This is a genomic window from Staphylococcus sp. GDY8P198P (genome assembly GCF_017891615.1).
GTDB classification, from domain to species: domain Bacteria; phylum Bacillota; class Bacilli; order Staphylococcales; family Staphylococcaceae; genus Staphylococcus; species Staphylococcus cohnii.
Window position 1 is genome coordinate 57,672 of the sequence record NZ_JAESJQ010000019.1, and the last position, 57,671, is coordinate 115,342.

The following is a 57,671-nucleotide window of genomic DNA, read 5'->3' on the forward strand; positions in this document are numbered from 1 at the left end:
GCTAGAAAAGCACCACGTAAATAACTTCTTTTCATTTCATCTTCATGAATCATCGTTTCATCTATTTCATGCGTAAAAACACCATTTTTCAAAATACCTAATTCATCTAAAATTTCTTTGGCACGCGCTTTAATTCTACAAATATAAATATTGTTCTTTTTTAATTTCATTTTTTTCCTTACAAGTAGCTCTACTTCAACATTAAACACTTTTTTTATTAAGGAATATATACGTCTTGCTGTCGTAGCATTTTCAGTTTGAACATTTATCACAAATTGTTGATTGGAAAGACTGAGTGCACCATTCATTCGTATGAGTGCACTGAGCTCTGCTTTTGCATTTGTTTCATCTACTTCTATTCTAGTAAGTTCATTTTTCATTTCTGATGCAAAGCTCATACATCTTCAGTCCCTTCTTATCTAAGTTTAATACTTAGTTTGTTTTACGATTTTATTTATCTCGGTTAAATTCAATCGTTTCTGTTTCTCTCATAGCAATCTCGTAAATCATTTTAGACAAGACCTCTGTATTATGTCTAACATAATTCTCTTGTGATACTTCTACCAGATTTTCGTGTGTAAAAACTTTTATCTTTTCTGCTTCCATATCTTTCATGTTGCATTTAACTGGATCTGCGCCATCTTCTTTATAACGACGTAAAACATCGCCGTTAAACGTCTGAGTACTACATATAGCATAGTTTATACAATGACGTCCCATGTGATTATGTATTGCATCAACATGATCTAAAGCAGTGTAATGATTAGTCTCACCAGGTTGTGTCATAACATTTGATACATATAACTTTGGCGCATCGCATTTTAATAATGAATCCGCAATACCTTTAACGCATAGATTAGAAATTACACTTGTATATAGCGAACCTGGTCCTAAAACGATTAAGTCAGCATCTTCTATCGCTTCAACAGCTTCTTCCATGGGTTCTACATTTTCTGGTTCTAAAAATACACGTTCTATCTTTTTATTTTTTTTAGGAATTTTTGATTCGCCATAAACAATTTCACCGTCTTCCATCACTGCATTTAAGCGTACACTGGAATTTGTAGATGGTATCACTCGACCTCTTATATTTAAAATTTTACTTAATTCTTTTACCGCATGTCCAAAATCATCATTCATATTCGTTAATGCAGCTATTAACAAGTTGCCTAAAGAATGACCTTCAACTTGATTTTCTTTAAAACGATATTGGAACAATCTTTCAATTGTTGATTCTGAATCGCTGAGTGCTGAAATTACATTTCGTATGTCACCAGGTGCAGGAATATCCATTTCATTTCTGATTTTCCCAGTACTACCTCCATCATCAGCAACTGTGACAATGGTCGTAATATCTATCGGAAAGTCTTTTAAACCACGTGCTAAAACAGATAAACCTGTACCACCACCAATAAGTACAAGTTTAATTCTTTTCATTTTTTTGCTTCACGCCACTTTCAATTTGAGCATCTCTATGATGCACATATACATTATAGTCAAAATTTTCGTTAAGCTCTGCACCAATGCGTTTAGCTAGAGCTACAGAACGATGTTGGCCTCCGGTACAACCAATTGCAATCACAAGTTGTGATTTACCTTCTTTTTTATATCCTGGAATCATAAATTTTAATAAATCCATCAATTTCTCATAAAAAATATTTGTTGTTTTCCATTTCATAACGTAATTATATACTGCTTCATCTTCTCCAGTTAAAGGTCTTAGTTCATCCACATAATGCGGGTTCGGTAAAAATCTCACATCAAACACTAAATCCGCATCCATCTGAATCCCATGTTTAAAACCAAAACTGGTTACATTAATATTGAATGTTTGATAATTACTTTGATTAAAGTAATCTCCGATTCGCTTACGAAGCTCTTTGGGTTTCATAAATGATGTATCAATCGTGTAGTTTGCTAAACTTTGAATCTCAGCGAGTAAACTGCGTTCTTCTTCAATCGCTTCAATTAACGAGCGTTGTCCTTGTTCATTTAATGGATGTGCACGTCGCGTCTCTTTATAACGTGAGATCAACTTTTCGTTGGATGCTTCTAAGAACATCATATCAACGATAATATCTGAGTTACTTTTGATTTGGTCGATTTCTTTAATCAATGATTTGAAAAGTTCTTTCCCTCTTAAATCAATGGCAATGGCTACCTTTTGCAACGAAGGATTTCCTTGACCCATTAATTCTACAAATTTCGGCAACAGTATTGGAGGTAAATTATCTACACAAAAATAACCGATATCTTCTAAACTTTGTATTACAACCGACTTACCTGCGCCAGACAAACCTGTCACAACTAATAATTCACTTTTAGTCACTTCTTTTTCTTCTCGTTGCATTACTTTACACCATCCAAAGATTATTTTTAGACATTCCATTTATTGTTCTGGAATTTTATTATCAATACAAGCAATCATTTTAACTTAGTCAGTTTATGACCACTATGCTATCACATTATATTTTACATGAAAAACGACTTTGGTAGTAGTTTTATCACTTAATTGACCCTAAGTACTATCGTAGACTGACTTAAATGAAATAAATTTGTGTCCACAAATGTAATTGAGTCTTTTTCATTTTTTCAATTAGCATAATTTATAATAAATTAGCTTCTGTGTGATCTATTTATTATATAGCTCCTGAAATACACATATATAGTAGGTTGATACCTCACACAAGTGATTCATTGAACTAACACTGCACACTTACATTTAAAGTACAATTATGTAAAAAAGCTAGAATGTTAAACCTACATGATTAATGTAAGGTTGATACATTCTAGCCTGTCTGAATCTCGTTATTATTCAATTAAATTCTATAAATAATATATTTTAATCTTATGCTTCTATGGTATCTTTTAATTCTTCAATATAAGAAATTGCACTTTGTGCTGCGATACTGCCGTCACCTGTTGCAGTTACGATTTGGCGTAGGCCTTTTGCACGTACGTCGCCAGCAGCATAAACACCTGGGATTTTCGTACTCATATCTTCATTAGTGACAATATAGCCTACTTCATTTGTAATGCCTAAATTTTCAAATGGTGCTGTTAATGGTTTCATACCAATGTATACGAAAACACCGTCAGCATCGAAAGTTTGTTCAGCACCATCTTTTGTGGATTCTAAAGTAACTGAACCAACTTTACCGTCTTTTTCGTTGATTGTTTTAAGAGTATGACTCCAAATAAAGTCGATTTTATCATTTTTAAATGCACGATCTTGTAAGATTTTTTGCGCACGTAGTTCATCTCTACGGTGAACGATTGTTACACTGTCAGCGAATTTTGTAAGGAATGTACCTTCCTCAACTGCAGAATCTCCACCACCGATAACAAATAATTTTTTGTTTTTGAAGAATGCACCATCACATACTGCGCAATAACTCACACCGCGGCCACCTAATTCTTGTTCACCGGGCACACCAATTTTTTTATATTCAGCACCAGTAGATATAATCACAGCTCGCGCAGTAATCTCACTGTTGCCAAGATTTATAACTTTATATTGACCTTTGTCTTCAATTGATTTGATATCACCATATTGATATTTTGCGCCAAACTTTTTAGCGTGTTCAAACATTTTAGTTGATAAATCTGGCCCAGTAATCATTTCAAAACCTGGGAAGTTTTCAACCTCTTCTGTATTTGCCATTTGTCCACCTGGCATACCACGTTCAATCATTACAGTACTTAAGTTTGCACGTGATGCATACACGGCAGCAGTCATACCAGCTGGCCCTGCACCTACAATCGCAACATCAAAATCCACTTGTTCAGCCATTTAAATTGCCTCCTGTTTATTAATTCATTATACGCATTATATATGATTTCTTGCATTTCATAAAATTATATGCTTACTAAATAGTCTATTGTTTTATTTAAACGATAAGCCGTTATATCAAACCATTCTAATACTTGTTGTTTGGTAATCTTAGTGTCCATACTCCGATAATACATATAAACAAAAGCAGCCACATAATCATCTACATTAGTTAAATCTGCTTGTTCTGCTATAATCGCCTCTGCTTTATCAATCCATACAATAAATAATTCTGAGTTATTTTTCAAATATTCAATATTATACAACATTAACATGCCTCTATGAATAAAATCTAACTTATTTAACTGTAAACCTTGAATAAGATAAGTTAAATATAATTTTTCATAATCATTCATATCTTCTAAAACAGCCCATATGTCTTGTGTCAATAAGACTTCTCGACCTTTTAATTGATTTAATAAGAAAATCCCGTATAACCTACGATGACTATCATCACTCAATAATAGTGGCAATACTTGTTGGTTGAAATACGCCTTACTTTGCTCAATTACCCAAGGCGCATAACCTACATCAACCTTAGATATTTCTTGTAACTTAGACCAAAAATATTTGCTATCTTCGATATGATTGAGATGATAATTGTTGTGGCTCAATGCATTATACATTTGTATAGAGAGAAATTTCCCTTTTCTATAAAGTGGTTGCAGCAATTTTTGAGAAGCTTCATATTGCTTTAAATAACAAAGTACAATACCTAGCTTGAACGATTCATCATCATTCATAGGTACGACTTTACTTAAAATATTCAAATAACGTTGATACTTTTCTTTTTCATTGGTGTTATATAACAATAAAGTGTAATGACAAAGTGCATGTACATCAGTATTGTCCTCATTAAGCAAACGTTCAAACATTACTTTAGCAGTATCATATTCATTGAGGTATAGATAACACATGGCTAATAAATTTCTAACTACTCGATGATCTTGAATCGCTTCATTTTGATTTAAAACAAAGTTTCTTGCCTCGGGCAGTCTGCCTTGTGAAAATAAATATTGAAAAATGAGCTGAACCGCAAATAATTGGCACTCAACTTCAATCTTTTCTTCAGAGTTATAAGTAACCTCAAACATTTCTTCTAATTCTTCTTGGTAGTCGTCATCATCTGCTAAAATGACATAATTCATTCCGAATAAAAAGGCTTTGTTTGCTTCATTGAGCGTAATATTTAATTGGCTGAGTTGATAGTAACTATCCACTACCGATTCTTGTTTAGCAATCATTTCATAAAAAATATGTTCTGCTCTATTGTTATAACCAAGATGTGCTAGACATTCTGATAATTTTACTTTAATTTCAAAAACATCAAATTCTTGGGGTGACATTTCAAGCACTTTTTCATAGTATTCTACTGCCTTTTTATAATCTTGCTGTTGATATTTTTGATCAGCTAATTTTTTATAAAAAGGACTATCAAGTTTCATTGAAATAATTTTATTGCTGTTTTGCGCCATCCATGTTCACCTCCTGTATTTAGTCATTGCTTCAGTTGCATTGGATTCCCATATGCTAACGTGTGGTTCGGGATGTCCTTAGATACAACAGTACCTGCGCCAACCTTCACATAATCTCCTATTTTTACTCCAGGCAAAATTGTTACATTAGCTCCGATTAACGTGTGATTTCCAATATAAACATGCCCTGTTCGAAATTCACCTACTAAAAACTCATGCGTTAAAATAGTTGTGTTATAACCTATGACACAGTTTTCACCAACCGTTATATACTCAGGATGTAATAAATCAGGTACAACTTTAAATGCAAATGCTGTATGTGCACCTATATTCATTTTTAATAAATTGCGATACATCCAATGTTTTAATTTCACATTAGGTAAGTAGCGGCAAACTTCTATAATCACTGTTTGTTTAAACATTTTGACACGGCTTATGTAGCGATACATATGCCACAACGGATTTTTACCATTAACTTTTAGCTTTTTTAAGTCACGCATTATATTCTATCACTTCACCTTTTGCTTTGACCATGTTAAAGGGCCAACATCTTTATATCTTGGTGCATTATATCTCACTCTTCTAATTATCATAAGGACAATGCCCGCAACAATAAGTAAGACAGACATGAGTTGCGCAACACGTATATCACTCGTGAGCATCAAACTATCTGTACGCAAACCTTCTACAAAGAATCTACCTATAGAATACCAGATAAGATATAGTGCAAAAGTATCACCTATACGTAAATGCTTTCTCAATGTAATTAATATAACAAATCCTAGAATATCCCATATAGATTCGTATAAAAACGTTGGGTGATAATATTGACCATCAATGTACATATTGTTAATAATAAAGTCCGGTATATGCATATTTTCTAAAAATGATTTAGATACAGGACCACCATGGGCTTCATGATTCATAAAGTTACCCCATCTGCCAATACCTTGTCCTAAAATCAAACTCGGTGCAATCACATCACCAATTTGAAATGGATTGATATTTTTTTGTCTGCATACAATGATACCTGTGATAAAACCGCCAATCAGACCACCATGAATCGCGATTCCTCCATACCAAATCATAGGTATTTCTATAGGATGTTGTGCATAATAAGGCCATTGGAAAATAACAAAATAAATTCTAGCTACGATAAAACCAAAAATTGCACTCCAAAAGATGATATCAATCAATATATCTTTATCAAAACCTATGCGTTTAACACTTTCCTGAGCGATAAAATAACCTAATAGTATACCCGCGGCGATGATAATGCCATACCAATGAACCGATATTGGACCAAGCTCAAATGCAATTGGATCAATGTAATTCAATATCATCATTTATTCTCCTTATTGTTGCTACCATTACGCATAATTTCAGCATTTAAGCGATCATTGAATTCTTCTGCAGTGTTAATCCCCATAATATTAAGTCTATAGTTCATCGCTGCAACTTCAATGATAACTGCTACGTTACGACCTGGTCTAACTGGTATTGTCTTTTTAGTAATCTCAGTGTCTAAAATGCGTAATGTTTCTTCATTCAAACCAACGCGATCATACAATTTATCTTTATGCCAATTTTCTAAATGAATATTTAAACGTAAACGCTTTTCGGTCAAAATGGAACCTGCACCAAAGAGTGTCATTACATTTATAATACCTAAACCTCTAATTTCTAATAAATGTTCTATTAATTTAGGGGGTCTACCAATCAGTTCATCTTTACTAATTTCTCTAATCTCTACATTGTCATCCGCGACAAGTCTGTGACCACGTTTAATTAGTTCAAGTGCCGTTTCACTTTTACCGATACCTGAGTCTCCTGTTATAAGTACACCAACACCATACACATCTACTAGAACACCATGCAACGAAGTTGTTCGTGCAAGTTCATGTTCTAAGAAAGTCGTTAAACGACTCATTAATTGTGTTGTTGCAATTGTTGACGTGATAAGTGGTGTATCAAATTCTTTCGCTGATGCTACAAGCTCTTCTGGTGGCTCTAAATCTCTTGTCACAATAATTGCTGGTGTTTCTGGTCGACATAATTTTTTCATGCGTCCTTTGCGCTCTTCATCCGGTAGTAGATTATAAAATGATAATTCTGTTGTTCCTAACAATTGAATGCGGTCAGAGGCATAGTGCGAAAAATATCCAGCCATTTCTAATCCTGGTCTTGATATATCTGTATTTTTTATTTGTTTATTTAAGCCTGACTCCCCAGCTATAAGCTCAAGGTTAAAGCGTTCAATTAAACTCTTTGTTGTTAACATAGGTTCACCTCTATTAATATTTCTCCTGAAATTTCATATGTCATTATCATATCAAAAAGGACTGATAATCTATATAAAAAAGTACAGAAGTCTAAAATAAATCCTATCGTTTTTATCATACCCTATATTATTTTTGAATAAAATTACTAAAAATGGTTCAGTAATCTCATTTATTTTAAATGATTACGCCGTTACAATCCAGCAAGGTTGGATAAGCTTGAATGGAATAAAATGTTAGATATCGAAAAAACTACTCCATACATTCCAGACACATGAAAATGTCTTCTTGTATGGAGTAGCTAATATTTTATATATTTTTACAGAGGTTGATCAATAAACTATTATGCTTGAACTGTATCTCTTTCTAATACTGGTTTTAAATATTGTCCAGTGTAGCTTCCTTTCACTTTTGCAATATCCTCTGGTGTACCTGTCGCAACGATGGTACCACCACCGTCACCGCCTTCTGGACCTAAATCAATAATATAATCAGCCATTTTAATAACGTCTAAATTGTGTTCAATGATGACAACTGTGTCACCGTTATCAACCAATTTATTTAACACTTTTAATAATCGGCTAATATCATCAACATGCAAACCAGTTGTTGGCTCATCTAATATATATATTGAACGGCCAGTAGAGCGTTTATGCAATTCTGAAGCAAGTTTAACACGTTGTGCTTCACCACCAGATAATGTCGTAGCCGGTTGTCCTAAAGTAACATAACCTAAACCAACATCTACTAAAGTTTTCAATTTTCGATGTATTTTAGGGACATTTTCAAAAAAGTTTGTTGCTTCTTCGGCAGTCATAGCCAAGACGTCCGCAATGTTTTTACCTTTGTATGTTACTTCTAGTGTTTCACGGTTATATCTCGAGCCGCCACAAACTTCACAAGGTACATAGACATCCGGTAAAAAGTGCATTTCTATTTTAATGATACCGTCACCTTTACATGCTTCACAGCGACCACCTTTAACATTAAAACTAAAGCGACCTTTAGAATAACCTCTGACTTTTGCTTCGTTTGTTTGAGTAAAGATATCTCGTATGTTATCAAAAACACCCGTATACGTTGCCGGATTAGAACGTGGTGTCCTACCAATTGGCGATTGATCAATATCGATAATACGATCAAGTTGATCTATACCGTTAATTTCATCATAATCACCTGGTTTAACTTTAGATTTATTTATCTTTTTAGCTAATGATTTATAAAGTACTTCATTGACTAATGTACTCTTACCGGAACCAGACACACCCGTAACAACGTTCATCGTTGAAAGTGGAAAGTCTACATTAACATCTTTCAAATTATTACTGCGTGCGCCTTTGACACTAATCTTTCTATCCGTAACTTCACGACGTGATTCTGGCACCTGAATTTTCTTCTTACCACTCAAATATTGACCAGTTAAAGACTTTGTATTTGCCATAACTTGTTTTGGCGTACCACTAGCAACAATTTCACCGCCGTGGTCACCAGCACCTGGTCCTACATCTACTAAATAATCTGCAGCACGCATCGTATCATCATCATGTTCAACAACGATTAAAGTGTTACCTAGATCTCGCATTTCTTTTAAAGTACTAATTAACCGATCATTATCACGCTGATGTAATCCTATAGAAGGCTCATCTAAAACATATAATACACCAGATAGTCTTGAACCAATCTGAGTTGCTAAACGTATACGTTGCGCCTCACCACCTGACAAAGAACCAGAAGCACGATTTAGTGTTAAATACTCTAATCCTACATTATATAAAAATTCTAATCTAGAATTAATCTCTTTTAAAATTTGATTAGCAATTTTTCTGTCTTGCTCTGATAATGTGATATGTTCATAGTTATACAGTGCATCTTTAATAGAGTGTTCTACCACTTCACCGATATTTTTCCCGTCCACATACACAGACAAAGCTTCGCGACTTAAACGTTTGCCATGACATGTTTCACAAGTAAGTTCTGTCATGTATTTACTCATCATTTCTCTTACGAGTTCTGACGGTGAATCATGATAACGTCTATTGATATTATTTATAACACCTTCAAACGCCATCGTACGTTTTCTTGTTTGGCCGTTGCGCTGTTTGAATGTAAATTCAATTTCTTTATCTTTGGAACCATAAAGAATAATATCTTTTTGGCGTTCTGTTAATTTTTTGAATGGTTTATCCATATTTATTTTATATACTTCACAGACACGATTTAATAATGTTGGATAAAAGTCTGAACTTGAAGATTCCCAAGCAACAATTGCACCTTCATTCAATGATTTCTCCTTATCAGGAACAACTAAGTCTAAATCTACCATTAGTTTTTGTCCTAAACCATCACAAGTTGGACAAGCTCCAAATGGGCTGTTAAAACTAAACATGCGTGGTTCTAATTCTCCGATTGAAAATCCACAAATAGGACAAGCATGATTTTCAGAAAATTTTAGTTCATCGTCACCAATGATATCTACGATTAAATTACCTTCAGCTAATTGTAACGCCGTTTCTATAGAATCGGCTAGACGTGTTTCAATACCTTCTTTGATTACAAGGCGGTCTACAACAACTTCTATCGTGTGGTTCTTATTTTTATCTAAATTTGGCACTTCATTTACATCCGTAATTTCGCCATCAACACGCACACGTACGTATCCTTTTTTACTAATGTCATCAATTAACTTTTCATGCGCGCCTTTTCTATGATTAACAACAGGCGCCAGTAATTGAATCTTACTGCGTTCTTCAAGTTGTAAAACTTGATCGACCATTTGTTGTACAGTTTGAGATTCAATTTCTATACCATGATTTGGGCAATATGGCTTTCCAATACGTGCATATAATAGACGAATATAATCATATATTTCAGTAACAGTGGCAACCGTAGATCTTGGATTTTTACTCGTTGTTTTTTGGTCTATTGAAATCGCAGGAGACAAACCTTCAATAGTATCAACATCTGGCTTATCCATTTGTCCTAAAAACTGTCTTGCATAAGCACTTAATGATTCTACATATCTACGTTGCCCTTCTGCATAAATCGTATCAAAAGCTAATGAAGATTTGCCTGAGCCAGATAACCCCGTCATTACTATAAGTTCATTTTTAGGTATTTCAATATCAACATCTTTTAAATTGTGGGCACGTGCCCCTTTAACTACAATGGATGGTTGCTTCATTTTCGTCACCCTTCTGCTTTTAATTCAAACAACATATCTCTGAGTTCAGTTGCTTTTTCAAAGTCTAAATCTTTAGCTGCTTGTTTCATTTCTTTTTCTATATTACTAATGGTTTTTTCACGCTCTTTTTTCGTCATTTTTTTAGGTACTTCCGTACGTTGCGCTTCGTTTGTTTCATCTGTTTCAACAGTAGCACTGATAACATCATGAATTTTTTTATTAATTGTGGTAGGCGTAATATTATATTTTTCATTATATGCTTGTTGAATCGATCTACGACGCTCTGTTTCATCTAGTGCGTAACGCATTGAATCTGTAATTTTATCTCCATACATAATAACTTCACCGCCACTATTACGCGCTGCACGACCTACTGTTTGGACAAGTGATCTTTGCGAGCGTAAGAAGCCTTCTTTATCTGCATCTAATATGACAACAAGAGATACTTCTGGTATATCAATACCCTCTCTTAACAAGTTAATACCAACAATCACATCATAGGTACCCACACGTAAATCTCGAATAATTTCAATACGTTCTAAAGTTTTAATTTCTGAATGTAAATAATTCACATTAATGCCTGCTTCTTTCAAATACGTGGTCAAGTCTTCACTCATCTTTTTAGTCAATGTTGTTACTAATACACGTTCATTTCGATTAATACGTTCTTGTATTTCACTAAGCAAGTCATCAATTTGATTTTCTGTCGGTCTAACTTCTATCTTAGGATCTAATAATCCTGTTGGGCGAATAATTTGTTCCACCATTTCATCTGTATGTTCTAATTCATAAGGTCCTGGTGTTGCAGACACATATACAAGTTGTTTCGTTTTTTCTTCAAATTCTTCAAATTTTAACGGTCTATTGTCTAAAGCACTTGGTAACCTAAAACCATGATCAACAAGTACTTGCTTACGCGCACGGTCGCCGTTATACATACCTCTGACTTGTGGTAATGTCACATGTGACTCATCAATCATCACAAGCCAATCATCTCCAAAATAGTCGAGCAATGTATAAGGTGTTGAACCCATAGGTCTTAGTGTCAAATGTACAGAATAGTTTTCGATACCTGAACAAAATCCCATCTCTCTCATCATTTCCAAATCATAATTTGTTCTTTGTTCTAGGCGTTGAGCTTCAAGCAATTTATTCTCGGAACGCAACTCTGACAAACGTTCTTCAAGTTCATTTTCAATACGTTGGATGGCAGATTTCATTTTTTCTTCTCGGGTAACGAAGTGGGAAGCTGGGAAAATTGCAAAGTGATCGCGCTCTCTCAACACTTCTCCAGTTAAATAATTAACTTCACGTATTCTATCAATTTCATCCCCGAAAAATTCAACACGAATGCACATTTCTTCACGAGAAGCTGGGAAGATTTCTACAACATCGCCTCTAACACGAAATGTACCACGTCTAAAATCAATATCATTTCTTGTGTATTGCACATCTACTAATTTTTTAAGTAACTCGCTTCTGTCCATTTCCATACCTACGCGGACACTGACAACTAAGTCACGATATTCTTCTGGATTACCTAAACCATAGATACAGCTCACACTAGCAATGATAATGACGTCATCTCGTTCAAATAATGCGCTTGTCGCAGAGTGACGTAATTGGTCAATTTCGTCATTAATTGACGCATCTTTTTCAATAAATGTGTCAGTTGATGGTACATAGGCCTCTGGTTGATAATAATCGTAGTAACTGACGAAGTACTCGACTCTATTCTCAGGAAAGAATTCTTTAAATTCACTATATAATTGACCCGCTAACGTTTTATTATGGGCGATAATTAAAGTTGGCTTACCAACTTGTTGAATCACATTACTCATTGTAAATGTCTTCCCAGTACCCGTAGCTCCTAGTAATGTCTGATGTCTCTTCCCTGCATTCACACCATCTACAATTTGTCGAATCGCTTCTGGTTGGTCCCCTTTAGGATCAAAATCCGATTGTAATTTAAATGGGTAGTGTTCCATAATGACACATGCCTCCTATTATATTTCTATCTGCTCGAACGTAATTTAAATATCTCATTTAACACGCGACTTATTTTAGTTGATATAACTATATTTTACATACGTATGTTATTAACAGTTTATATTTTAACAGATTTATAACCTTCAACACAAACATTTGTTCGTAAATTAGTGTTTCACTATATAAAAACAAACACAGTACATGACCATGTTTGTTTGCGTTAATAAATTTTTATTCTGATAAAATGAAGTTAAATAATTATATACTTTTTGTCATGTTGTATCAATTAAGTTGCTTAACACTTATTACCTAATCATCTTCTTTTTTATGGAGTTCTAATTGATCGATAATTAAGTAACCTGCTAATAATGAAGCAACATCTATAAAAATAATCCATTCATCATGAAAAAAACCTTTTTCAATTGAAGTTCCTATTAAAATCAAAGTTAAAATAGTACCTACCCATTTACTTCTTGTCAGTACGCTAAACAATACGACAAGTATGCAGGGGAAAAAAGATGCTAGTATATACCAGATCATTCATGTCACCCGTTCCTATTATTTAAAATAGACATCGTTGTTTCTCGTAATTCCGATTTTGGTATAAATCTCTCTGTAAGCATTTCAGGAATAATATTTTCTATAAAATCTTGCACTGAATTCAAATGGTCAAATTGCATAATTGTTTCTAATGACATTTCGTATATTTCAAAAAATAGTGGCTCAGGATTACGTTTTTGAATTTCACCAAATGTTTCATATAACAAATCAATTTTATCAGCAACAGATAAAATTTGACCTTCTAGTGAATCATCTTTTCCTTCTTGCAGTCGTTCTCGATATATGGATTGATATTGTTCTGGTATTTCTTCGTTTATAAAATGATCTACCATTTCTTCTTCTACTTGTGAGAATAATTTTTTTAATTCTCCACTCGCATATTTGACTGGCGTTTTAATATCTCCTGTAAAAATTTCGGCGAAATCATGGTTTAAGGCTTTTTCGTATAAGCTTTTCCAATCTACTTTATTGCCGTGATATTCTTCTACTGTACCTAAATATTGAGCAATTTTAGTCACTTTAAAGGAATGTGCAGCAACATTATGCTCAAAATATTTAAATTTCCCAGGCAATCGTATTAATTTTTCTAAGTCTGATAAACGTTTAAAATATTGATGTACTCCCATGATAGCGCCTCCTCATTTATTTAATGAATGATTATACTTGATTTTATAATATCATTCCACATGTAAAATGTCTTTTTAATGCTGTTAAATATCATCGAATCGTTCTATTTTCAAAATATAACCTATTTATTTGTCTTTCAAGTTTTATTCATTTTACATCATTTCAAAAAATGATGCGCCCATAACAAATTTTATTGAAAAAGTACTGAGCGTAAAAAATGACACCTCTGATATATAATGCCTACACCAATGCCCATTATGATAATAAGCCCGAGACACTATTTATGTCTCGGGCTATTAGTTTAAATATATTTGTTCAATTGCTAGTGAAATTTCTAAGTATACGTTTTTATCTTTTTAATGAATATAGTTATATTGTCCCGAATTATGAATGGTTCTATAAGATTTTTGTCCTACACCTTGCCAGTTCATTTCCGAAACCAAAATGGATCCGTCACTATTTTGACGTTCTACTATGCCTACATGACCATAATTTCCAGTATTACTTTGTAAGATAGCGCCTACTTCAGGTGTAGAATTAACAACATAACCATTTTGACGTGCAGCTGAAGCCCAGTTATTCGCATTGCCCCAAAGTGTTCCTACAGATTTACCTAATTGTTGACGTCTATCAAAAGCGTAGTATGTGCACTGACCCCAATCATAATAATTCTGCCCACCGGATGCGTAGTGTTTCTGCTCTTGAACTGTGTAGTATTTCGGTTGATAACCATTGTTATGAATACTGTCAACGTTTGATGTAGTATCGCGTTCATCAATACTATCATTTGACCAAGATTGCTGCTTTACTGGTAAAGAATGGTTCGCTAATTTTGTGAACGTATTATTGTTTTCAGTTGTTACACCTATTGTGAATTGATCACTATTCGAATTATTTTCTAAGTCATTTTGTGTGTAACTTTCTGAATTACTTTGTGTGTATGTGCTTTGAAATTGGTTATTTAAATGTGATGAACCTTTTTCAGAAACAGCAATGAGCTGCCCAGGATGAATTGTCTCTGTAATATACGGATTCAATTGATAAAGTTCATTTAAACTTATTTGATGTTTATTCGCAATACCTTGTAGTGTATCGCCTTCTTTCACTTCCACAATATCTTCGTCAGGGAGTACTAGCGTTTGTCCAGATTTAACCGACTGTACAAGCTCCATATGATTTAATGATTGTATTGTATTAGTCGTTGTTGCGAATGCTTGCGCTATATTTGATAAATCAGTATCTTCTTTCACTGTATGTACTTGATCAGCTGATGCTAGACCATTCACGCCAAAAAACAGTGCTGCAGAAGTTAGAGAAAAAGTTAAGCCTTTCTTCATTATGTGTTTCAATCCTTTGCTGTCTAAATTTATTCGATATTTAATCAATCATAATATAGCATATCCGCTTAATACTTTTAGCATTGTTATCATTTTGTAATGCAAAAGATAATTATTAACTGAACGCCTCATTGGCCTTTAATCAAGCCTTTCTTACTTTTATCACAATAATTTTAATCATAGTAACACATCGGTTAAATTCAACTGTAATATTTCAATTTGTATTTTACATATAAGAAGCTATTTATTAAAAATTACTAATAAAATTTAAGCAATCATTTTAATTGAATAGCTCGTCTTACATACTATATTACTCTATAAAAATATGAGTGAGCTAGAAAACAATTATTTATAAATTGGTTCCCTGCTCACTCATAAAGTTAGTATAATATTAACATCTATTTAAGTATTAATCTTTTGCTGAATGATTTAGATTCATTTGATTTCGTAAATACGCTTCAATAAACGGTCCTAAATCACCATCCATAACTGCATCTACTTTACCTGTTTCTTCGTTTGTTCTGTGATCTTTAACCATCGCATATGGATGGAATACATAAGATCTAATTTGGCTTCCCCATCCAATTTCTTTTTGTTCACCACGGATTTCGGCCATTTCTTGTTCTTGTTCTTCTATTTTTAATTGATAGAGTTTAGACTTCAATGTTTTCATTGCAGCTTCTCTGTTTTTGATTTGTGAACGTTCATTCTGGTTATTTACCACAATACCCGTTGGATGGTGGGTAATTCTAATAGCTGATTCTGTTTTATTGATATGTTGACCACCTGCACCTGAAGCTCTAAATGTATCAACGGTAATATCATCAGAATTTATCTCCACTTCTATTTCAGTGTTATTAAACTGTGGTATGACATCACAAGAAGCAAAAGATGTATGTCGGCGACCAGATGAGTCAAATGGTGATATACGTACAAGTCGATGCACACCTTTCTCAGCTTTTAAATAGCCATATGCATTATGACCTTTCACAATCATTGTTACACTCTTAACACCCGCTTCATCCCCAGGCAAATAGTCTGCAATTTCAACTTTAAAGCCTTTTTGTTCACAGTAACGTTGGTACATTCTCAACAGCATATTTGTCCAATCTTGAGATTCTGTACCACCTGCACCAGGATGCAATTCAATAATTGCATCATTCGCATCATAAGGCCCATCTAACAATAATTGTAACTCAAATTGGTTTAGCTCGTTTTGAAAATGGATGACACTTGCTTCTAAATCATCTTTCATCGATGTATCGTCTTCTTCTAACAATAATTCTCGTGTTGTTTCCATATCTTCAATGTTTGCTTCTAAATCTCTGTAGGCATTAACAACCGATTTTAAAGCATTATTCTTATCTATAATTTCTTGAGCTTTATCTTGATCATCCCAAAATGAAGGATCTGTCATCATTTCTTCGTATTCTTGTATGTTTGTCTCTTTTTCTTCTAAGTCAAAGAGACCCCCTAAGTTGTTCTAACTTTTCATTATAAGCATCTAAATTACGCTTAATTTCAGATAATTCCATTGTGCATCTCTCCTAATTTTTACGAATGAAATATATTTGATATATCAATTACTACACTATCATACATATGATACAAAATATAAACTGCCAATTTCAACTTAAGCACTAGCCTCTATCCTTAAATTATTAAAAAAAACATCTTTCACAGTTAAACGCCACAATTTAACTGCAAAAGATGCTTGATATACAAAAAGTAATAAATCCTGTCTCACACGTTTATCATTTAGATAAGTTTAAGCGCCATGACAGTTTTTATATTTCTTACCGCTACCACAAGGACATGGGTCATTTCTGCCTATATGTTCATCTTTGACATAAGGCTCTGCTTTCGCTTTTTCTTTTCCATCTTCTGCTGATACATGCTCAGCTTTACCAAAATCAGTTGTTTTATCACGTTCTACATCATCTTCTACTGAAATTACTGATTTGAGAATATATTTACTCACATCTTCTTCAATGTTTTGCATCATAGTATCAAATAATTGGTGACCTTCATTCTGATAGTCACGTAATGGATTTTGTTGACCATATGAACGTAGATGAATACCCTGACGTAGTTGATCCATAGTATCAATATGGTCTGTCCAATGCGTGTCAATGGAACGGAGTAAAATCATACGCTCAAATTCATCAAACTGAGTACCTATTTTCTCTTTTTGATCTTTTAAGGCTATTTCTATTTTTGACCATACAACCTCAAAAATATCGTCACTATCTTTTCCATTAATATCTTCAACTTTTAATTCGCCTTCATTTAAGAAAACATCTTCTACATAATTGATGAATGGCTCATAGTCAGGTTCGTCATCTTCTTCATTTACATAATAATGAATACTTCTTTCTAACGTAGAGCGTAGCATTGCATTGATTAATTCGCCACTTTCGTCGCTGTCAATAATATCATTACGTTCACTATAGATAATTTCACGCTGCTTACGCAGTACATCGTCATACTCAAGGACACGTTTACGAGCATCAAAGTTATTACCTTCAACACGTTTTTGAGCTGATTCAACAGCACGTGAAACCATTTTAGATTCGATCGGCGTTGAATCATCCATGCCCAATCGGTTCATCATATTTTGTAAACGTTCCGAACCAAAGCGCACCATTAACTCATCTTGTAGCGATAAATAGAAACGGCTATCACCTTTATCTCCTTGACGACCTGAACGACCACGTAATTGGTCATCTATACGACGAGATTCATGACGTTCTGTACCAATTACTGCTAAGCCGCCTATTTCTTCAACACCATCGCCTAATTTGATGTCCGTACCACGACCGGCCATGTTGGTAGCAATTGTCACTGCACCACGCTGGCCAGCACTTGCAATAATGTCCGCTTCACGTTCGTGATTTTTCGCATTTAAAACATCATGACGTACACCGTGTTTTTTCAATAAATTAGAAATATATTCACTTGTTTCAACAGCAACAGTCCCCAACAAGACTGGTTGACCTTGTTTATGCTTTTGAATGACATCTTCTACAACTGCATCAAATTTACCTTTTTGACTGATATAAATTAAATCAGGTTTATCAATACGTTGTACTGGTCTGTTGGTAGGAATTTGCGTAACTGTCATATTGTAAATATTTCTAAACTCTTCTTCTTCTGTTTTTGCAGTACCTGTCATACCGGATAATTTATTATACATTCTAAAATAGTTTTGGAATGTAATTGAAGCCATCGTTTTTGATTCGTTTTGAATTTTCACACCTTCTTTAGCTTCAATTGCTTGGTGTAATCCTTCTGAAAAACGACGTCCAGGCATTGTACGTCCTGTAAATTGGTCAACAATCAATACTTCACCGTTATTCACCATATAATCTACATCTCTTTGTAAAGTAACATGTGCACGTAACGCAGTATTGATATGACTGATAATATCAACATTTTTCACATCGTAAAGGTTATCAATTTTAAACATGCGTTCTGCTTTATCAATACCCTGCTCGGTTAATTGGACTGCTTTTGTTTTTTCATCATAATTATAATCATCTTCGCTTTTAAGCATTTTAGCAAAAACATTTGCTTGAGTATAAAGTGAAGTTGATTTCTCTGCTTCACCTGAAATAATCAATGGCGTACGTGCTTCATCAATTAAAATTGAGTCTACCTCATCAATAATCGCAAAATTAAGTGATCGCATCACGCGTTCTTCCGCATAATTCACCATGTTATCACGTAAGTAATCAAATCCTAATTCGTTGTTGGTACTATAAGTGATATCACTTGCGTAAGCTTCTCTTTTCTCTGCGGTCGTTTTACTATTTAAGTTCAAACCAACACTTAATCCAAGAAATTCGTATAATTCAGCCATTTCTTCACTCTGTATGCTAGATAAATATTCATTGACTGTAATAACATGTACACCGCGTCCTGATAAAGCATTTAAATAAACTGGCATTGTCGCCGTCAATGTTTTACCTTCACCGGTTCTCATTTCAGAAATATCGCCGCCGTGGATCGCTATACCACCCATAACTTGTACTTTATAAGGAATCATGTTAAACACACGTTTTGATCCTTCTCTAACTAAAGCAAATGCTTCTGGTAAAATATCATCTAAAATTTTATTTTGCTTTTTAATATCTTCTTCTTCTTGAACTTGCGCTTGAAAATTTTTCGTTTTTTCTTTAATTTCTTCATCAGTTAATATCGACATATCCTCTTCTAATGCGAGGACTTTGTCGGCTAATTTACCAAGGCGTTTTATTTCTCTTTTATTGCCATCTGCAATTTTTGATAAAAAACCCATTCTGTTCGCTCCTTTAGCTTTATAACTCATTATAACTCTTCGTTTACAACAATTTATAATATCATTTATAAGCTTAAATTTACACTTATTACGTTTATCGTACTACCTACGCTATATTTTGCTTACATGTTTCGGAATACATATTGAAATACTGCCTCAATAAAAATATACACAACATACATGTTCACTTTCAAATTATTACATAATAACATAGCAAAAAATGAGCGTCCATGATTTCACTCAATCATGGACGCTACTACTTTTACAAATATGATACTAATGCAATTGAATTATTCAGTTGTTTCAATCAGTCCATATTTGCCATCTTTTCTTTTATAGACAATACTTGTACCATCTGTTTCGCGATCTGTAAAAATGAAGAAATCATGGCCTAATAAATCCATTTGCAATACCGCTTCTTCAGAATCCATAGGTTTTAAGCTGAAATTTTTTGAACGAATAATCTCAATTTCACTATCATTGTCATCATTTTGTAGTTTTTCTGCCTCTTGTTCTTCAGGTAATGATGCGAATGCTTCTGGTTCGTCATTCTTTCTATTTTTACGGTTTACACGCGTTTTATATTTTCTAACTTGTCTTTCTAATTTGCTATTAATTAAATCAATACCAGCGTATAAATCATCATGACGTTCTTCCGCTCTAAGCGTAACATTTTTCAATGGAATAGTTACTTCTATTTTAGTTGCTGAGTTTTGGTACGTTTTAACTTTAACGTGTGCAGTTGCATTTGGCACATTGTTAAAGTAACGTTCTAATTTACCAATTTTCTCCTCAATATAGTTGCGAATCGCATCAGTAATAGTGAGGTTCTCTCCGTGAATTTCAAATCTGATCATAGTAATCGACTCCTTTAAAACCTCTATATTGGTAATAGTGCTTATATCTATAATACCACGAATAGCTTACCGTGCAAACGTAAACACATCGAATTTTCTGATTTTTCTATCAAATAACAATTGTCCTGCATTATGAACCGTTAAGCCTGTAGTATATATGTCATCTATCAACAAAATATTTTTTTCTTTTAAATCTACATATCGTGTTATTTCAAAAGGATTCGGTCGTTGCATGCGTTTTTGTTTACTTAATTCTGATTGTTTTATACATGAGTGTGTGGCAAGCAGACAATGATATTTAACCTTTTTTAAGTCTAATACTGATTGTATAGGATTAAACGTTCTTTCCCTATCTCTATATAGAGGAGACGGTATGGGGATAATGTAATCATATTTGTAATGAGGCAATTTAACTCTTTCTGCAATTATTTCTGCTATTGCAACATCTCTTTTAAATTTATATTGTTGAATCATTTCTTTTACAATACCGTCGTATCGGTAAAAACAATATAATTTATTCATTAATTTAAATTTCAAAGATAATTCGGTACAATCTGAGCATAATTTTTCTGTTTCATTAAGTAACTTCATACATGTTGGGCAGCGATTCGTCGCATTTAATTTCATTATATCCCATTGATGATTACAAATATGGCACAATTTTGAAGCTTTTTTATAAAAGGTAAATGCATTTAACGGTTCTGAATAATAAGTGTGACAATATAAACATATCGCTGTCAGTCTATCCACCCTCTTTTTTTGCAAGTTTATTCATTTTCTTTATCTGATATTGAGCTTGAAGCATAGACAGCGTGATGCCTTCATGCATACAAAATACGCTTCCTGTTGGTGCTTCCGCTTTTCTTCCAACTCTTCCTGATATTTGAATGATGGCACTCGTCTCAAACTGGTGGCTATTTATGATCACAACATCGAGTTTTGCCATAGTAAAGCCTCTTTCTAGAATAGTAGTGGTGAAAACAATGGCGTGTTCGCCATCTCTCAAACGCTTTACTTTATCAAATCGAAACACATCATTACTGTAAACATATATTAAAGATGGTAACGCATCTTTATATAATTGATACAATTGTTTCATTAAAATAATGTCGTTAAAAAAGACGAGCGTATATCGTTGTTGACTGACTTGATGTTGTAAAAATCGTAATAATTGATATTGCTTTTTATTGGGATTAATTCTCAGAAATTTAAATTGAGGCACTGGTAAAGGATGTCTATGAAAACGCGCGGGTAATTGAATGATTTCTAAATTGCTAATTTGTCTAATTAATGATTTTGTGGGTGTAGCAGTCATTAATATATGACAGTGTTTTAATTTCGAGGCTCGCTGTAATGCTTTTATCAACGTTGGTTCTGTGGGTAATGGAAAGGCATCAACTTCATCTACAATAATTACATCAAAATGTTGTTTGAAACGATAAAGTTGATGAACTGTGGCAATAATAAAATGACCATTAAACTGTTGCTGTGATGATTGATGTAATACATCTATTTCTTCTTCGCGGAATGCTGCTTTAATCCTCATGCTCACTTCTAAAACGACATCAACCCGTGGAGATACGATTGCGACATTATAACCTTGGTTCCTCGCATATTTAATTCCTTCAAATATCATCTCAGTCTTACCTGCACCTGTGACAGCATGAAGTAATAGAGAGTGGAAGCTTGCAATCGCTGATACAATTTTGTCGGATGCAAATTGCTGTTGCTCTGATAATTTGAATGATAATTGATAATGGCAAGGCGTCACTATATTGTGACTTTCTATGATATAAACCTCGGTAGTATTATCCATTCTCCCCATATTGATACAATTTCTACAGTAGACGATTGGCTTATTTAATACCATAGATTGATATTTATAAAAATGCGTTGGTCGGTGTGAATGACATTGCGAACACGTCCAATAGCCGTTATCTAATATAACACCTTTCGTCGTTTGTCTTATACGTTCATCAGTTAATAATGACTTATCATTAATCATTCTTCCGTAGTATTTAATCGTTTATTTCCTCCAAACTAAAAAGCGAGTCAAAAATTAAACTTTACTTTAATTTCAAGACCCGCTATAAAATAATTGATTCATTGATTTATCATACAGAAATTTAAACACTAAACAACTCATTTGTCATCTTATTGTTGGTATTAATGACTGAATGAACAGTTATATTTATAACAAGTATCTCTCGCAAAACGCTACTTTACTTAACACATGATAAAAGTATTTTCAAATCTGCCCTGCCATTTAGTCTGTACGTACGGACCTACCTGTGAAACCTAATCCCATACCCCCTGAGCCTAAATGAGCTGCGACTACAGGACCTAAATAAGAACGATATAATTTATATTGTGGATAGTTGTTTTGTAATTCATTGTACATCCAGTCTGCATCTTCTCGAACATCTCCACCTATCACTAATAAAGTAACCTCTTCATAATCTTTAACGATTTCAATCACTTTATTGATAATTTCTTTAAGTGCTCGTTTTTTAGTACGTATTTTTTCATCAGGTAAAATGAAACCATCTTCAAATTTTAAAACTGGTTTCATTTTCAACATCGCACCAACCCACGCTTGAGCACCAGTAATACGACCACTTTTTTGCAAGTTTTTCAAATCGTCTACCATCAATCTCGCACCTGTGACTTCTCGCATTGCTTCAAGCTCTTTAATGATTGCCTGAGGTTCATCGTTTTGTTCAATTAATTCAATTGCACGTAATACGTAAATCCCCATTGCCATCGCTGAAATTTTTGAATCAAATGTATGCACATTAATCCCTTCAACCATTTCTCCCGCTTGTGTAGCTGTTTGATAAGTACCACTGATACCTGAAGATAGGAAAACGCCTATGACATCTGTATATCCTTCATCGCGTAATTGCTCGTATTTTGTTATAAATTCACCAATTGCCGGCTGGCTTGTCGTAGGAATTGTTTTAGATGTTTTCATTCTTTCATAAAATTCATCTGCTGAAATAGATGCATTTTCTACAAAATTTTCACCGTTATCAAAAGTTACACTTAGTGGCGCAATATTTATATTATATTTATCAATTAATGTTTGAGATAGATAACTCGTTGAATCTGTTAATACAGCAATTTTCATCATAATCCTCCTCAATTATACTCACAACTATGATACATTATTTTATATTAAAAGAAAATTTATTTTTACATTAAACTTGAATTCAGAACCGTGTATAATAATATGTATTGATTGAAACTATGACTGGAGTGTTTAAATATGGATGAATCAATCATAACAATAAAGCAAGAACATATGATAGAAAATGTAATTAGCAAATCACGCTTTATTGCCCATATCAAACCTGTTGACTCTGAAGCAGAAGCTAAAGACTTTATAAACTTGGTGAAATCAGAACATCGAGAAGCAACACATAATTGTTCTGCCTATACGGTTGGAGCACAAATGAATATTCAAAAAGCAAATGATGATGGAGAACCAAGTGGAACTGCAGGTGTACCAATGCTAGAAATATTAAAAAAACTAGAAGTTCACAATGTTTGTGTCGTAGTTACGCGTTATTTCGGTGGTATAAAATTGGGTGGCGGCGGTTTAATAAGAGCCTACAGTGGCGCCGTGAGAGATGTCATTTATGAAGTGGGTCGTGTTGCTTTACGCTCAGCAATACCAACTACAATCACTATTGATTATGATCTTACTGGTAAATTTGAATATGAATTAGCGCAAACATCTTTCTTCTTAAGAAACACAAATTACACAGACAAAGTGAGTTATCAAATAGATGTGGTAGAAGCGGAATATGATGATTTTATTGCTTTTCTAAATAAAATTACTTCTGGTAACTATGATTTAGTTGAGCAAGATATCATTATGTTACCATTTGACATACCAACAACCTGAAGTATAGCTATTTCAAGTTATTTATATGCACCATCCATCATAAATAATATCTATCCTGCTACAAAGTTAAAAGAATGAAAAAACCTTACTGATATGCATTGATATTTGTAATTAAAGTAAAATTTAAAAAAGTAAGTATATCAGTCTTTGCTTTAATTTATCGCTGTTCATAAAACAAAATTAGAACCTGAGATATTAATATCTCAGGTTCTAATTAGTAGTCTAACTATTCATCTTTTTTATGTCGTTCTTTATTTTCAATTAATTTTAAGAGTGGTCTATAATCGTCATCTATTAATCCTGTAAATTCAACAATGAGTTCAATTGTAATGAGTATGAGTACAAGCATCATGAGTACGCCCCATGGTTGCGATAAATATAAAATAATACTTGAAAGACTAAATAACAATGCGATTGAATATATCAGAATAACTGTTTGACGATGTGAATAACCTAACTCTAGTAATTTATGATGTAGATGTGACTTATCCGCTTGCATAATACGTTGGCCCTTTTTCACACGTCGTATCATAGCAAATAAAGTGTCTATAAACGGTACTGCTAAAATAACAATCGGGAAGAATAAAGACACAAATGTAATATTTTTAAAACCTAAGAGTGAAAGAAAACCAACAATAAAGCCAACAAGTAATGCGCCGCTATCCCCTAAAAATATTTTAGCAGGATGAAAATTAAAACATAAGAAACCTAATAACGCACCGATAAGCACACTACAGATCATAATTATAAATATATTTGCTTGTAATATTGCGATAAACCCAATAGTCATCAATGCGATTGTTGCTACACCAGAAGCCAAACCATCCAAACCATCAATTAAGTTGATTGCATTGGTAATCGCAACAATCCAAATCACTGTAATAGGGATACCTAATATACCAAAATGTATTGTTGGTCCAATCGGTAAAGAGATGAAATCAATGGTTACACCATAATAAACGACAACCAGTGCTGCAACCACCTGGCCTAATAATTTTACGATTGGCGTTAAATCATAGATATCATCTATCAATCCTACTAAGTAGATTAATACTGCCCCAATGACGAGTGGCTTCACCTCTGTTTCAATTGGATGTCCTAACCAAATCCCTAATAAAAAGGAAAGTAGTATCACGGTACCACCTAAGACAGAAGTTGGTTTTTTATGTACTTTCCTAAAATTAGGTTGATCAACAACACCCAATTTATGGGAAACCTTTATGACAATGGGAGTAAGTATTAAACTGACAATCATTGAAAAAATGATTAATAATAACGTATACATCAGTTCACCTTCATTATTTTAAGTCTTTATATTTTTGAATTTGAATTTAAAATCTCTATAAATATTCCAAATATGAAATCATATTTGGAATGGATATACACATGTGTGTTTTTAAAACATAATTAACTTTATATATTTCGAGTAATTCTATAAATGATTCAATTAAGTCTATAATACACGATGTACTTTTAGTAATACAAATAGTAATGTAATCATTAGTAAGATTCAACGCAGAAATTCACTTTCTTTTTTATAGAATAAACAATTTATTTATTTTACAATCACTCAAATAAGTATTCTAACATGAATTTTAAACAAATGTTATTAATTTCTAAATATCAATGATGACAAAATGTAACTTTTCACTTACAATGACTAAGTGTGTATTTAAAGGAGCGTAAGAAAAATGTTTGAAGCTATTATTTACAATATTGCGGTTACTGTCGCAGGAATTTATTTATTCCACCGATTACAGTACTCTGAAAATAAAAATATGGTGTTTTCAAAAGAATACGTCACGGTTTTAATGACCATTGTAGCATTATTATTATCTGTAAAGCCTGTCCCTATCTTCAATGAATATGTACTCTATTTATCTTTTGTGCCGATTTTATTTTTAGGTAGATATACAAATATGGTTTATACAGTTTTAGCAGCGTTTATCGTGTCTTTAGTTAATGTATTAATTGGCGATTATACGATTATAACTGCAATGATCTTAATTGTAATAGCCATCATTGTCGGAGCAATAGGACCATTTTTAAAACAAAATGACATCATCTCATTACAAATACTCAACTTAATTACGCTAGTCATTTTTGTCCTCTTGTCATTTATCAGTCCATATTATGAATTTAAAGAAGTATTATATATGATACCGTTATCGTTCATTTTAACAATCACTTCTTCGATTACATTCGTAGATATTTGGCATTTCTTCTCTTTAGTAAACCGCTATGAGAATGAAGATAAATTTGATTATTTGACGGGTTTAGGCAATGTTAAAGAATTCGATAGACATTTGAATGAAACAACACGTATTGCAGAAGAAAATGATGAAAGTTTAGGTTTACTACTCATCGATATTGATGGGTTTAAAGATGTTAATGATATGTATTCACATGATTCAGGTGATGCTGTATTACGACAAATCGCACAATTACTGAAAAACTACGTGCCAGAACAATTTAGTATTTACCGTAACGGTGGCGAAGAGTTTTCTGTAGTATTATATGACTATACGTTAGATCAATGCGTTAAATTAAGTGAAAGTATCCGTAAAGGCGTGGAACAATCTACTTTCCATTTACCAAATAAAGAAATTATTAAATTATCAGTTTCTATTGGTGTTGGATACTTAACTAAAGATGATTATAAATCTCAACGTACCGTCTTTAAAGTCGCAGATGATATGTTGCATATGGCTAAAAATGAAGGACGTAATCAAGTCATGTTTAACCCTATTGTTAAATTATAACTAAATAAAATGAAGCCATTTTCAAGAGTCTAGGACATAAATATCTCTGACTAAAAAATAAGCGTCAATTTCTATTGAGAAGATATAGAGATTGACGTTTTCTTTAGTTTTATGAAATTTTGTAGCTCGTTGAGCTACCATCTTTCTTATATTCAATGCCATTAATACAAAACCAAGTTCTTGTTTAAGTTTATTTAATCCTCGAACTGATATTCGAGTGAATGTTTATTAAATTATATGAAAGTGCCTTGTTTTTTGAATATTAATATATATTGTACCGATTTTGCATCGTGCTGACGCCCGGGGGAAATGATATGAGCGAGAGACTACAGGCTCGAGCCATATCCCCAGGCAAGCATGCACGATCAAAATCGTAATATTTTAAATATAAAGAGGACCAATCCATATAAAGTGGATTAATCCTTTTTGATTTGAGAATGGTTATTTATATCTCAAGCTTTTTTAATTTATATTATGAAAGCGGCTATTTAAACATCTACATTAATGTATTTCATCGCATAGTTCTTTTGAAAGTAAAACTCTAAAAATATTATTGAAAACATAAAAACACTCGTAAGATTTAACAATGCATAAGCATTCCTTCAATATTTTTAAAATAAAACATATCATTTACAAATTTAAGTTTGTTACAATATAGGAGGTAATTATAAAAACAATCTATACTGAAATAAATATTATTGAAAGTTACCTTAGTACACGGTAAACTTTCAATTGATTTATGAAAAATTTAGGAGGTGCCCAGCTATGTCTGATTCGATCACTATCATTGATGAAGATAAAGTGATTGACGTTGTGCTCATTGCAGGCAGAATATTGCTTGAAAGCGGTGCTGAAACTTATCGTGTTGAAGATACGATGAATAGAATTTCAGCAAGTTTCGGCTTAGATGATACATATAGTTTTGTTACATCTACAGCGATTATTTTTTCACTCAATAATCGAACAAACACGAGACTTATCCGTATACGTGAGCGGACGACTGATCTAGAAAAAATTGCATTAACCAATAGTTTATCTAGAAAGATTTCTAATAATCAGTTAAGTATAGATGAAGCAAAATCTGAACTTATTCATTTACACCATGCATCATTACAGTTTTCATCTATCACTAAATTTTTTGCTGCTGCCATTGCATGTGGTTTTTTCTTATTTATGTTTGGCGGTGTTATGAATGACTTCTTTTTTGCAATTCTTGCAGGAGCTGGTGCATTTTTAACTTTTGATTTTGTTCAACGTTATATACAAATAAAGTTCTTTTCGGAATTTATTAGTGCTGCGGTTGTTATTACAATAGCAGCTACATTTTCAAAATTAGGCATGGCAGCAAACCAAGATATTATTACCATTGCAGGCGTCATGCCGCTAGTCCCTGGTATTTTAATTACCAATGCTATCCGAGACCTCATGGCAGGCGAACTCATCGCTGGTATGTCTCGTGGTGTCGAAGCGGCCTTAACATCATTTGCTATAGGTGCTGGTGTCGCAATCGTTTTATTAATATTTTAAAAAGGAGTGCTCAAATGGTCATTGGCTACTATGTTTTACAATTTATTGTTAGTTATTTAGCGACAATGCTATTTTCTGTTATTTTTAATGCACCTCGACGTCTCCTTTTAGCTTGCGGTTTCGTTGGTGCTATGGGATGGATTATATATAAAGTGACACTTGATGTAGAACTAGGAAAGGTAATGGCTTCGTTCCTAGGAAGTTTTATATTGGCAATTATGAGTCATACCATGAGTAGACGTTATAAAAGACCAGTCATCATCTTTATTGTGCCTGGCATCATCCCACTCGTTCCTGGTGGACTTGCCTATGAGGCAACACGCTATTTAGTGAGCAACGAATATACACATGCCGTCAATACATTTCTCGAAGTAACACTTATTTCAGGTGCAATTGCCTTTGGTATTTTATGTGCAGAGATTATTTATTATCTTTATACACGCATAAAACAACACATTGGTAAAATGAATGGTAAAATATATAAGAAATCATATAATATGAATAACAGAGCATAAGGGGTGTTTTTATGAAAAATGATATTATTGAGCGACTTACAAGATATGTCAAAATTGATACACAATCTGATCCACATTCAAATTCAACACCTTCCACTAATAAACAGTGGGATTTATTGAATTTATTGAATGATGAATTAACAGATTTAGGACTAGAAACTGATGTTGATGAAAATGGATACTTGTTTGCAACATTAGAAAGTAATGTTAACGAAGCTATTCCAACTGTTGGTTTTCTTGCGCATGTTGATACTTCACCCGATTTTAATGCTACAAATGTCAATCCACAAATTATTGAGCAGTATGATGGGAAACCGATTCAGCTCGGCGATACAAATCGAGTTTTAAGTCAAGATGTCTTTCCTGCTATGAAACAAGTAGAGGGACATACTTTAATGGTTACAGATGGCACATCATTATTAGGTGCAGATGATAAAGCTGGTGTCGTTGAAATTATGGAAGCTTTAAAATATTTAACATCGCATCCAGAAATCAAACACGGTCGCATCAGAGTAGCTTTTACACCTGATGAAGAAATTGGTAAAGGACCACATGCATTTGACGTTGAACGTTTTAATGCTGACTTTGCATATACAATGGATGGCAGCCAATTTGGTGAGTTACAATATGAAAGTTTTAATGCTGCAGAAGCGATTGTAACTTGTCACGGTGTTAATGTTCATCCAGGATCTGCTAAAGATGCGATGGTTAATGCTGTGCTATTAGGTCAACAATTCAACGCTCTTTTACCTCAAAATGAAGTGCCTGAACGTACAGAGGGTTATGAAGGTTTTTATCATTTAATGAAATTTGATGGTGATGTTGAGAAAGCGAAACTTTACTATATTATTCGTGATCATGATAAGCATGAATTTGATTTACGTAAAAAACGTTTAGTAGAAATTAAAAATGATATCAATAGTCATTTTGAAGATGAACCGATCGAAGTTGAAATAAACGACCAATATTACAATATGGGAGAAAAAATTAAGCCAAAACCACATGTTATAGACATTCCTAAACGTGTCTTTGACAAGTTAGATATTCCAGCTAATACTGAACCGATTCGTGGTGGCACAGATGGTTCACAACTATCATTTATGGGATTACCAACACCTAACATTTTTACTGGCTGTGATAACTTCCATGGACCTTTCGAATATGCTTCTATCGATGTCATAGAAAAAGCTGTAGATGTCATAGTAGGTATCGCTCAAGAAGTCGTACAAACTTATCAAAAGAATGATTAAATAGAAATGACTCGGATATAGAGGTCATTTTGTACTTTTTCAATGCTCATCATCCTTGTCGGAGTAGGACAACGAAATCTTTTCAAAGATTAGATTTCTGTCCTACTCCCTTTTTTTATTTTTGTACCTTACAATTTGGATTGTGCATGCTAGTCCAACACATATTTCGTATAAACCTCAAACTTGTATTTGTTAATCAGACGATACCACTGGGTGCCAACATTATGGTAGTATTGTTTCTTATCATACGTATGTGTATTAAAAATAATTTTTATTAAATTTATGTCTTATAATTGTAACTTCGAACAACTGCTGATTTTTGTAGAATTTAAAAAACCGTCAATTTCTATATAATTACAATAGAAATTGACGGTTTTGCATTTATATTTTATTTATTAACATCAAACTGTGTTTTTAATAGCTTAATCGCTTGAACTGTATAATGTTTAATTTGAATTCCCATTTTAAAATCTGTAAAAGATTGAGGCATTTCTATAAATGTATTAAACATTGCTGTTACACCCATCGATTCAAACAAATCAAACTTATCATCTGTTGCGCAAATTGCGATTGACGGTTTGTCATATTTTGTAGCTAGCTCGGCTAAGCGAACGGTAGTCGTTTCTAAAATTTGATCTTGCTCGTTCACACCTTCACCAAAAATTATTAAATCTGCTTGTTGAATTAATGACTCTAAATGCGTAATTTGGTCTACCAGTTCATGACTCGTCATAATCTCAGCACTATATAAACCATTTAACATTGCAGCTATACCCCCACCAGCGCCGCCTCTTTGAATAGGCCCTAGTGCGATTTTTAATTCAGCTTTAAACATCTCACTTAAATACCATATTAAATTATCTATCTCACTTGCTTCTTGATGCGAAATTTGATGCGTTTCAAATGTTTGCATGATTTCACTATTTTTACCATATAATTTACTATCAAAATCTGACATAAGTTGGATTCTAATATCTTTCAACTTAGGATCAACTTGAGATACATCTATACGACGAATATATTTTAAAACACGACTGCCTTGTGTAACATCGATTTCTTGAGCCTCGTCATCATAAAATTTAGCACCGAGTGCTTGAAGCATGCCAGCACCACCATCAAAACTACCAATAGCACCTAGCGAAATAATTAAATGTTCAGCACCATTTTCTATTGCATCAAGTATAATTTCACCTAAACCATAACTTGTTCTTTCTATAATTGGACGTTGACCTTTTAAAAATAGATTACCTTCAATAATTGTCATACCATTATCAGTAATACCATAAATAGCTTCTACTTCATTCATATCTGCATCATGTGCAACCACTCTGTATTTGGTACCTGACTGCCATAAAAAGACAGAATCCATCAGTTCATGCCGACCATTAAACAACGGTACTTGAACAATATCAGCCTTCTCTATTTGACTAGCAACCGCTTCTTCTACATACCGATTGGCTTGATAGCTAGATATAATACCATTAAATTCATCCATTGCTACTAATACTTTCATTTTGTCACCTCTAATATTAATATTACATTGTAATTTTCATAGCTTTATTTTTAAGTTAACGTGATTTCCACACCTTATAAATTTTAAATAGCTGTGATTAATTGATATATTTAATTCAACTGTACAGAAATCAAACTAAGTATCATTTCACTTTGTGTTAAAATTAGCACAAATCATATGCTACTAAACCGCTGGTAAAAATATCATCACACTTAAGGTTGGTAATCACGTTCAAACATCGTATTGATGATAAATACAATAGTTACATAAATAATATACATCTATGCACATATATGCATTACTAATTCAACTTTATATTATACATGTCAAAACACATTTTTTCACATTATAAGAAACGCTTGTTAAACCTTTTAATATAACTTAAAGCTTAACAAGCGTTTCTTTATTAAATATTTATTTTTTATTCTTCAGCGCCTGCCAAAGATTTTACATTAATATGATCGTGACTTGCATTCCAAATCGCTTGTCCCTTCACAAAATAAAATGCTTGTGGCGATTCATGTTTAACATTTGTTTTTTCTTCTATATAATCTGATAAAGCTCTCTCTTGTTGTACGATTAAATAATAACCATCCATATCTCTTTCATATAAAAATTTGTTGAATTGATCAATAGCATTTGCTGAAATTGGACATGTTTCACTATGCTTCAGCACAAATACATATTTATTTTCTTCTAAAACTTGCTCAAACTGGTCAATCGAACTCAGCTTTATAGCCATTCTATTCACCTCTAAAAATATTTAACACACCACATTGTCTCTAAAAGTGTGAAATTCCAATGATATTCACATATCATTGTTTCCAATTATACACAATTCCCTTTTTATTGTTAACAGTTTATTACAAATCTCATAACTTACCCGATTAATTTATTATTGATATTTTTCTTTTAATTCGGCATAGCGTTTATTAAAATCCTTATCATAATGTTTTAAATCTTCACTTTCTTTAGGTAATTTATTGATGTCTATTTTAGCGATTGCTTCACCAATTTCAATTGTTTCTTCTCTTGTTTCATAATAATTTTGTAAGCTATAGTACATCTCAATCGTGTTTTTACGCGCATCATTCACATAGCCATCTGTTATTTCTGCCTTGTTCAAGTCTTTAATTTGTTTTTTTATTAATGGCATAATTTGAGTTTCAATGACTTGCTTCTCTGATTTAGCATTTGTAGAATTGGATTCTTTTTCCGCTGTATTTTTTAAATCTTTGTTATTTTGTTCCAATTTCTCTTTAAAGCCTTTAACACTTTCACCAGCATTATTAGCTTTTTTCATGTTTTCTTCTACTTCTGATCTATTCTTTTCAAAAAGTTTTGTATAATCTAAAATATCTTCATTCGCTTTAACTGCTTGATTGTATAAATCTACAAATGTTTTAACTTCCTCGATGGCAGCTTTTTTCTTTTTGACAGATGCTAAATATTTTGATTTTAATTCCTTGGTTTCCTCAGAATTTGCTGGCAGATGTTTGGTAGATTTCTCATATGCTTCAAGTTTAGGTGTTAACTTGCTATTCAAGTTATTTTGCAATTGATTGAATTCTTTTTTGTTTTTATCAGTCATATCTGTTTTACTTAAATCATTAATGTTTTCTAAATCAATAGAATCCATTACTTTATTAAATTCCTTTTCTTTTTGCTTTACGTCAGTTAATGTACTATCGAAATCTTTAAATTCGTTGGCACCTTCATGTCCGCAAGCGACAAGTACTACAGCAAAACAAACTAATAAAACAAAGCACATTAATTTTTTCATTTCTGCACTCCTTATCATTACGTATTATACAGAAACTTATTTAACTTGAAAATAATATATGATATATTATTCCAGAATTTACAGTTTAACAATTTATTTTGATCATTTAAAGGAGTGATTTAATTCAATGCATTCGGATGTTCAACCTTTTATCAATGAAGATATACAACAAACTTTTATTAAACAATATCAGATGCTACGTCATAAATTATTGACACTCTTAAATACTCCTGTAAAAACAACACATCATATTGGAGGAACGAGTCACTTCAACTACCCTACTGAACCTATTTTAGATGTTTTAGTTGGCGTCAATGATTTACATGATATAACTGCTTTAGATGAAAAAAGATTAAATTATGAAGGGTTTTATAGACTTCACCATCCATATCACAAAAAAGTAGTAATGGCTCAATTTAATAATCTCATTGATTTAAAACAAATTGCTCGATTACATATTGTTCAAATAGATTCACAACTTTATAATGATTATCTGAAGACAAATCATTACTTAACAATAAACTCATCTTCAACAACCAACTTTGGAAAGCAAAAGTATAATTTAGCGACAGACGCAGTACTAATTCGTGAATATGAAAATCAAAAACAATTACTTTTCAAACAACTACTCCGAAAAATTAATAAAGATTTATCGAACACACACAACTAATCTTTAATCACTAAAATAATAAATTAACTTAATCGTTTTCAATAAAACGATATACTATTTAGCAAACATGTTAAATCATTGGTATAATATATAAATGAATTCAACAGGAAAGGATGTTCTATAATTGCATAAAGATGACATCTTAAAAGAATTAGAAGCAATAGTTCCAAAAGATATTATAAAAGTTGACGAACCGCTAAAGCGCTATACATACACTGAGACTGGAGGTCAAGCCGATTATTATTTATCTCCAACCCAAAATGAGCATGTCCAAGCTATCGTCCATTTTGCCTACACAAATGATATACCCGTCACATATCTAGGTAATGGTTCAAACATCATCATCCGTGAAGGTGGCATCAGAGGAATCGTTATCAGTTTACTTCAGTTAAATTATATTGATGTTTCTGATGATGCAATCATCTCAGGAAGCGGTGCTGCAATTATTGATGTGTCACGTACTGCACGTGATAATGCGCTTACTGGATTAGAATTTGCCTGTGGTATCCCAGGTTCAATTGGTGGCGCTGTATTTATGAATGCAGGTGCTTATGGTGGTGAAGTCAAAGATTGTATTGATTATGCACTATGTGTTAATGAAAAGGGAGATCTAATCACACTGACAAACAAAGAACTGGAGTTAGATTATCGTAATAGTATCGTCCAAAAAGAACACTTAGTTGTATTAGAAGCTGCATTTACATTAGCGCCTGGCAATTTACAAGATATCCAAGAGAAAATGGATGATTTGACTGATAGAAGAGAAACGAAACAACCTTTAGAATACCCATCTTGTGGTAGCGTCTTCCAAAGACCACCAGGACATTTTGCTGGTAAATTAATACAAGATTCAAACCTACAAGGCTATCGTATAGGTGGCGTAGAAGTATCTAAGAAACATGCAGGTTTTATGGTAAACGTTGATAAAGGTACTGCAACTGACTACGAAGATTTAATCCATCACGTGCAAAAAACGGTTAAAGCAAAATTTGATGTTGAACTTCATCCAGAAGTTAGAATAATTGGTGAACATCCTATTGAACGTTAGGAGTGTTATAAGATGCCGAAAGTATACGGTGCAACTGTAGATAATGAAACACGTTGTACACACTACCACACACCATTAGATGTAATAGCAATTAAATTCAAATGCTGTAATAAATACTATCCATGTTATAAATGTCATAATGAGGACACCTCTCATTCAATACAAAGATGGGATGCTGATGAATTTAATACAAAAGCTATTTTATGTGGTGTATGCAGACACGAAATGACAATCAATGAATATATGCTGATTGAAGCGTGTCCAAACTGTGATGCACATTTTAATAATCGTTGTAAATATCATTACAGCACTTACTTTTCTATATAATTAACGCTAAACAAAAAGAGCGACGCAGAAATTTATTTTCTAATCAAGTTTCTACGTCGCTCTTTTATCTATTTAAACCATTGTAAAAATAAACATAAACATGACATACACAAGTTCATTCAAACACTATCTTCCTATTGTGCGTTTATTTTGTCCTTTACAAATTGTACAAACGCTTCTGTATCACCTTTTTGTATATTTTTCATCGGCATAGGCCCAATATTAAACGTGAAATGAATGCGACCGTCTTCGTATGTAATTTTCTCTACTTCATCATAACCAATACTTCTATAATAGAATTCTCCATTCATATCTACATTTAAAATAATACGTTCATTTGTAGCAATAAATGCACCTTCAAATTCTGTAGAACCTTGTACAGAATACTCTATCGTACCTAGTACACTAGGACCTTTCTTTTCTGTTGGAAATAAATCATTTGGGTTTACATTATCTAAAATCATTTTTATGTCACCTTCTTTTACTATTTTTATTCATTATACAAGTTTTTAAATCAATTTATTACTTAAGTGCTCAATTCCATTCTAGTATTGAGCCAACCAAAAAACAATTGAGATTAGCACAGTTACATTTTATATCATCTTGTAAGCAGAACGCATCATCCATATCAAAAAAGCAGTGAATTCACGATTAAAGTGATTTTCACTGCTTTGAGTATGCATTATTAAGACAATCCCCACTCATGTCTATTATTATTTTTTATCTATTGCTTTTTCGACTTCTTCAATTTGTTTAATCGCAGTTGTTGTCGAACCACTTGAGAAGTACCAAAGTTTTGGATCTAATTCATATACTTTATCATGCTTAATCGCATCAACATCTTTGATGACATCATTACTCAATGCTTTTTTAGCAGTAGATTTACCTGCTACAGCTTGACCTCGGTCCATCGCAAAAATAATGCTAGGATTTTTTTCTGCAACATATTCATTTGTAACATTTTGGCCATGATTACTTTCTTTAATTTCTTTATCTGCTGGTGTAAAGCCCATTGTATTAAAAATCATAGAACCGAAACGTTCTCCAGGACCAAATGTTGATAATTCACCTTCATTTACTAACAAATATAACGCTTTTTGGTCTTTTAAATCTTTTGTTTTTTCTTTCATACTTGCTATTTTATCTTCTAATTTTTTATTAAGAGACTTAACTTTGTCTTCTTTTTGATAAATTTTACCTATTTTTTCAGCATTTGCTTTAAGCGACTTAACTTCATCTTTATTATCTACACCTATGTAAACAACTTTAGCATCTGGTGCAGCTTTTTTAAATTCATCTAAGTTTTTTTGGTTTGCTGTACGTCCAGATATGAATATCACTTCTGGTTTTGCTTCTGCAACCTTGTCAAAATTAACTTCTTTTAAACTACCAGTATTTAAATACTTATCATTTTTAAATTCACTTAAAAAATCTGGTAATGATTTTGCATCTTCACCTTTAGGAACTGCTTTAACTTTATCTTCAAGTCCTAATTCTTTTAATGTATCTAATGCACCATAATCAAACACAACTGCGTTTTTAGGATTTACTGGAACCTCAACTGTCTCTTTTACAGATTTAGCATCGCTTCCATCACGTTTTTCTCCATTAGCTTTATAATCATTTTCTATCTTAACTGTTTTATTTGATTCATTGCTATCTGATTTTGTATCCGATGACTTTTTATCGTCTGAGCCACCATTACTACATGCTACTAATAAAAACATTAAACCTATTACCATAAACAAAGCAAATTTCTTCATATGTTTAATCCTCCTGGAATACTAAAGTTAATCACCATTTCAATATGCCGTTTAAAATGAGCAACGTTGCAGCTGCATCACTCCCTTCAATATAAATCATTCCATTTTAAACGGATTGTAATATAGATAATTCATAATCTGCTGTTTCTTCATCAAAATATACACAAATGCGTTGTCCGCGAATTTCTTCAATTTTAACGTCCATATCGTACAATGTTTTGAGCGTATTTTCTTGTATAACTTCATCTTTAGTACTGGCTTTGACCATTTCTCCATCTTTCAATGCAATGATGTCATCCGAATAACACGAAGCAAAATTAATATCATGAATCACAACAACAATTGTTTTATTGAGTGATTTTGCGAGTTGACGTAACGTTTTCATGATTTGAACTGAATGTTTCATATCTAAATTATTTAATGGCTCATCCAGCAATATATACTCTGTGTCCTGCGCTATCGTCATAGCTACATATGCACGTTGTCGTTGGCCACCTGATAGTGTTTTTAGGTAACGATGTCTTATTTCTTTAAGATTCAATAACTCAAGTGCATACTCAACTTGCGCCCGATCTGCTTCATTTAAACGGCCTTTTGAATATGGGAATCTTCCAAAATTTACGAGTTGCTCAACAGTAATATTTAACTCAGTATGATTAGCCTGTTTCAAAATTGATAATTTTTTAGACAATTCATTACTCTTAAATTCAGAAATAGCTTTCCCTTCAATCTCAATTGTCCCTTTATCAAAATCGATCAGTCGTGTAATTGCTGAAAGTAAAGTACTCTTACCTGCACCATTTGGTCCTATCATTGAAGTTAAACGCCCTTTACTTATATCTACATTAATGTCATTTAAAATCGTTTTATCTTGAATGGTTTTATTTAATCCTTGAACACGTATCAATTCGCATGTCTCCTTTTAATTAATAGATAGATAAAGTACGTTCCACCTACTAAGTCAATAATGATACTTACTTGCGTCGTCGCTTCAAATAAATTTTCTACTACACCTTGTGCAATAAATAAACTCAACCAACTTAAACAGATTGTTGCGGGTAATATATATTTATGTTCATAGGTTTTCATCAATTCATGCGCTAGATTAACTGTTAACAATCCTAAAAATGTAATCGGACCTACCAATGAAGTAGAGACAGATACTAATATCGCAACAAGTATGAGCAATAATCTTGTAATCATTTTATAGGACAAACCTAAATTAATTGCTTGGTCTTTTCCTAATAAAAGCACATCTAAATATGGTATCGCAATCACTGTAATAATGATTAAAATAATTAATATAATGCCGCACAACATTACCAATTTACTATTGGAAGCATCAAAATTGGCAAACATTGAACTCTGAACTGCTAAAAAATCTTCAGGATTAATAATCAGTTCTAAAAATCCAGTTATACTTCTAAAGAAAGTACCTAATATAACACCAATGAGTAAAATTAAATATATCGACACATCGCCAATTCTAAAGATACCTTGAAATAATAATAATGAAAATACAATCATAACCAACAGCGAAGTAGCAAAACTTAAATATATATTAGTTACAAATGCAGACTGTACGCCAAACACAAATACTAGCAATACTTTCACAAACATATATACAGCATCAAGTCCCATAATTGATGGAGTCAATAAACGATTCGTTGTAATTGCTTGAAAGATGACTACTGAAGCTGCAATTGCTCCACCTACCAATATCATGAGCACAAGCTTTCGAAAACGACTGATAAACTGGTATCTAAAAATTTCAAAATCAATACCGATGAAAAGATATATTAAAGCAGCAATTAAAGTGACAGCAATTAATATCATTAACTTTGATTTAGCACTAATTTGCATAATTGTGTCTTCCTTTCATCAATAAGATCAAGAAAATAATCGTGCCAAAGACACCAATTGTTAAACCAATATTTATTTCATATGGATAGACAATAATCCTACCAATTATGTCAGAAAACATAACAAATACCGCCCCTAACATTGCTGTGTGAGGTAATGCTTGCTTTAAGTGGTCACCTCTGAATATTGACACAATATTCGGAACAATTAGACCTAAAAATGGCAGCGTTCCTACTGTAACAACTACGAGTGCTGTTATAGTTGCAGTTATAAATAAACCAATATTTATTATTTTTTCATAGTTGACGCCTAAGTTATTACTAAAATCTTTCCCCATCCCTGCAATCGTGAAATGATTGGCAAATATATATGTAAGTATCAATAAAGGAATGCTTAAGTATAATATTTCATATCTACCGCTCGTAATGACGGCAAAGTTTCCATTGAGCCAGTTGCCTACACTTTGTACAGTATTGGTTCTTAGAGCAAGAAAAGTTGCTAAGCTAGACACAATACCACCAAGCATAATACCTAAAAGCGGAATAAAAATAACATCAGTGAATCGTATGTATTGAACTAATTTAACAAATAAAAATGTGCCACCAATACTTAATATCACCGCAAATATTAATTTAATAATAATGTTTTCTTGCGGAAAAAATATCATTGATATTAAAATACCTAACTTTGCCCATTCCATAGTCCCTGCTGTCGTTGGGCTCACAAATTTATTTTGCATCATCTGCTGCATAATTAGTCCAGAAAGTGCTAAAGTACTTCCAGATATTAATATACTTATTGTTCTGGGTATCCTACTAGACACGATGATATTTAATTGTTCATGCGTTAAATGAAAAATATCAGTAATTGATACTTTGCTAACGCCTATAAATAAAGAAAGGATAGTTAAAAAGAATAAAATAATAGCTAAGACAACACCATTGAGTAAAAATTTCATAGTGAGTAATTAATCCTTTCATAAACGTCATGTTTTATTGAATGTGATAATCATTATCAATACCTATAAGTTAAATTTTATCATCTTTGCATGTAAATTCAATAGCTATAACAGAGATTATCAAAACAATTCTCTATTTATGTCAAAATTTTCAAAATAAAAACAAAACCTTTTAGTCAAATGTATTCTTTTGAATTTATGTATTTATAAAAATTTTTGACATTTCAGTTGGCTAACTAATGCAAATACTAAATAAATTTAAGCACGTGCTTAAATTAATTGTATTGGCACAAAATGTGTAAAATATTAGTGCAACGAACAAAACTTTAATAAATAAAAAACGTCAATCTCTATATAATTCCAATAGAAATTGACGTTTGTTGGTGCTTAAAATTTACTTATATTTCATACATCTGCTATCAACAACTTTTACATTATGATAGTTAAACAGTTGTAATTTAGTCTTCAAAAATAAAATCTTCATCTTGTAATGCTTCAACATTTAGCGCTAAAGTATAACCATCGCCTTTAACAGAGAAGAAATCATGGTTTTTTGTAGATGTGTCTAATGCATTTTCGATGATTGGATTAAATTCTCTTTCTTCAAAGTACGGGTCAAATCCAAGGTTTGATAGTGCTTTGTTACCATTATATCTTACATAGTTAAGCACATCTTCAGTTAAACCGATATCATCATATAAAGATTGTGTATAAGAAACTTCGTTTTTATATAGTTCATCTAATAATTTATACATTTCTTGGTCTGCTTGCTGTTTTTCACTTTCAGACAATTCATTGCGTAAACTTTGTGCGTCCATACCAGTAAATACACCATGAATAGATTCATCTAATAAAATTTTACGAATAATTTCTCCTGAAGTCGTCATTTTACCTTGTCCAGCTAAATATAAAGGATAATAGAAACCAGAATAGAATAAAAATGTTTCTAGAAAAACACTTGATACACGTGCAATATATTGATCATAAATAGATGCTTCTTTACCCCATAATTTATGATAATTATTTACAATTTTATCCGATTTAAATTTCAAATGTGGTTCTTCTAGGACCCATTTATCTAATAAATAGTTTGTTTCGCTAGATGGTAATAATGTTGTAAAGATGTGAGAATAACTTTTAGCATGAATTTGTTCCATCATCGCCATAAAGGAATATACCGCTTTTTTACGTAAATCTGTTGTATGTAACATAATTAATGGCATACCATCATCTGCTTGGTGTGTATCCAAACCAGTTAAACCTGCCAATGCCTTTTTAAATGCATTTTTTTCTTCATCAGATAATGTTTTCCAACTTGCAATATCTTTTGAAACTTTAAATTCAGTTTCTACCCACATTTGCGAAATATTTTGTCGCCAAAACATATTTGTCATATCTTCTTGAGTATTCCAATTGACTGCTTTCATTTAGATAATTCCCCTATCTAGTAAATATTTGTTTAATTTATAAAACACAGAAAGTGGGACAGAAATCTAAATATATTTTTAGATTTTCTATCCCTTTGCATAAGTGACTATATTTCTATAATGTCGATACACTTTGATTTAAATGACATTCACTTAATGCCTCACCTTTTTGCATTTAAAACATATGCGTTATTTCAAGATTCATATATCTTTTTCATTAATTAAAAAGTTTCGTTTTATATTGCACAGCTTGTACATTCTTCAACACTTAATAATTTATTTCTAGTGTAATATAAAGATTTCAATCCTTTATGATGTGCATAAACATATAATCTAGATAATTCACGTGTTGATATCTCTGAATTTACATAAAGAATTGTAGAAATACCTTGGTCCACATGTGTTTGAATCGTAGCTATTAAATCAATTAATTTCATTTGATCAGTATTAAATGCAGATTTGTAGTACCACATTGTTTCAGGTGATAAGAAAGGCATTGGGTAAAATGTTTCTGCATTACCATAAGTACGACGTTCAATTTGATCAACTATCGGCATAACTGAACTTGTCGCATTTTGTACATAAGAAATACTTTGTGTTGGTGCGATCGCTAAACGATATGCATGGAATAAACCGTGAGTTTCAACTTCTTTTTGTAATGCTTTCCAATCTTCAGGTGTAGGAATTTCTAAGCCTTCAAATAATTTACGTACTTTTTCATATTTTGGTGCAAATGTTTGCGAAGTGTAAAACTCAAAATATTTACCATTGGCATAATCTGACTTATCAAAGTCTTTAAATGTTTCTTGTCTATCTTTTGCAATTTCCATGGATCTTTCAATTGAATAGTAGTTCATCATCATGAAGAATATGTTAGCAAAATCTTTTGCTTCTTCAGATTCATAACCAATTTTATTTTTAGCAAGATAACCATGTAAATTCATAACGCCTAATCCAACTGAATGTAACTCACTATTAGCTTTTCTAACACCTGGGGCATTTTGAATATTTGCTTCATCACTAACCACTGTCAATGCATCCATACCTGTATGCACTGAATCTTTGAATTTTCCTGATTCCATAACATTAACAATATTTAAAGATCCTAAGTTACAAGATATATCGCGCTTGATTTCGTCTTCTGTACCGTAGTCATTAATAATAGACGTTTCTTGTAATTGGAAGATTTCTGTACATAAGTTACTCATTTTAATTTGACCAATATTAGAGTTAGGATGTACTTTATTCGCATTATCTTTAAACATTAGATAAGGATAACCAGATTGTAGTTGTGTTTGAGCAATCATATTTAGCATTTCACGAGCGTCTTTTTTCTTTTTATCAACATTTGGATTGGCTACTAAACTTTCATAGTATTCATCTAAATTAATATCATCTAACGTTACACCATATTCATTATAAACTGTATGTGGTGCAAACATATAAAAGTCTTTACCCTCTTTCGCCAATTCAAAGAATTTTGAAGGTACAATTAATCCAGTAGAAATGGTAGATAAACGTAAATCTTCATCTGCGTTAACTTTCTTTGTATCTAAAAATTCTTCTACATCGTAGTGGAAAATATTTAAGTACACCGCACCAGCACCAGGACGTTGTCCTAATTGGTCTGCATAGCTAAATCCGCCTTCAAGAGATTTAGCAACAGGTAATACGCCTTTTGCTACACCTTTAATGCCTTTAATCGCTTCTCCTCTTGCACGCAATTTAGATAGGTTAATAGCAACACCGCCACCAATTTTACTTAACTGTTTCGCTGTAGAATCTATAAAATTGATTGAATTCAAACTGTCGTCTACTTCTAATAAGAAACATGACACGAGCTCACCACGACGCGCACGTCCTGCATTTAAAAACGTTGGCGTTGCTGGTTGGTAACGTTGTTCAATCATAGCTGAAATAAGTTGTCTAGCTGTCGGTTTATGACCATTTGCTAAATAAAGTGCAACAATCACAACATGTTGCTTATAATCTTCTAAGAATTGTGTTTTATCATTTGTCTTTAGCGCATAATCTTTAAAGAATTTACTAGCTGACATATAACTGGCAAAACGAAAGTCTATACTTTTAGCATAATCTGTAATTTCTTGTAAATCCGCTTCTGAATATTTTTCAAAAACATCAAAATAAAAATCGTTATCTACAAGATAGCGTAAACGTTCAATTTCAGTATCAAAATAGATTGTCTTATCTTGAATCTCTTCTAAATAAACTGCTAGCGCTTCTTGGTCTTTTTCCAAATTAAAGAAACCATTATCTTTTCGTTTTGTAACCTCATTATTTAATTCAATATGATTGTATTTCTTCTCGTCCATAATCTTCATTGAAATTTCCCACCTTATCTTTAAATTCATTTATATCGTCTGCAGTGCCCTGTACTTCAAACTTCAATAATAGTGGAACTTGATATCGTTCCGAAATTGATCGTCCAGCTTTTGCGAAATTTTGTCCCCAGTTACGATTTCCGCTCGCTGCAACAGCTTTTAACAAATCATCATTCACATCTAAAAACGCTTGAACTGGTTGGGGTACCTCACCAAATCCTATTGTTCCAGTGACCAAAACGAATGGCTCCTCTATTCTCTCTGAACAATTATTTTGCGTGATTTCCATAACATTTGTCAGTTCGGTTTTTTTTATAAATCTGCGCACATTGCCGGAAAACGAAAAATATACCACTTTCATTGGATCACCTTCTTTCTAATAGATATACGTAAGTTGGAAAATCAAAAAATGTAAGGCTTTCGAGGTGTTATTATTTGAATGTGTTTTAAATGATTGAAGTAACCACTATATATAGTAACTTGTAAATCTATAAGTAGGTATGTAAAAACTCAACATTTAAGTATTAATGCCTTATTTGTCATTATTCAAAGCCTAAAACTGTGTGATTTTACTTAAAATTTGATTTATTATAAATAAATTGACCACGTATCAAAACACAATATATTGTGTTTTGTCCTGGTCAGAAATACTATATTATGTGTTTCATTATACATAACTCATCGCCTTATTAAAAGTCTTTAATTTATGACAAAACGATGAAAACAGTATGAAAATGGCACCAATTCAACTTTAAAATCAATTTTAAAAATTTAAAAAATATTTTTGTCATTTTTAGAGTCTCAATGCTTGCTTTTTTTAATTTTCTTTTAAGCCTTGATATACCTGCATTACTTAATCTACCCTCATATATATTGCGCTTCATATATTATATTTTCGAACTAATTACTATTCTAAATTACTTTTAAATTTTCTCGATTATATGCTCCTAAACAGAACGTTTGTTCGTATATTATCTTAATATATTTCTACTTTAATTTCAAGCATATATACATTTTCTAATTAACTATGCTAATATAGATACGTTAAAATTTTAAAATTGAGGCGATGTATGTGAATCCAAAAATAAAAGGTATTATTGCTATTCTAATTTCTGCAGTTGGCTTTAGCTTTATGTCTGTCTTTTTTAGATTAGCTGGAGATCTCCCTGTCTTTCAAAAATCATTGGCAAGAAACCTAGTAGCGATGTTTATACCTTTGTATTTTATATTTAAATATAAGCAACCACTTTTTGGTAAATTAAGTAGTCAGCCTTTATTAATATCTCGTTCTGCACTTGGTTTGATTGGCGTATTATTAAATATATATGCCATCGACCATATGATACTCAGTGATGCAGACACATTAATGAAATTGAATCCCTTTTGGACGATACTACTTAGTTTAATTTTCTTAAATGAAAGAGTACGCAACTATCAATTTGTTGCTATGATTGTAGCCATTTTTGGTATGTTGTTCGTTGTAAAACCTGAGTTTTCCTCATCAATGATACCAGCGATTGGTGGATTGTTATCAGGTATCTTCGCGGCAAGTGCCTACACTTGTGTTAGAGCATTAAGTAGTAGAGAAGCACCTTATACGATTGTTTTTTATTTTTCTTTCTTTTCTATAATAGTTCTCATTCCATTTACGATTTTTACATTCGAACCAATGTCTGTCATGCAAGTTGTTTATTTAATCGGTGCTGGCTTAGCTGCAGCTGCTGGTCAAATAGGTATTACTTTAGCATATAGTTTTGCACCAGCTAAAGATATTTCAATATTTACGTACGCATCTATTATTTTCACTGCGTTATTTGGTTTTATTTTATTTGGCGAATCACCAGATTTCTATGCCATTTTAGGTTACATCATTATCATTGGTGCAAGTTATTATATGTTTGAAAAAGCCAGACGCCAACCGCTAACAATTCAGAAAAAGGAACAAAAATCTAAATATTAAAGGAGCAATTACAATGTCTGAAGGACGTAAACAAGAAGATTTAAATGACATTACTTTACTAGGAAACCAAAACAATAAGTATGATTTTGATTATCGACCAGATGTATTAGAATCATTTGATAATAAACATCCAGGCCGTGATTATTTTGTTAAATTTAATTGCCCTGAGTTCACATCTTTATGCCCTATTACAGGTCAACCTGATTTTGCTACAATTTATATTTCTTATATCCCAAATATTAAAATGGTCGAATCTAAATCATTAAAACTATATTTATTTAGCTTTAGAAATCATGGTGACTTTCATGAGGACTGTATGAATATTATTATGAATGATCTCATCGACTTAATGGATCCACATTATATAGAAGTTTGGGGCAAATTCACGCCTCGTGGTGGTATATCTATAGACCCTTATACAAATTATGGCCGCCCTGACAGTAAATATGAAAAAATGGCAGAACATCGTTTAATGAATCATGACCTCTATCCAGAAAAAATAGATAATCGTTAATTCATTCCTACTATGAATAATCCACACGAACTAAAAATAATTCGTGTGGATTATTTTTTTATTTATTTCATTTAGATATTAAAACGCTTACTTATATAATTTTGTACTATTGATATATACACTTGTTATTTATGTGAAAACATTATAAAATAAATCCAACCATTTAGGGGAGGGAAATTATGAAACAGATAAGTTACACGCACGAGGAAATTATGAAAAGTACTCCGAGAAAGGGGTTCTTCGGACATCCAAAAGGACTAGGAACACTGTTTTTCACTGAATTTTGGGAGAGATTCAGTTATTATGGTATGAAAGCGATACTAATATTTTATCTTTATTATAGTGTGGCTGAGGGTGGTTTTGGTTTAAGCCAAGCCGTGGCAATGCAAATTGTCGCAATTTACGGAACTTTAATTTATATGTCAGGTGTTATTGGGGCATGGATTGCAGATCGGATAACCGGGACACAAAGCGCTGTCTTCTACGGTGGATTCCTGATCATGATTGGGCATATTTTATTGTCCTTACCTAATAATTTAACATTAGTAATGGTTGCGCTCGCAGTCATCATTGCAGGTACTGGTCTATTAAAACCAAACATTTCATCAACTGTTGGTGAACTGTATGATCGTAATGATGTAAGACGAGACGCTGCATTTACTTTATTCTATATGGGGATTAATTTTGGTAGTTTGTTTGCGCCATTACTTACAGGTTATTTACAAACTAGAGTAAGTTTCCATGCAGGTTTCTTAGTAGCTGCTATCGGCATGTTCTGTGGCTTAGTAGTATATGCACTAAAACGTAAGGTGAATTTAGGTTTGGCTGGTCGTAACGTGCCGAATCCTTTAACTAAACCAGAAATCAAAAAGTTCGTGTTATTTAGTTCAGGTATTATTGTATTATTTTTAGCATATTTATTAATTCTACATTTAAATAATGCCTTAAGCTTAGAAAACTTCAGCTTTTTAATTACCATTTTAGGTATCGTATTACCAATCTACTTGTTTATTAATATGATTTTACATAAAGACGTTACGAAAGATGAACGTTCACGTGTATATAGTTACATACCCTTGTATATTACATCTGTTGCTTTTTGGATGATACAAGAACAAGGGTCAACGATTCTCGCAACATTTGCAGATAAAAAGACACAACTAGAAATGTCTGTATTAACGAACGGATTAATTGATTTTTCAATTCCTGCCTCATGGGCACAATCTTTAAATCCATTGTTTATCATTCTCTTAGCGCCAGTCTTTGCAACGCTATGGGTTAAATTAGGTAAAAAGAATCCGCCTACGGTGCATAAATTTGCTTACGGTGCTATTATCGCTGGGTTCTCCTATCTAGTCATGATTATTCCATTGGCTACAGGCAATGACTTAATAAACCCATTATGGCTTGTACTCAGTTTCTTATTAATTACTATCGGTGAACTTTGTATATCTCCAGTCGGTTTATCAACTACTACAAAACTAGCACCAGTCACATTCACGGCGCGTATGATGAGCTTGTGGATGTTAAGTAACGCAACAGCACAGGGTCTTAACGCTCAACTCGTTGTTGTATACACAAAAATGGATCAAAGTGATTACTTTATGTATTCAGGATTAGTTGCAGTTGTTATCGGAGTTATATTATTGATTATTTCACCAAAAGTAAAACGTGCAATGAAAGGTATATATTAATCACTTAAACGATAATATTTTTTAATAAGCAATATAGAGATCTGATTTTAAAGATTTCTATATTGTTTATTTTTTTGTAAAAATACACTTCCAACAATTTAAATATAACTAAATAAAAATTTATGTTTATATACAGTGATAATAAATCAGAATATTTTGAATATTGTTGTTTTGAGAATATTATTGAAATTTAATTTAATTAAGCGTAAAATCATTTTTATACATTCTTATAGGGAGTATGAAAGGACGAGGAATGTTTTTATGCAAAATCAAGATAAAGCCCATGAACAAGCAGTTCAATCTATTCCACAAAAAGGATTTTTTGGACATCCTAAGGGACTAGGCGTATTATTCTTTGTTGAATTTTGGGAGAGGTTCAGCTACTACGGTATGCGTGCCTTGCTGATTTTCTACATGTATTTCGCTATCAAAGATGGCGGACTAGGTATGGATAAAGGCACTGCACAGTCTATTATGGCAGTATACGGTGCACTGATATACATGACATCTGTACTGGGTGGATGGATTTCCGATAGAATTACAGGGACGCGCGCAGCAACATTTTACGGTGGCGTGTTGATCATTATTGGACATATTTTCTTAAGTTTACCTTTAGATATTATAGGACTATTTATTTCTATGTTCTTTATTATTGTGGGTTCTGGTTTAATGAAGCCAAGCATTTCAAATATTGTCGGTAGATTATACCCTGATAGAGATACACGTATAGATGCTGGTTTTGTTATATTCTATATGTCTGTTAACTTAGGTGGATTAATTTCACCAATTATTTTAGATCGCTTTGTACATACAGGTAACTTCCACGGTGGTTTCTTAATCGCTGCGATTGGTATGGCACTTGGACTCGTATGGTATATATTTTTCAATAAAAGAAATTTAGGGCAAATTGGTTCAAAACCAACAAACCCATTAAATAAAAGCGAGAAAAAGAAATATAGCATTTTATTTGCTGCAATCATCGTAATCATTGCAGCGGTATTATTAATTACCGGCTTAACAGGTACATTATCATTTAACTTAGTTAGTACAACGGTACTCATACTAGGTGTGGCATTACCTATCATATATTTCACAATTATGATTCGAAGCAAAGAAATCACAGATGATGAACGCTCAAGAGTAATAGCGTTTATACCACTATTTATACTCGGTGTAATATTCTGGTCTATTCAAGAACAGGGTGCCAACGTACTTAACCTCTTTGCGTTTGAAAGCAGTGATATGAAATTAAATCTATTTGGATGGAAAGCAGATTTTGGTCCTACGCTCTTCCAGTCGATTAATCCATTATTTATTGTATTACTAGCACCAGTGATTTCATTGATTTGGGCAAAAATGGCTCGACGCCAACCAAGTATAGCCACAAAATTTGTTCTAGGCGCTATATTAGCAGGTGCTTCTTACATAATGATTGGTTCTATCGGTCATTCAGCTGGCGGTACCGATATTAGTGTCAACTGGATTATTTTATCTTATATCATTTGTGTAATCGGTGAACTTTGTTTATCACCTACAGGTAACAGTGCAGCAGTTAAACTTGCTCCAAAAGCTTTTAACACACAGATGATGAGTTTATGGCTGTTAACTAATGCCTGTGCACAGGCTATAAATGGTACATTAGTGAAACTAATCGAACCTCTTGGATACAAAAATTACTTCCTATTTTTAGGTAGTATTGCAATTGTAGTTAGTTTAATTGTTTTAGCATTTGTACCAAAAATCATCAAAGGTATGCGTGGCATTAAATAGCGCATGCAAAAAGCCCTCTTCTCAATTTATTGAGTTAGTGGGCTTTTTCCATGTGCTAAAGCTTAGGTAAACATCGACCTAATTATCCTTGTATAATAGTATGAAGAAATCATTTGAATTGAAATATATGTTTCGCCCGCCAAAATATATTTATAACTATAGAAATATGGGTAAAGTGAATAAGCAACAAAATTTAAAAGAATATGGTGAAGAAAATTGGAAAATACTAAATTCAAACACGGTGTCTTATTTTATCATGAATATAGTGGTATTAAAGATATATATCGAGGACTGGGAGATGTAGCAGCTTCTTTAACTACGTTTTGTAAACATCTGTCAATCCAACTAAGTGAAGATGAAGGTGATATCATAAGATTTTGCCAGAAGATTAAAGATCAAAGTTACAGTGACGATGTAGATATCATTTTTCTCCTTGGTGGAGATGGTACTGTCAACGAATTAATCAATGGCATGATGCAACATGAATTGAATATCCCTATTGGTATTATTCCAGGTGGTACGTTTAATGATTTCGTTAAAACATTAAACCTAAGTCCACGTCATAAAATAGCCAGTCAACAACTTATTCAATCAGAGTTACAATCTTATGATGTTATGAAAATAAATGATCAGTATGCACTAAACTTTGCTGGATTGGGTCTCATTGTTCAAAATGCAGAAAATGTTCAAAATGGCAATAAAGACATTTTTGGGAAATTGAGCTACGTAGGGTCTACTGTTAAAACTTTACTTAATCCAGAGCACTTTGATTATCAATTAACCGTTGATGGTAAAGTCATTGATGGTAATACTGCCATGCTTGTTGTTGCTAATGGGTCATTTATAGGAGGCAGTCGTATACCTTTAACAGACCTTTCACCTAGTGATGGTTATCTGAATTTATTTATCTTCAAAGAACACAGTTCAAGTGTACTGAGTGATATATTTAAACAAAGAGATAGTATGAACTGGAACCACATGACAAACGGTATTCAGCATTTATTAGCCAAAGATATCAAAATAGAGACTAAACCTGAAATGAAAGTAGATATCGATGGCGAAATTGCATTAAAAACACCCATCCATATCGAAGTTATACCAAAAGCAATTCAAATTTTAACGTTACCTGAAAACACACCTGACACTGAATATGAATAAACACACTATATATAATGATTAATAAAAAAGGACTAATCCACGTACATATGGATTAGTCCTTTTGATATAGTGTTAGAACGTGTTTACTTACTTGAAATATAGATAGCCCTTAACCTTTCACTCATAACATATTCAAATGTCCCACATTATAAGTAAAACATCATTAGATTTTATATTTAAACACCAAAAACGCGTTCATGTCATTTATATTATATATCGTAATCACGATCACCTAAGAAATATTTTTCAACATCATACCAATCATTCACACGTGTAAAACGATCATCGTTAACATTATGTGATGCTGTATACATAATTGGTTTACCAGTAAATATAGCTAACTGACGAGGGTTGTCATCTATGAGATAGTCCGCGTTTACGATATCTTTACGACCACAAAAAACAAAATGCTGTGGGTCTAAAAACGGAAAATACTCTCTTAACCATGCATATTTATCATGAAACGATGTAGGAACGTCCATTGCAGCAGTAGCAATATAGACATCATAATACTCAGTTAGTTTTTTCACAACTTCTTGTGAATGTGCCATCACTTTTAATTTTTTGAAAAAACCTGGTTCGCGTAAAATTTCATGCAATAACCCATCATGTTCAGGCATAGCATGACGTAATTTTTTACCATCCAACATATCATATGTTATTCCTAAATCTGTACGTTTATTCACATCTTCAATCAATGCACCTACTGTATCAGCAAGTACTTCATCCATATCAATAGCAATTGATTTTCTAGTCATCTCATACTCTACTCCCTTTTAAGTTCTTGTTCATTAACAATGATAACGCATTATTACATTGGTCATCTTAGAACATGATCTTGTTTATCACTATTAGTATAGCAAAAAACGTTCAATGAAACCAAAATTGTATATGAGCATATCATAATATACTATATAAATTAATTATTTTCATTATATAGTTTAAGCTTTATACATTTTAATTTATTGAACGTTATAAATACTGCTTTTTATAAATCAAAGTTATTTAATACTTCGATCATTTTATCATTTTGCTCAGGGAAACCAATCGTAATTCTGACACCATTCGGAAATTCTCTTGTAATGCACCCTTGTTTTAACAATGCTTCATATAATTCGTGAGGTCGCGACGTGTTCACAAAAATAAAGTTCGTTTGGCTTGGATTTAATTTATGACTACTAACTGAATCAAAGAATTTTGCTCTTTCTTGTGCATTTTTTTCACGAATAGAATCTAAATAATCTTGATCTTCTAACGCAGCAAGTGCAGCGTGTTCTGATAATCGCCCTACATTAAATGGTGGTCGTATAATATTCCATTTTTCAATCGCTTCTTGAGCAGCAATCACATATCCAATACGCATGCCGGCTAATCCATATGCTTTAGAAAATGTTCTCAGTAAGAAAGCATTTGGAAATTGTTCTTGTAAAGCTAATGAATTCGGAAAGTCTTCAGCTGTCGCGAATTCAACATAAGCTTCATCTATAATTACCGGTATATCTTGAGGTACACGTGATAAGAATCGTTGCAAGTCTTCATGAGTAAAGTATGTGCCGGTAGGATTATTAGGGTTACACAACCATACAAGTTTAGTGTAGTCATCAACTTCAGAAAGTATGCTTTCTAAATCAAATCCACCATCTTTTAGTGGTACTTGTACAACATCTGCTGCTTCAACTATGGCATTATGATAATACTGACCAAAAGTCATTTCACTTGTAACAATTTTATCTCCTTTGGTTAAAACAGCACGTGAAATCATTAATATCACTTCATCTAATCCTGCACCAAATAAAATACGTGCTGGGTCAACATTCAAATGTTTACTTATCGCTTCTTTAATTAACGGAGAACCCGTTTCAGGATAAAATTGCAATTCATCTAAATGCTGCGTGATTGCGTCTTTCACTTTAGGTGACGGTCCATATAAATTTTCATTAGAAGCTAATTTATAAAGTTCACCCTCAATCCCGTATTGTTCTTTTAGTGCTCTTGGTGATAAACCTGGTTGATATGCTGATAATTGCTCTATTTGTTTTTTCATTGTTGATTCGGGCCTCCTTAAATTTACAGAAATTTCAAAACTTAGTAACCATTATATACCTTATTTCCATTGAAAATCAATGTAACTTAAATTTTTAAAGCTAGAATTTAATCAAATATAAATACGAGTTCAACTTAATGCATTTTTGTCCGTAGTAAAATGCATTGTTAAACTCGTATTGTCTTATGAATTAATCAATTAAATGATGTTTCTCTAGATAGTTTTTTGCTACCTCATATGGATCTTCTTTTTTTACTGTAACTTCATAATTCATTTCTTGCATATCTTCATCAGAAATCTTACCTGCTAATTTATTAAGCGGTGCTTTAATTTCAGGATGATCTTTTAAATACGATGTTTTAAACATAGGAGCGCCTTGATATGGAGGGAATACTTTTTTATCATCTTCTAATACAACCATATCATATTGTTTTAATTCAGCATCTGTTGAATATGCGTCGATTAAATTAATATCTCCGCTTTCAACTGCTTGATATCTTAATTTCGGCTCCATCGTCTTCACGTCACCGAAATCTAAATCATATGCTTTTTTAACAGCTGGGTAACCATCCTCACGATCATTAAACTCTAATGTGAAACCTGGTTTAATTTGATCGCTCACTTTGTTTAAGTCACCTATCGTTTTAATATTATGCTTTTTCGCAAAATCTTTTTTCACCGCTAATGAATAAGTATTATTATATTGCATTGGCTTTAACATAGTCATATCGTATTTATCTTCTAAACTTGATTTTGCTTGTTGATATACTTTATTTTCTTGTTTAGACTTCAAATCTTCTTTTGTTAACTCTCCAAGTACAGTACCCGTAAACTCAAGGTAGCCATCTATATCGTCAGATTTCAAGGCATTAAATAGGAATGAAGTTTTCCCCATGCCATCTTTCACTTCTACTGTATCATCTGTTTCTTCTTCAATTAAAATTTTATACATATTAGTAATTACAGATGGTTCTGACCCAAGTTTACCTGCTAATGTAATTTTATCTCCTTTTTGAGCAAACATTGGTCCAATAATCACTAATAACAGTATTATAATAATTGCACCAAGGGAAATAAGCAATTTTTTATAGGATAGTTTTTGCATATAACGTAAAACTAAATCAAATAGAATTGCTAATAAAGCTGCAGGAATCGCACCAATAATAATCAATGATGTGTCATTTCGATCTATACCTAAAAGAATCAAATCACCAAGACCACCTGCACCAATTAACGCTGCTAATGTAGCAGTACCTATAATCAATACCATTGCTGTTCTAATACCCGCCATAATTACTGGCATGGCTATTGGCAATTCCACTTTCGTTAATCTTCGACCTGGCTTCATACCGATACCCTTAGCTGCTTCAATTAACGAGCTATCTACCTCATTGATACCTGTGTATGTATTTCTTAATATCGGCAACAATGCATAAACTACTAATGCGATCACTGCTGGTACCTTACCTATACCAAACAGCGGTATCATCAAACCAAGCAAAGCTAATGATGGTATTGTCTGTAACACGGCTGCGATATTCATCACAACCTCAGAAACCTTGCGTGTCTTTGTGAGTAAAATGCCCAGCGGTACCCCAATTACTGCAGCAATGAGCAATGCAATAAACGATATTTGGATATGTTCAAATATGGTAGTTAACAATTGTCCTTTCCGATCTGAAAGTGTATTTATTAATTCATTCATCTTTGACTACCCCCTGTATGCTCCGATAGATATTTAAACATATCTTCGCGTTTAAGCACATGCTGTGTAGCAGTCGAATCATCATTAATAATGATTGCATCGTGGTTAGCTAAATCACTATAAATGCTTTTAATAGACGCGTTACTATTAACAATAGGATAACCTTTGGTAGCTTCCTGTTCATTAATCGTTAATTCACCAATAAGTTCTGATAGTTTTACGTCTTTTTCTATTTTCAGTGATTTATCCCCAACAAATTGTCTTACAAAATCACTTTTAGGATGATTAACCATATTGTCAGGTGTATCTATTTGCTCTACATGTCCTTTGTTTAATAGACAAATTCTATCAGCTAGCTTCATCGCTTCTTGTATATCATGTGTTACAAAAACGATTGTTTTTTTAATTTTTTGCTGTAATGCTATTAAATCATCCTGCAGCTTTTCTCTGCTAATTGGATCTAATGCACTGAAAGGTTCGTCCATCAGAATAACTGGTGGATCTGCAGCTAATGCACGTACCACACCAACACGTTGTTGTTGACCACCTGATAATTCATCTGGTTTTCTATCTTTAAATAGTTCTGGCTCTAAACCAACCATATTTAATAACTCATCTATACGTTTATCAATATCTGCTTCTTTCCATTTTTTCATTTGTGGCACTTGTGCAATATTCTCTTTTATCGTTAAATGCGGAAATAATGCAATTTGTTGTAAAACATAACCAATATCCCAGCGCATTTCATATACTGGATAGTCACTAATTGGTTTCCCTTTAAAATAAATGAATCCCTCTGTTAATGAAATTAAACGATTAATCATTTTTAATGTCGTTGTTTTACCACAACCTGAAGGTCCGATTAAAACAAAAAATTCACCTTCTTTTATATTAAAGCTAAGATCATCTACAGCTTTCTTATCCCCATAACGTTTCATAACATTTTTAAATTCTATCAATTTGTCACCCTCACTCTTCTCATTGCCTTTACTATCACTTAAAAAAATTCACATAGTTAACACATAACCGATTTACTAACAATTTAACCTTTTTAATCACAGTTAAATAAAACAAATACGAAGTTAATTCAAACTCATCAATATTACTATTACATTTGTGCCTGTATAGTATATTAATCGTTGTCAAATTAACTTCGTATTTTTTGCAATCATTTCAATGTAAAATACCAATACCGTTAAAATTAAGTATATGGGATTATATATTCTAAAAACAATTATTTGCTCAACTAAATTTGAGCTTTATAAGATTGTATTGTTTCTAAAAATATTGGACAGTAGTGTTTTAATTTATAACTTCCAACACCATCAATTAATATCATATCTTGTTTTGATTCTGGTTTTCTCTTTGCAAATTCTTCCAAAGTGAAATCTGAGAAAATGCTTACTGGTGGAATAGTTAATTTTTCACTTAATTGTTTACGTACAGCAACTAATTCATCGAATAAAGCACGGTCTACACCTTCTACAGTGTTGATGTTAACCTTTTCTTTTGATTTGCGTTTAAATGGTGTTGTATATATCGAAATTTGGTTATTAAGCAGTTCCTTTACAGAAACATCACAGGTTAATATTTCATCGTGTTCATTCAAAAATCCTTTAAATCGCAATTCATCAATAAGATGACTGAGTTCAGAAGTCGTATAGTTTTTCATAATACCATGCGTTGTCAATTGATTATAATCACAATAACGAATGTAATCAGAGTCTTCGCCCCTTAAAACTTGAATAATGACACTATAACTTTCTTGCTGTTTCATACGTGCAATACAACTCACTATCATCTTCGCTTCGTTCGTCATGTCATATGTTTTATTTTCTCTAACACAATTACTACATTGTTCACATTCTTCTAGTTTTTCATTAGGTTCAAAATAATGTACAAGTGTTGCTTCTAGACACTTTTTAGTTTTCGTATATAGCAACATTTTATTCAATTTTTCACCCATTTTTTCTTTGTAATCATCGTCTGCTTTTGAAGATGAAATGAAATATTGGTGTAATCCAATGTCTCTATCGCTGAATAAAAGAATACAATCACTCTTCAATCCATCACGACCAGCACGTCCCGCTTCTTGATAATAAGACTCTAAATCACCAGGCATATTATAGTGAATCACAAATCGCACATTAGATTTATCAATACCCATACCAAATGCGTTCGTTGCTACAACGACACGCACGCGATCATATACAAAATCATTTTGTGCTGCTTCACGCTCTTTATTGGATAAACCAGCGTGGTATATTGTGCTACTAATTTTATTGTTTTCAAGTGCTTCATGTAGTTCTTCTACTTGTTTACGTGTCGAGCAATAAATAATGCCTGCTTCTTTTTGATGATCTTTAACATATTCTAATACGAACTTTTGACGTTGGTACGTTGGATTAACTTGAAATATTAAATTACGTCGTTTTGTACTTGTTTTAATTTCGTCATGCTTATCGATATTTAAACGATCCATAATATCTTTTTGTACTTCAATTGTTGCCGTTGCTGTTAATGCTACAATTGAAAAATCTTGTGGCAAGGCAAAAACCTTATGGATGACTTCCTGATAACTTGGTCTAAAATCATGTCCCCATTTTGAAATACAATGGGCTTCATCAAAGGCAACTAAGTGTATATCTAACTGCTGTAATAAGCGCATAAAATTAGCATTGTCAAAACGTTCCGGTGCAACATATAAAAATTGGATTTCTCCACTTTTTA

The 57,671-nt window shown here is 32.6% G+C and carries 49 protein-coding genes and 1 pseudogene (2 of these 50 cut by a window edge); 13 read left to right on the top strand and 37 right to left on the bottom strand.

The features are described from left to right. The 19 genes from whiA to fakB1 form a co-directional block, all read right to left on the bottom strand. On the bottom strand, nucleotides 1-398 hold the start of the coding sequence (whiA, locus tag KA824_RS11780; protein ID WP_107383682.1) for a DNA-binding protein WhiA. Its footprint begins 547 nt before the window's first position; only the first 398 of its 945 coding nucleotides appear in the window; the start codon lies at nucleotides 396-398; its stop codon lies off the left edge, out of view. Nucleotides 399-450: 52 nt separating this feature from the next. After that, the gene (locus tag KA824_RS11785) at nucleotides 451-1,437 is read right to left on the bottom strand and encodes a gluconeogenesis factor YvcK family protein (protein WP_107383681.1); all 987 of its coding nucleotides are present in this window, start codon (nucleotides 1,435-1,437) and stop codon (nucleotides 451-453) included. Then, nucleotides 1,424-2,350: an RNase adapter RapZ gene (gene rapZ / locus KA824_RS11790; RefSeq protein ID WP_107383680.1), complete on the bottom strand. Its 927-nt coding sequence runs from the start codon at nucleotides 2,348-2,350 to the stop codon at nucleotides 1,424-1,426. Before rapZ ends, KA824_RS11785 begins: the two co-directional genes overlap by 14 nt. 498 nt (nucleotides 2,351-2,848) lie before the next feature. Further along, the gene (gene trxB / locus KA824_RS11795) at nucleotides 2,849-3,793 is read right to left on the bottom strand and encodes a thioredoxin-disulfide reductase (RefSeq protein ID WP_107383679.1); all 945 of its coding nucleotides are present in this window, start codon (nucleotides 3,791-3,793) and stop codon (nucleotides 2,849-2,851) included. 65 nt (nucleotides 3,794-3,858) lie between these two features. Beyond that, complete coding sequence (locus KA824_RS11800; protein WP_107383678.1) at nucleotides 3,859-5,307, bottom strand: tetratricopeptide repeat protein; 1,449 nt, start codon at nucleotides 5,305-5,307, stop codon at nucleotides 3,859-3,861. Nucleotides 5,308-5,330: 23 nt separating this feature from the next. Further along, nucleotides 5,331-5,807 carry an acyltransferase gene (locus KA824_RS11805; RefSeq protein ID WP_107383677.1) on the bottom strand — a complete coding sequence of 159 codons (477 nt, stop codon included), beginning with the start codon at nucleotides 5,805-5,807 and terminating at the stop codon, nucleotides 5,331-5,333. Between the two features lie 9 nt (nucleotides 5,808-5,816). Further along, on the bottom strand, nucleotides 5,817-6,653 hold the full coding sequence (gene lgt, locus KA824_RS11810) for a prolipoprotein diacylglyceryl transferase (protein ID WP_107504633.1): 837 nt from the start codon (nucleotides 6,651-6,653) through the stop codon (nucleotides 5,817-5,819). Further along, nucleotides 6,650-7,588, bottom strand: a complete 939-nt coding sequence (gene hprK / locus KA824_RS11815; protein ID WP_107383675.1) for an HPr(Ser) kinase/phosphatase — start codon at nucleotides 7,586-7,588, stop codon at nucleotides 6,650-6,652. Before hprK ends, lgt begins: the two co-directional genes overlap by 4 nt. A 341-nt stretch (nucleotides 7,589-7,929) precedes the next feature. Continuing rightward, nucleotides 7,930-10,767 carry an excinuclease ABC subunit UvrA gene (uvrA, locus tag KA824_RS11820; protein ID WP_181187440.1) on the bottom strand — a complete coding sequence of 946 codons (2,838 nt, stop codon included), beginning with the start codon at nucleotides 10,765-10,767 and terminating at the stop codon, nucleotides 7,930-7,932. Nucleotides 10,768-10,772: 5 nt separating this feature from the next. After that, nucleotides 10,773-12,758, bottom strand: a complete 1,986-nt coding sequence (gene uvrB / locus KA824_RS11825; RefSeq protein WP_181187461.1) for an excinuclease ABC subunit UvrB — start codon at nucleotides 12,756-12,758, stop codon at nucleotides 10,773-10,775. 307 nt (nucleotides 12,759-13,065) lie between these two features. Beyond that, complete coding sequence (locus KA824_RS11830; protein ID WP_019469490.1) at nucleotides 13,066-13,296, bottom strand: CsbA family protein; 231 nt, start codon at nucleotides 13,294-13,296, stop codon at nucleotides 13,066-13,068. A 5-nt stretch (nucleotides 13,297-13,301) separates the two neighbouring features. After that, a complete protein-coding gene (locus KA824_RS11835) occupies nucleotides 13,302-13,943 on the bottom strand; it encodes a YfbR-like 5'-deoxynucleotidase (RefSeq protein WP_019469491.1) in 642 nt (213 codons plus the stop codon). A gap of 357 nt (nucleotides 13,944-14,300) precedes the next feature. Beyond that, entirely contained in the window at nucleotides 14,301-15,281 is a 981-nt protein-coding gene (locus KA824_RS11840; protein WP_107383672.1) for a COG3942 and LysM peptidoglycan-binding domain-containing protein, read from the bottom strand. A 409-nt stretch (nucleotides 15,282-15,690) separates the two neighbouring features. After that, nucleotides 15,691-16,816 (bottom strand): peptide chain release factor 2 gene (gene prfB, locus KA824_RS11845; RefSeq protein ID WP_107383671.1). Its coding sequence is split into 2 segments (ribosomal slippage): nucleotides 15,691-16,743 and nucleotides 16,745-16,816, totalling 1,125 coding nucleotides; the frame shifts between segments, so codons are not numbered across the junction. A gap of 233 nt (nucleotides 16,817-17,049) precedes the next feature. Then, entirely contained in the window at nucleotides 17,050-19,581 is a 2,532-nt protein-coding gene (gene secA, locus KA824_RS11850; RefSeq protein WP_107383670.1) for a preprotein translocase subunit SecA, read from the bottom strand. A 290-nt stretch (nucleotides 19,582-19,871) separates the two neighbouring features. Beyond that, nucleotides 19,872-20,438 (bottom strand): ribosome hibernation-promoting factor, HPF/YfiA family, encoded by a 567-nt coding sequence (hpf, locus tag KA824_RS11855; RefSeq protein ID WP_019469495.1) that lies wholly within the window; start codon nucleotides 20,436-20,438, stop codon nucleotides 19,872-19,874. Nucleotides 20,439-20,504: 66 nt separating this feature from the next. Continuing rightward, nucleotides 20,505-20,960, bottom strand: coding sequence for a ComF family protein (locus KA824_RS11860; protein ID WP_245335995.1), 456 nt, complete (start codon nucleotides 20,958-20,960; stop codon nucleotides 20,505-20,507). Nucleotides 20,961-21,180: 220 nt separating this feature from the next. After that, the gene (locus KA824_RS11865) at nucleotides 21,181-22,443 is read right to left on the bottom strand and encodes a DEAD/DEAH box helicase family protein (RefSeq protein ID WP_181187439.1); all 1,263 of its coding nucleotides are present in this window, start codon (nucleotides 22,441-22,443) and stop codon (nucleotides 21,181-21,183) included. A gap of 261 nt (nucleotides 22,444-22,704) precedes the next feature. Then, nucleotides 22,705-23,568: a fatty acid kinase binding subunit FakB1 gene (gene fakB1 / locus KA824_RS11870; RefSeq protein ID WP_181187438.1), complete on the bottom strand. Its 864-nt coding sequence runs from the start codon at nucleotides 23,566-23,568 to the stop codon at nucleotides 22,705-22,707. A gap of 138 nt (nucleotides 23,569-23,706) precedes the next feature. Between fakB1 and KA824_RS11875 the strand changes: the two genes are divergently transcribed. Beyond that, nucleotides 23,707-24,348, top strand: coding sequence for a YigZ family protein (locus KA824_RS11875; RefSeq protein ID WP_107504630.1), 642 nt, complete (start codon nucleotides 23,707-23,709; stop codon nucleotides 24,346-24,348). Nucleotides 24,349-24,574: 226 nt separating this feature from the next. Here the strand turns inward: KA824_RS11875 and KA824_RS11880 are convergent, their stop codons facing one another. After that, entirely contained in the window at nucleotides 24,575-25,633 is a 1,059-nt protein-coding gene (locus KA824_RS11880; RefSeq protein WP_019469500.1) for a glycosyltransferase family 4 protein, read from the bottom strand. A 406-nt stretch (nucleotides 25,634-26,039) separates the two neighbouring features. On the opposite strand from KA824_RS11880, the gene gdpS reads away from it, so the two are divergent. Continuing rightward, complete coding sequence (gene gdpS / locus KA824_RS11885; RefSeq protein ID WP_107383666.1) at nucleotides 26,040-27,110, top strand: GGDEF domain-containing protein GdpS; 1,071 nt, start codon at nucleotides 26,040-26,042, stop codon at nucleotides 27,108-27,110. 21 nt (nucleotides 27,111-27,131) lie between these two features. Here gdpS and KA824_RS12935 read toward each other — a convergent pair. Further along, nucleotides 27,132-27,332: pseudogene (locus tag KA824_RS12935) on the bottom strand (IS5/IS1182 family transposase); the annotation flags it as partial. 543 nt (nucleotides 27,333-27,875) lie between these two features. Here KA824_RS12935 and KA824_RS11890 point away from each other — a divergent pair. Genes KA824_RS11890 through pepT form a run of 3 tightly spaced genes read left to right on the top strand, consistent with a single transcriptional unit; the run spans nucleotide 27,876 to nucleotide 30,402 of the window. Next, nucleotides 27,876-28,637, top strand: coding sequence for a threonine/serine exporter family protein (locus KA824_RS11890; RefSeq protein ID WP_019469503.1), 762 nt, complete (start codon nucleotides 27,876-27,878; stop codon nucleotides 28,635-28,637). Between the two features lie 14 nt (nucleotides 28,638-28,651). After that, on the top strand, nucleotides 28,652-29,152 hold the full coding sequence (locus KA824_RS11895; RefSeq protein WP_219912734.1) for a threonine/serine exporter family protein: 501 nt from the start codon (nucleotides 28,652-28,654) through the stop codon (nucleotides 29,150-29,152). Nucleotides 29,153-29,163: 11 nt separating this feature from the next. Beyond that, complete coding sequence (gene pepT / locus KA824_RS11900) at nucleotides 29,164-30,402, top strand: peptidase T (RefSeq protein WP_181187437.1); 1,239 nt, start codon at nucleotides 29,164-29,166, stop codon at nucleotides 30,400-30,402. 388 nt (nucleotides 30,403-30,790) lie between these two features. On the opposite strand, the gene KA824_RS11905 is transcribed toward pepT, so the two are convergent. From KA824_RS11905 to KA824_RS11915, 3 genes are all read right to left on the bottom strand, one after another. Next, nucleotides 30,791-31,915 carry a glycerate kinase gene (locus KA824_RS11905; RefSeq protein ID WP_181187436.1) on the bottom strand — a complete coding sequence of 375 codons (1,125 nt, stop codon included), beginning with the start codon at nucleotides 31,913-31,915 and terminating at the stop codon, nucleotides 30,791-30,793. Between the two features lie 421 nt (nucleotides 31,916-32,336). Then, complete coding sequence (ytxJ, locus tag KA824_RS11910) at nucleotides 32,337-32,657, bottom strand: bacillithiol system redox-active protein YtxJ (protein WP_019469507.1); 321 nt, start codon at nucleotides 32,655-32,657, stop codon at nucleotides 32,337-32,339. Nucleotides 32,658-32,810: 153 nt separating this feature from the next. Beyond that, nucleotides 32,811-33,698, bottom strand: a complete 888-nt coding sequence (locus KA824_RS11915) for an EMYY motif lipoprotein (protein ID WP_119517880.1) — start codon at nucleotides 33,696-33,698, stop codon at nucleotides 32,811-32,813. A 127-nt stretch (nucleotides 33,699-33,825) separates the two neighbouring features. Between KA824_RS11915 and KA824_RS11920 the strand changes: the two genes are divergently transcribed. The 3 genes from KA824_RS11920 to KA824_RS11930 all read left to right on the top strand — a co-directional run bounded on the left by KA824_RS11920 (nucleotide 33,826) and on the right by KA824_RS11930 (nucleotide 35,743). After that, entirely contained in the window at nucleotides 33,826-34,368 is a 543-nt protein-coding gene (locus KA824_RS11920) for a GrpB family protein (protein ID WP_107386551.1), read from the top strand. Between the two features lie 124 nt (nucleotides 34,369-34,492). Then, the gene (murB, locus tag KA824_RS11925) at nucleotides 34,493-35,416 is read left to right on the top strand and encodes a UDP-N-acetylmuramate dehydrogenase (protein WP_107385209.1); all 924 of its coding nucleotides are present in this window, start codon (nucleotides 34,493-34,495) and stop codon (nucleotides 35,414-35,416) included. Nucleotides 35,417-35,428: 12 nt separating this feature from the next. Further along, a complete protein-coding gene (locus KA824_RS11930) occupies nucleotides 35,429-35,743 on the top strand; it encodes a CHY zinc finger protein (protein ID WP_107385210.1) in 315 nt (104 codons plus the stop codon). 134 nt (nucleotides 35,744-35,877) lie between these two features. On the opposite strand, the gene KA824_RS11935 is transcribed toward KA824_RS11930, so the two are convergent. The 8 genes from KA824_RS11935 to nrdI all read right to left on the bottom strand — a co-directional run bounded on the left by KA824_RS11935 (nucleotide 35,878) and on the right by nrdI (nucleotide 44,457). Then, a complete protein-coding gene (locus KA824_RS11935; RefSeq protein ID WP_181187435.1) occupies nucleotides 35,878-36,207 on the bottom strand; it encodes a PH domain-containing protein in 330 nt (109 codons plus the stop codon). 249 nt (nucleotides 36,208-36,456) lie between these two features. Further along, entirely contained in the window at nucleotides 36,457-37,506 is a 1,050-nt protein-coding gene (locus KA824_RS11940; protein WP_107385212.1) for a ferrated catecholamine ABC transporter substrate-binding lipoprotein SstD, read from the bottom strand. Between the two features lie 106 nt (nucleotides 37,507-37,612). Beyond that, nucleotides 37,613-38,413 carry an iron ABC transporter ATP-binding protein gene (locus tag KA824_RS11945; RefSeq protein ID WP_040030228.1) on the bottom strand — a complete coding sequence of 267 codons (801 nt, stop codon included), beginning with the start codon at nucleotides 38,411-38,413 and terminating at the stop codon, nucleotides 37,613-37,615. Beyond that, nucleotides 38,410-39,369, bottom strand: a complete 960-nt coding sequence (locus KA824_RS11950) for an iron chelate uptake ABC transporter family permease subunit (protein WP_107385213.1) — start codon at nucleotides 39,367-39,369, stop codon at nucleotides 38,410-38,412. The genes KA824_RS11945 and KA824_RS11950 overlap by 4 nt, the downstream gene beginning before the upstream one ends. Continuing rightward, nucleotides 39,359-40,327, bottom strand: a complete 969-nt coding sequence (locus KA824_RS11955; RefSeq protein WP_181187434.1) for an ABC transporter permease — start codon at nucleotides 40,325-40,327, stop codon at nucleotides 39,359-39,361. The genes KA824_RS11950 and KA824_RS11955 overlap by 11 nt, the downstream gene beginning before the upstream one ends. A gap of 458 nt (nucleotides 40,328-40,785) precedes the next feature. After that, entirely contained in the window at nucleotides 40,786-41,754 is a 969-nt protein-coding gene (gene nrdF, locus KA824_RS11960; RefSeq protein WP_019469517.1) for a class 1b ribonucleoside-diphosphate reductase subunit beta, read from the bottom strand. 236 nt (nucleotides 41,755-41,990) lie between these two features. Next, on the bottom strand, nucleotides 41,991-44,096 hold the full coding sequence (gene nrdE, locus KA824_RS11965) for a class 1b ribonucleoside-diphosphate reductase subunit alpha (protein ID WP_107521312.1): 2,106 nt from the start codon (nucleotides 44,094-44,096) through the stop codon (nucleotides 41,991-41,993). After that, nucleotides 44,059-44,457: a class Ib ribonucleoside-diphosphate reductase assembly flavoprotein NrdI gene (gene nrdI / locus KA824_RS11970; RefSeq protein WP_107385216.1), complete on the bottom strand. Its 399-nt coding sequence runs from the start codon at nucleotides 44,455-44,457 to the stop codon at nucleotides 44,059-44,061. Before nrdI ends, nrdE begins: the two co-directional genes overlap by 38 nt. A gap of 711 nt (nucleotides 44,458-45,168) precedes the next feature. On the opposite strand from nrdI, the gene KA824_RS11975 reads away from it, so the two are divergent. From KA824_RS11975 to KA824_RS11995, 5 genes are all read left to right on the top strand, one after another. Next, the gene (locus KA824_RS11975; RefSeq protein WP_107505192.1) at nucleotides 45,169-46,056 is read left to right on the top strand and encodes a DMT family transporter; all 888 of its coding nucleotides are present in this window, start codon (nucleotides 45,169-45,171) and stop codon (nucleotides 46,054-46,056) included. Between the two features lie 13 nt (nucleotides 46,057-46,069). Continuing rightward, complete coding sequence (gene queF, locus KA824_RS11980) at nucleotides 46,070-46,570, top strand: preQ(1) synthase (RefSeq protein ID WP_019469521.1); 501 nt, start codon at nucleotides 46,070-46,072, stop codon at nucleotides 46,568-46,570. Between the two features lie 179 nt (nucleotides 46,571-46,749). After that, the gene (locus tag KA824_RS11985; RefSeq protein WP_107505191.1) at nucleotides 46,750-48,264 is read left to right on the top strand and encodes a peptide MFS transporter; all 1,515 of its coding nucleotides are present in this window, start codon (nucleotides 46,750-46,752) and stop codon (nucleotides 48,262-48,264) included. A gap of 261 nt (nucleotides 48,265-48,525) precedes the next feature. After that, nucleotides 48,526-50,034, top strand: a complete 1,509-nt coding sequence (locus KA824_RS11990; protein WP_181187433.1) for a peptide MFS transporter — start codon at nucleotides 48,526-48,528, stop codon at nucleotides 50,032-50,034. 216 nt (nucleotides 50,035-50,250) lie between these two features. Next, on the top strand, nucleotides 50,251-51,192 hold the full coding sequence (locus KA824_RS11995) for a diacylglycerol/lipid kinase family protein (RefSeq protein WP_107384936.1): 942 nt from the start codon (nucleotides 50,251-50,253) through the stop codon (nucleotides 51,190-51,192). Nucleotides 51,193-51,401: 209 nt separating this feature from the next. Here the strand turns inward: KA824_RS11995 and KA824_RS12000 are convergent, their stop codons facing one another. The 5 genes from KA824_RS12000 to recQ all read right to left on the bottom strand — a co-directional run. Beyond that, nucleotides 51,402-51,950: a 5' nucleotidase, NT5C type gene (locus KA824_RS12000; RefSeq protein ID WP_107505188.1), complete on the bottom strand. Its 549-nt coding sequence runs from the start codon at nucleotides 51,948-51,950 to the stop codon at nucleotides 51,402-51,404. Between the two features lie 230 nt (nucleotides 51,951-52,180). After that, nucleotides 52,181-53,236 (bottom strand): histidinol-phosphate transaminase, encoded by a 1,056-nt coding sequence (gene hisC / locus KA824_RS12005; protein ID WP_181187432.1) that lies wholly within the window; start codon nucleotides 53,234-53,236, stop codon nucleotides 52,181-52,183. A 190-nt stretch (nucleotides 53,237-53,426) separates the two neighbouring features. Next, a complete protein-coding gene (locus tag KA824_RS12010; protein WP_107384933.1) occupies nucleotides 53,427-54,941 on the bottom strand; it encodes an ABC transporter permease/substrate-binding protein in 1,515 nt (504 codons plus the stop codon). After that, nucleotides 54,938-55,900 carry an ABC transporter ATP-binding protein gene (locus KA824_RS12015; protein WP_107384932.1) on the bottom strand — a complete coding sequence of 321 codons (963 nt, stop codon included), beginning with the start codon at nucleotides 55,898-55,900 and terminating at the stop codon, nucleotides 54,938-54,940. The genes KA824_RS12010 and KA824_RS12015 overlap by 4 nt, the downstream gene beginning before the upstream one ends. Before the next feature lie 287 nt (nucleotides 55,901-56,187). After that, nucleotides 56,188-57,671: the 3' portion of a DNA helicase RecQ gene (gene recQ / locus KA824_RS12020; RefSeq protein WP_107384931.1), read on the bottom strand. Its footprint extends 295 nt past the window's final position; the window shows 1,484 of its 1,779 coding nt (coding positions 296-1,779); its start codon lies off the right edge, out of view — the gene reads right to left on this strand; its stop codon occupies nucleotides 56,188-56,190.

Bases quoted from the DNA above. Each gene is read 5' to 3' on its own strand.
- trxB (WP_107383679.1), bottom strand. From the start codon at position 3,793: ATGGCTGAACAAGTGGATTTTGATGTTGCGATTGTAGGTGCAGGGCCA.
- KA824_RS11940 (WP_107385212.1), bottom strand. From the start codon at position 37,506: ATGAAGAAATTTGCTTTGTTTATGGTAATAGGTTTAATGTTTTTATTA.
- rapZ (WP_107383680.1), bottom strand. From the start codon at position 2,350: ATGCAACGAGAAGAAAAAGAAGTGACTAAAAGTGAATTATTAGTTGTG.
- KA824_RS11875 (WP_107504630.1), top strand. From the start codon at position 23,707: ATGGATGAATCAATCATAACAATAAAGCAAGAACATATGATAGAAAAT.
- KA824_RS11905 (WP_181187436.1), bottom strand. From the start codon at position 31,915: ATGAAAGTATTAGTAGCAATGGATGAATTTAATGGTATTATATCTAGC.
- uvrA (WP_181187440.1), bottom strand. From the start codon at position 10,767: ATGAAGCAACCATCCATTGTAGTTAAAGGGGCACGTGCCCACAATTTA.
- nrdE (WP_107521312.1), bottom strand. From the start codon at position 44,096: ATGAAGATTATGGACGAGAAGAAATACAATCATATTGAATTAAATAAT.
- nrdF (WP_019469517.1), bottom strand. From the start codon at position 41,754: ATGAAAGCAGTCAATTGGAATACTCAAGAAGATATGACAAATATGTTT.
- KA824_RS11785 (WP_107383681.1), bottom strand. From the start codon at position 1,437: ATGAAAAGAATTAAACTTGTACTTATTGGTGGTGGTACAGGTTTATCT.
- KA824_RS11915 (WP_119517880.1), bottom strand. From the start codon at position 33,698: ATGAAAAAATTAATGTGCTTTGTTTTATTAGTTTGTTTTGCTGTAGTA.
- KA824_RS11860 (WP_245335995.1), bottom strand. From the start codon at position 20,960: ATGAATAAATTATATTGTTTTTACCGATACGACGGTATTGTAAAAGAA.
- KA824_RS11800 (WP_107383678.1), bottom strand. From the start codon at position 5,307: ATGGCGCAAAACAGCAATAAAATTATTTCAATGAAACTTGATAGTCCT.
- ytxJ (WP_019469507.1), bottom strand. From the start codon at position 32,657: ATGGCTATAAAGCTGAGTTCGATTGACCAGTTTGAGCAAGTTTTAGAA.
- lgt (WP_107504633.1), bottom strand. From the start codon at position 6,653: ATGATGATATTGAATTACATTGATCCAATTGCATTTGAGCTTGGTCCA.
- KA824_RS11805 (WP_107383677.1), bottom strand. From the start codon at position 5,807: ATGCGTGACTTAAAAAAGCTAAAAGTTAATGGTAAAAATCCGTTGTGG.
- KA824_RS11830 (WP_019469490.1), bottom strand. From the start codon at position 13,296: ATGATCTGGTATATACTAGCATCTTTTTTCCCCTGCATACTTGTCGTA.
- secA (WP_107383670.1), bottom strand. From the start codon at position 19,581: ATGGGTTTTTTATCAAAAATTGCAGATGGCAATAAAAGAGAAATAAAA.
- hprK (WP_107383675.1), bottom strand. From the start codon at position 7,588: ATGTTAACAACAAAGAGTTTAATTGAACGCTTTAACCTTGAGCTTATA.
- pepT (WP_181187437.1), top strand. From the start codon at position 29,164: ATGAAAAATGATATTATTGAGCGACTTACAAGATATGTCAAAATTGAT.
- KA824_RS11930 (WP_107385210.1), top strand. From the start codon at position 35,429: ATGCCGAAAGTATACGGTGCAACTGTAGATAATGAAACACGTTGTACA.
- KA824_RS12000 (WP_107505188.1), bottom strand. From the start codon at position 51,950: ATGACTAGAAAATCAATTGCTATTGATATGGATGAAGTACTTGCTGAT.
- KA824_RS11880 (WP_019469500.1), bottom strand. From the start codon at position 25,633: ATGTATACGTTATTATTAATCATTTTTTCAATGATTGTCAGTTTAATA.
- KA824_RS11955 (WP_181187434.1), bottom strand. From the start codon at position 40,327: ATGAAATTTTTACTCAATGGTGTTGTCTTAGCTATTATTTTATTCTTT.
- KA824_RS11895 (WP_219912734.1), top strand. From the start codon at position 28,652: ATGGTCATTGGCTACTATGTTTTACAATTTATTGTTAGTTATTTAGCG.
- KA824_RS11890 (WP_019469503.1), top strand. From the start codon at position 27,876: ATGTCTGATTCGATCACTATCATTGATGAAGATAAAGTGATTGACGTT.
- KA824_RS11865 (WP_181187439.1), bottom strand. From the start codon at position 22,443: ATGATTAATGATAAGTCATTATTAACTGATGAACGTATAAGACAAACG.
- queF (WP_019469521.1), top strand. From the start codon at position 46,070: ATGTCTGAAGGACGTAAACAAGAAGATTTAAATGACATTACTTTACTA.
- KA824_RS12010 (WP_107384933.1), bottom strand. From the start codon at position 54,941: ATGAATGAATTAATAAATACACTTTCAGATCGGAAAGGACAATTGTTA.
- KA824_RS11935 (WP_181187435.1), bottom strand. From the start codon at position 36,207: ATGATTTTAGATAATGTAAACCCAAATGATTTATTTCCAACAGAAAAG.
- KA824_RS11920 (WP_107386551.1), top strand. From the start codon at position 33,826: ATGCATTCGGATGTTCAACCTTTTATCAATGAAGATATACAACAAACT.
- hpf (WP_019469495.1), bottom strand. From the start codon at position 20,438: ATGATCAGATTTGAAATTCACGGAGAGAACCTCACTATTACTGATGCG.
- KA824_RS11835 (WP_019469491.1), bottom strand. From the start codon at position 13,943: ATGGGAGTACATCAATATTTTAAACGTTTATCAGACTTAGAAAAATTA.
- KA824_RS11990 (WP_181187433.1), top strand. From the start codon at position 48,526: ATGCAAAATCAAGATAAAGCCCATGAACAAGCAGTTCAATCTATTCCA.
- KA824_RS11950 (WP_107385213.1), bottom strand. From the start codon at position 39,369: ATGCAAATTAGTGCTAAATCAAAGTTAATGATATTAATTGCTGTCACT.
- KA824_RS11985 (WP_107505191.1), top strand. From the start codon at position 46,750: ATGAAACAGATAAGTTACACGCACGAGGAAATTATGAAAAGTACTCCG.
- gdpS (WP_107383666.1), top strand. From the start codon at position 26,040: ATGTTTGAAGCTATTATTTACAATATTGCGGTTACTGTCGCAGGAATT.
- hisC (WP_181187432.1), bottom strand. From the start codon at position 53,236: ATGAAAAAACAAATAGAGCAATTATCAGCATATCAACCAGGTTTATCA.
- fakB1 (WP_181187438.1), bottom strand. From the start codon at position 23,568: ATGAAAATTGCTGTATTAACAGATTCAACGAGTTATCTATCTCAAACA.
- nrdI (WP_107385216.1), bottom strand. From the start codon at position 44,457: ATGAAAGTGGTATATTTTTCGTTTTCCGGCAATGTGCGCAGATTTATA.
- KA824_RS11840 (WP_107383672.1), bottom strand. From the start codon at position 15,281: ATGAAGAAAGGCTTAACTTTTTCTCTAACTTCTGCAGCACTGTTTTTT.